The 57,671-nt window shown below is 67.1% G+C and carries 47 protein-coding genes (1 of these 47 cut by a window edge); 28 read left to right on the forward strand and 19 right to left on the reverse strand.

All coding sequences use genetic code 11. The features are described from left to right. Positions 1-255: 255 nt before the first annotated feature. Positions 256-1,137 (forward strand): ABC transporter permease, encoded by an 882-nt coding sequence (locus RIN43_RS06140; RefSeq protein WP_309128003.1) that lies wholly within the window; start codon positions 256-258, stop codon positions 1,135-1,137. Beyond that, a complete protein-coding gene (locus RIN43_RS06145; RefSeq protein ID WP_309128004.1) occupies positions 1,137-1,883 on the forward strand; it encodes an ABC transporter ATP-binding protein in 747 nt (248 codons plus the stop codon). The genes RIN43_RS06140 and RIN43_RS06145 overlap by 1 nt, the downstream gene beginning before the upstream one ends. A 12-nt stretch (positions 1,884-1,895) precedes the next feature. On the opposite strand, the gene RIN43_RS06150 is transcribed toward RIN43_RS06145, so the two are convergent. The 3 genes from RIN43_RS06150 to RIN43_RS06160 are packed head-to-tail and all read right to left on the reverse strand — an operon-like array spanning position 1,896 to position 5,033. Beyond that, positions 1,896-3,284, reverse strand: coding sequence for a bifunctional cytidylyltransferase/SDR family oxidoreductase (locus RIN43_RS06150; RefSeq protein WP_309128005.1), 1,389 nt, complete (start codon positions 3,282-3,284; stop codon positions 1,896-1,898). 37 nt (positions 3,285-3,321) lie between these two features. After that, positions 3,322-3,549, reverse strand: a complete 228-nt coding sequence (locus tag RIN43_RS06155) for a hypothetical protein (protein ID WP_309128006.1) — start codon at positions 3,547-3,549, stop codon at positions 3,322-3,324. Further along, positions 3,546-5,033, reverse strand: a complete 1,488-nt coding sequence (locus tag RIN43_RS06160; protein ID WP_309128007.1) for a LicD family protein — start codon at positions 5,031-5,033, stop codon at positions 3,546-3,548. Before RIN43_RS06160 ends, RIN43_RS06155 begins: the two co-directional genes overlap by 4 nt. A gap of 277 nt (positions 5,034-5,310) precedes the next feature. On the opposite strand from RIN43_RS06160, the gene RIN43_RS06165 reads away from it, so the two are divergent. After that, positions 5,311-7,869, forward strand: coding sequence for a glycosyltransferase (locus tag RIN43_RS06165; protein ID WP_309128008.1), 2,559 nt, complete (start codon positions 5,311-5,313; stop codon positions 7,867-7,869). After that, on the forward strand, positions 7,866-9,776 hold the full coding sequence (locus tag RIN43_RS06170) for a DUF6541 family protein (protein WP_309128009.1): 1,911 nt from the start codon (positions 7,866-7,868) through the stop codon (positions 9,774-9,776). Before RIN43_RS06165 ends, RIN43_RS06170 begins: the two co-directional genes overlap by 4 nt. A gap of 8 nt (positions 9,777-9,784) precedes the next feature. Here the strand turns inward: RIN43_RS06170 and RIN43_RS06175 are convergent, their stop codons facing one another. Both RIN43_RS06175 and RIN43_RS06180 read right to left on the reverse strand, forming a co-directional pair. After that, positions 9,785-10,150: a DUF2304 domain-containing protein gene (locus tag RIN43_RS06175; RefSeq protein ID WP_309128010.1), complete on the reverse strand. Its 366-nt coding sequence runs from the start codon at positions 10,148-10,150 to the stop codon at positions 9,785-9,787. Between the two features lie 3 nt (positions 10,151-10,153). Next, a complete protein-coding gene (locus tag RIN43_RS06180; protein WP_309128011.1) occupies positions 10,154-10,852 on the reverse strand; it encodes a glycosyltransferase family 2 protein in 699 nt (232 codons plus the stop codon). 74 nt (positions 10,853-10,926) lie between these two features. On the opposite strand from RIN43_RS06180, the gene RIN43_RS06185 reads away from it, so the two are divergent. The 9 genes from RIN43_RS06185 to RIN43_RS06225 all read left to right on the forward strand — a co-directional run bounded on the left by RIN43_RS06185 (position 10,927) and on the right by RIN43_RS06225 (position 22,345). Further along, entirely contained in the window at positions 10,927-12,138 is a 1,212-nt protein-coding gene (locus tag RIN43_RS06185) for a glycosyltransferase family 4 protein (protein ID WP_309128012.1), read from the forward strand. Positions 12,139-12,181: 43 nt separating this feature from the next. Beyond that, positions 12,182-12,793 (forward strand): DapH/DapD/GlmU-related protein, encoded by a 612-nt coding sequence (locus RIN43_RS06190; RefSeq protein WP_309128013.1) that lies wholly within the window; start codon positions 12,182-12,184, stop codon positions 12,791-12,793. After that, positions 12,790-13,887 carry a DegT/DnrJ/EryC1/StrS family aminotransferase gene (locus tag RIN43_RS06195; RefSeq protein WP_309128014.1) on the forward strand — a complete coding sequence of 366 codons (1,098 nt, stop codon included), beginning with the start codon at positions 12,790-12,792 and terminating at the stop codon, positions 13,885-13,887. The genes RIN43_RS06190 and RIN43_RS06195 overlap by 4 nt, the downstream gene beginning before the upstream one ends. Beyond that, positions 13,884-14,879, forward strand: coding sequence for a Gfo/Idh/MocA family oxidoreductase (locus RIN43_RS06200; protein WP_309128126.1), 996 nt, complete (start codon positions 13,884-13,886; stop codon positions 14,877-14,879). Before RIN43_RS06195 ends, RIN43_RS06200 begins: the two co-directional genes overlap by 4 nt. Positions 14,880-14,920: 41 nt before the next feature. Beyond that, a complete protein-coding gene (locus RIN43_RS06205; protein ID WP_309128015.1) occupies positions 14,921-16,900 on the forward strand; it encodes a cell wall-binding repeat-containing protein in 1,980 nt (659 codons plus the stop codon). Further along, positions 16,897-18,087: a hypothetical protein gene (locus RIN43_RS06210; protein ID WP_309128016.1), complete on the forward strand. Its 1,191-nt coding sequence runs from the start codon at positions 16,897-16,899 to the stop codon at positions 18,085-18,087. The genes RIN43_RS06205 and RIN43_RS06210 overlap by 4 nt, the downstream gene beginning before the upstream one ends. Before the next feature lie 105 nt (positions 18,088-18,192). After that, complete coding sequence (locus tag RIN43_RS06215) at positions 18,193-19,386, forward strand: hypothetical protein (protein WP_309128017.1); 1,194 nt, start codon at positions 18,193-18,195, stop codon at positions 19,384-19,386. Further along, positions 19,383-21,263: an ABC transporter ATP-binding protein gene (locus RIN43_RS06220; RefSeq protein ID WP_309128018.1), complete on the forward strand. Its 1,881-nt coding sequence runs from the start codon at positions 19,383-19,385 to the stop codon at positions 21,261-21,263. Before RIN43_RS06215 ends, RIN43_RS06220 begins: the two co-directional genes overlap by 4 nt. Beyond that, positions 21,260-22,345 carry a glycosyltransferase family A protein gene (locus RIN43_RS06225; protein WP_309128019.1) on the forward strand — a complete coding sequence of 362 codons (1,086 nt, stop codon included), beginning with the start codon at positions 21,260-21,262 and terminating at the stop codon, positions 22,343-22,345. Before RIN43_RS06220 ends, RIN43_RS06225 begins: the two co-directional genes overlap by 4 nt. On the opposite strand, the gene RIN43_RS06230 is transcribed toward RIN43_RS06225, so the two are convergent. The 3 genes from RIN43_RS06230 to RIN43_RS06240 are packed head-to-tail and all read right to left on the reverse strand — an operon-like array spanning position 22,326 to position 25,719. Then, on the reverse strand, positions 22,326-23,504 hold the full coding sequence (locus RIN43_RS06230) for a glycosyltransferase family 1 protein (RefSeq protein WP_309128020.1): 1,179 nt from the start codon (positions 23,502-23,504) through the stop codon (positions 22,326-22,328). The two genes, RIN43_RS06225 and RIN43_RS06230, sit on opposite strands and share 20 nt — an antisense overlap. Then, on the reverse strand, positions 23,501-24,607 hold the full coding sequence (locus tag RIN43_RS06235) for a glycosyltransferase (protein ID WP_309128021.1): 1,107 nt from the start codon (positions 24,605-24,607) through the stop codon (positions 23,501-23,503). Before RIN43_RS06235 ends, RIN43_RS06230 begins: the two co-directional genes overlap by 4 nt. Positions 24,608-24,633: 26 nt before the next feature. Then, positions 24,634-25,719, reverse strand: a complete 1,086-nt coding sequence (locus RIN43_RS06240; RefSeq protein ID WP_309128022.1) for a glycosyltransferase — start codon at positions 25,717-25,719, stop codon at positions 24,634-24,636. Positions 25,720-25,779: 60 nt separating this feature from the next. Between RIN43_RS06240 and wecB the strand changes: the two genes are divergently transcribed. The 7 genes from wecB to RIN43_RS06275 all read left to right on the forward strand — a co-directional run bounded on the left by wecB (position 25,780) and on the right by RIN43_RS06275 (position 34,781). Beyond that, entirely contained in the window at positions 25,780-26,856 is a 1,077-nt protein-coding gene (wecB, locus tag RIN43_RS06245) for a non-hydrolyzing UDP-N-acetylglucosamine 2-epimerase (protein WP_309128023.1), read from the forward strand. 3 nt (positions 26,857-26,859) lie between these two features. Further along, complete coding sequence (locus RIN43_RS06250) at positions 26,860-28,923, forward strand: acyltransferase family protein (protein ID WP_309128024.1); 2,064 nt, start codon at positions 26,860-26,862, stop codon at positions 28,921-28,923. 56 nt (positions 28,924-28,979) lie between these two features. After that, positions 28,980-30,275, forward strand: coding sequence for a nucleotide sugar dehydrogenase (locus RIN43_RS06255; protein WP_309128025.1), 1,296 nt, complete (start codon positions 28,980-28,982; stop codon positions 30,273-30,275). A gap of 259 nt (positions 30,276-30,534) precedes the next feature. Continuing rightward, positions 30,535-32,016: a cell wall-binding repeat-containing protein gene (locus RIN43_RS06260; protein WP_309128026.1), complete on the forward strand. Its 1,482-nt coding sequence runs from the start codon at positions 30,535-30,537 to the stop codon at positions 32,014-32,016. After that, on the forward strand, positions 32,013-33,200 hold the full coding sequence (gene glf, locus RIN43_RS06265; protein WP_375163718.1) for a UDP-galactopyranose mutase: 1,188 nt from the start codon (positions 32,013-32,015) through the stop codon (positions 33,198-33,200). The genes RIN43_RS06260 and glf overlap by 4 nt, the downstream gene beginning before the upstream one ends. A 7-nt stretch (positions 33,201-33,207) precedes the next feature. After that, the gene (locus tag RIN43_RS06270; protein ID WP_309128028.1) at positions 33,208-34,026 is read left to right on the forward strand and encodes an ABC transporter permease; all 819 of its coding nucleotides are present in this window, start codon (positions 33,208-33,210) and stop codon (positions 34,024-34,026) included. Beyond that, entirely contained in the window at positions 34,026-34,781 is a 756-nt protein-coding gene (locus tag RIN43_RS06275) for an ABC transporter ATP-binding protein (protein ID WP_309128029.1), read from the forward strand. Before RIN43_RS06270 ends, RIN43_RS06275 begins: the two co-directional genes overlap by 1 nt. A 12-nt stretch (positions 34,782-34,793) precedes the next feature. Here the strand turns inward: RIN43_RS06275 and RIN43_RS06280 are convergent, their stop codons facing one another. From RIN43_RS06280 to RIN43_RS06300, 5 genes are read right to left on the reverse strand one after another with little or no spacing between them, the layout of a single operon-like run. Next, positions 34,794-35,426: a hypothetical protein gene (locus tag RIN43_RS06280; protein ID WP_309128030.1), complete on the reverse strand. Its 633-nt coding sequence runs from the start codon at positions 35,424-35,426 to the stop codon at positions 34,794-34,796. A gap of 1 nt (position 35,427) precedes the next feature. Then, a complete protein-coding gene (locus RIN43_RS06285; RefSeq protein ID WP_309128031.1) occupies positions 35,428-36,384 on the reverse strand; it encodes a glycosyltransferase in 957 nt (318 codons plus the stop codon). Next, a complete protein-coding gene (locus tag RIN43_RS06290; RefSeq protein WP_309128032.1) occupies positions 36,381-38,291 on the reverse strand; it encodes a glycosyltransferase in 1,911 nt (636 codons plus the stop codon). Before RIN43_RS06290 ends, RIN43_RS06285 begins: the two co-directional genes overlap by 4 nt. A 54-nt stretch (positions 38,292-38,345) precedes the next feature. Then, positions 38,346-39,644 (reverse strand): O-antigen ligase family protein, encoded by a 1,299-nt coding sequence (locus RIN43_RS06295; RefSeq protein WP_309128033.1) that lies wholly within the window; start codon positions 39,642-39,644, stop codon positions 38,346-38,348. Beyond that, positions 39,641-41,059 (reverse strand): O-antigen ligase family protein, encoded by a 1,419-nt coding sequence (locus RIN43_RS06300; protein WP_309128034.1) that lies wholly within the window; start codon positions 41,057-41,059, stop codon positions 39,641-39,643. The genes RIN43_RS06295 and RIN43_RS06300 overlap by 4 nt, the downstream gene beginning before the upstream one ends. A 71-nt stretch (positions 41,060-41,130) precedes the next feature. On the opposite strand from RIN43_RS06300, the gene manA reads away from it, so the two are divergent. After that, positions 41,131-42,255: a mannose-6-phosphate isomerase, class I gene (manA, locus tag RIN43_RS06305; RefSeq protein ID WP_309128035.1), complete on the forward strand. Its 1,125-nt coding sequence runs from the start codon at positions 41,131-41,133 to the stop codon at positions 42,253-42,255. A gap of 67 nt (positions 42,256-42,322) precedes the next feature. On the opposite strand, the gene RIN43_RS06310 is transcribed toward manA, so the two are convergent. Both RIN43_RS06310 and RIN43_RS06315 read right to left on the reverse strand, forming a co-directional pair. Continuing rightward, positions 42,323-42,742: an acyltransferase gene (locus RIN43_RS06310; protein ID WP_309128036.1), complete on the reverse strand. Its 420-nt coding sequence runs from the start codon at positions 42,740-42,742 to the stop codon at positions 42,323-42,325. Between the two features lie 354 nt (positions 42,743-43,096). Continuing rightward, positions 43,097-45,739, reverse strand: coding sequence for a CDP-glycerol glycerophosphotransferase family protein (locus RIN43_RS06315; RefSeq protein ID WP_309128037.1), 2,643 nt, complete (start codon positions 45,737-45,739; stop codon positions 43,097-43,099). A 334-nt stretch (positions 45,740-46,073) separates the two neighbouring features. On the opposite strand from RIN43_RS06315, the gene RIN43_RS06320 reads away from it, so the two are divergent. The 3 genes from RIN43_RS06320 (at position 46,074) to RIN43_RS06330 (ending at position 50,985) form a co-directional block, all read left to right on the forward strand. Continuing rightward, positions 46,074-46,391, forward strand: a complete 318-nt coding sequence (locus RIN43_RS06320; RefSeq protein ID WP_309128038.1) for a WhiB family transcriptional regulator — start codon at positions 46,074-46,076, stop codon at positions 46,389-46,391. 113 nt (positions 46,392-46,504) lie between these two features. Continuing rightward, positions 46,505-49,609, forward strand: a complete 3,105-nt coding sequence (locus RIN43_RS06325; RefSeq protein ID WP_309128039.1) for a glycosyltransferase — start codon at positions 46,505-46,507, stop codon at positions 49,607-49,609. Beyond that, positions 49,606-50,985: a DUF5719 family protein gene (locus tag RIN43_RS06330; RefSeq protein ID WP_309128040.1), complete on the forward strand. Its 1,380-nt coding sequence runs from the start codon at positions 49,606-49,608 to the stop codon at positions 50,983-50,985. Before RIN43_RS06325 ends, RIN43_RS06330 begins: the two co-directional genes overlap by 4 nt. A gap of 14 nt (positions 50,986-50,999) precedes the next feature. Here RIN43_RS06330 and RIN43_RS06335 read toward each other — a convergent pair whose 3' ends face one another. Beyond that, entirely contained in the window at positions 51,000-51,431 is a 432-nt protein-coding gene (locus tag RIN43_RS06335) for a hypothetical protein (protein ID WP_309128041.1), read from the reverse strand. Between the two features lie 66 nt (positions 51,432-51,497). On the opposite strand from RIN43_RS06335, the gene RIN43_RS06340 reads away from it, so the two are divergent. Beyond that, positions 51,498-51,740, forward strand: coding sequence for a DUF3499 family protein (locus RIN43_RS06340; protein ID WP_309128042.1), 243 nt, complete (start codon positions 51,498-51,500; stop codon positions 51,738-51,740). A 17-nt stretch (positions 51,741-51,757) separates the two neighbouring features. On the opposite strand, the gene RIN43_RS06345 is transcribed toward RIN43_RS06340, so the two are convergent. Then, complete coding sequence (locus tag RIN43_RS06345; RefSeq protein WP_309128043.1) at positions 51,758-52,567, reverse strand: RDD family protein; 810 nt, start codon at positions 52,565-52,567, stop codon at positions 51,758-51,760. Between the two features lie 16 nt (positions 52,568-52,583). On the opposite strand from RIN43_RS06345, the gene RIN43_RS06350 reads away from it, so the two are divergent. Beyond that, positions 52,584-53,573: a stage II sporulation protein M gene (locus RIN43_RS06350; RefSeq protein ID WP_309128044.1), complete on the forward strand. Its 990-nt coding sequence runs from the start codon at positions 52,584-52,586 to the stop codon at positions 53,571-53,573. 79 nt (positions 53,574-53,652) lie between these two features. Here the strand turns inward: RIN43_RS06350 and aqpZ are convergent, their stop codons facing one another. Then, a complete protein-coding gene (gene aqpZ, locus RIN43_RS06355; protein ID WP_309128045.1) occupies positions 53,653-54,432 on the reverse strand; it encodes an aquaporin Z in 780 nt (259 codons plus the stop codon). 148 nt (positions 54,433-54,580) lie between these two features. Between aqpZ and RIN43_RS06360 the strand changes: the two genes are divergently transcribed. Together RIN43_RS06360 and katG are read left to right on the forward strand one after the other, a co-directional pair. Then, a complete protein-coding gene (locus tag RIN43_RS06360; protein WP_309128046.1) occupies positions 54,581-55,027 on the forward strand; it encodes a Fur family transcriptional regulator in 447 nt (148 codons plus the stop codon). A 23-nt stretch (positions 55,028-55,050) separates the two neighbouring features. Continuing rightward, the gene (gene katG, locus RIN43_RS06365; protein ID WP_309128047.1) at positions 55,051-57,330 is read left to right on the forward strand and encodes a catalase/peroxidase HPI; all 2,280 of its coding nucleotides are present in this window, start codon (positions 55,051-55,053) and stop codon (positions 57,328-57,330) included. Between the two features lie 88 nt (positions 57,331-57,418). Here katG and RIN43_RS06370 read toward each other — a convergent pair whose 3' ends face one another. Further along, positions 57,419-57,671, reverse strand: the 3' end of a protein-coding gene (locus tag RIN43_RS06370) for a DUF58 domain-containing protein (RefSeq protein ID WP_309128048.1). Its footprint extends 1,055 nt past the window's final position; 253 of the gene's 1,308 nt are visible here — the last part of the coding sequence; the start codon falls outside the window, past its right edge; the stop codon is at positions 57,419-57,421.

Below are 57,671 nucleotides of genomic sequence, written 5' to 3' on the forward strand. Positions count from 1 at the left end.
TGGGTGGTCCGGTGCTGCTGACACCGTCGAACGGGTTGCCCGCGGCGGTGAAGAACGAGTTGTCGCGGCTGAGGCCCCAGCGTGTGGTCATCCTTGGCGGCACCGGTGTCGTCTCCGCCACCGTCGAGAGCCAGGTCGGCGCGGCGGTGAACCGCTGACCGACGGGGCTCTCAGCGTGCGTTGGCTATGATTGCCGTATACCTATGGCTGTACGCCGCATGCGCTATCTGAACGGTGAATCAATTGACATCCAGCGTGCCGATCGATCTCAGCGGGTTCGATGTACCTGGCCGGGGTCGAGGGATCCTCGATGTGTTCCGGCGGCAGTATCTGTTGCGTCTGCTGGTGCGCAAGGGTACTGCGACTCGATACCGCAACTCGGTTCTCGGGTGGGTCTGGTCGTATGTGAAGCCCGCCGCGCAGTTCATCATCTACTACTTCGTGATGGGCGTCATCATGCAGATGGACAGGGGAATCGAGAACTTCCCCATCTATCTTTTCTCCGGAGTGGTCGCCGTAAACCTCTTCAACGAGGCGTTCGGTAACGCGACGACGTCGATCGTCGAGAACCGTGCTCTGGTGAAGAAGATCTACCTCCCGCGGGAGCTCTTCCCGATAGCGGCGATCATCATCGCCTTCATCCACTTCCTGCCCCAACTGGCGATCCTGCTCCTGGTCTGTATCCTCGTCGGCTGGACGCCGACACTGATTGGCCTTGGCGGAATCGTCCTTGGCATCGTCGTCGTCCTCGCGTTCGCATTAGGGCTCGGATTGCTCTTCGCGGGGCTGAACGTGCGCTACCGCGATGCCCAGAACTTCGTCGAGCTGATCCGGATGTTCTCGACCTGGACGTCTCCCGTGCTCTATCCCTGGCTGCTGGTCCAGAACGCGCTGCACAACCACGAATGGATCTTCAACGTCTACACCTGGAATCCGCTGACCGTGGCTGTCGAACTGTTCCACCAGGGCTTCTGGGCAGGCACAGTGCCGCCCCCGTCGGCAGGTGCTGACGACCCGAGCATCCTGCCGAACTTCGAGATCGCGCTGACTGTGTCCGCCTTCATCTGTGTGGCCGTCCTCGTCATCGGCCAGACTGTCTTCCGCCACTACGAACGAACATTTGCACAGGACCTGTGATGGCTCAGATAATGCAGCTGACGACGAGTACCCCCAGCATCGTCGTCGACCACGTCTCCAAGCGCTTCCTGAAGCGCAACACGCATTCCTTCAAGGAAGCCTTCGTCGGATGGATTCGTGGCAAGAAAGTTCGGGCTGATTCCTTCCTGGCTCTAGACGACATCACCTTCCAGGTTGCACAAGGTGAGTCGGTCGCCGTCGTGGGGCTGAACGGTTCGGGCAAGTCGACGACACTGAAACTCATCTCCGGTGTACTGGAACCCGACACCGGGCGCGTTTTCACGCGGGGGCGAGTCGCCGGCCTGATCGAAGTGGGTGCGGGCTTCCATCCAGACCTCTCTGGACGCGAGAACGTATACCTGAACGCGGCGATCCTGGGCATGTCGAAGGAAGAAATCGACGCGCGCTTTGATGACATCGTCGCCTTCTCCGAAATCGGTGACTTCATCGACCAGGAGGTGAAGCACTACTCATCGGGAATGTTCATGCGCTTGGCATTCTCGGTCGCGATCCATGTCGAACTCGACATCCTGCTCGTGGATGAAGTGCTCAGCGTCGGCGATGCCCCGTTCCGAGAGAAGTGCATCGCGAAGATCAAGGAGCTTACAGCCCAGGGAGTGACCATGCTCGTGGTGAGCCACAGCACGGGGATGATCAAGGATCTCTGTGACCGGGGAATCGTGATCAGGAAGGGTAAGAAGATCTACGACGGCGAGATCAACGGCGCCTTGGCCGCGATGAAGTGAGGCGCTGCCGCCTCACCTGGTCTTGTCGCGGATATCCTCAACACGCACCGAGATCACCTGCCCGGTTAGGTCACTTCCGAGCACCTGGAGACTCACCGCAGCGACGTTCTCCGGAGCAAGAAGCGTCTCGAGTGGCTCCTCGCCGAAGGCGTTAGTGCGCATCGGGGTGTGGGTCCTCTGCGGGCTGATGCAGTTGATGGACACACCGTCTTCCGACCATTCCTCGGCGAGTGACTGCGTGAGATTCACGACCGCAGCCTTGCTCGCCGAGTAGACCCCGTAGTTGGCGCGTCCTCGGGTGTGCGAGCTGGATGTGAACAGCAGCACCTGCCCGCCCGTACGCTTCAGATACTTGTGGGCCGCTCGTGCGACGATCACAGGAGCGAGGAAGTTCGTCTCGATGCCGGCTTCGATCTGCTTGACTTTCGTCTTCGTCAATGGTCCCATTTGCAGGACACCCGCCGTCACCACGACGGCATCGATCCGGCCAGCCTTCTCATGCACGGCGCGGATGGCCTTCTTCACCTGCCCTCGCGAGCGAACGTCCGTGCCGGTCGTCGAGCGGCTGAACTCGTGCACTTCTGCACCAGCTCGAGCGGCGAGCTGCACGATGCTCTGACCTATCCCGTAGCTGCCGCCGAACACGATGACGACCTGTCCGGACATATCGGGCAGCTCGCCGTCTGCGGTGAGGCTCGACGACTGAAGCTGGAAGATCTTGTCGGCGATATGCACATCGATCGGCTCGGTGACCTTCATGTTTTCGGCCGTGCCGTCGACGACGAAGATGGGCACCTCGGGAAGGTACGTGAAGACGACGCCACAGTCGTCCGTGGCATGGAAGGAGGGATCACCTGCTGCAAGCTCGTATGCCCGTCGGATAGTCCCCGCGCGGAAGGCCTGAGGCGTCTGGCCCCGCCGCAGCGTCGAGCGGTTCGGGATGCCGGTGATGTGCGAGGAGGAGTCGATTTGGATGATCGTATCGGCTGACGGGATCGCGGTATCGACAGCGTCGTAGTGTTCGAGGGCCTCCACGCAGTCCTCGAGGATGCGTTCGTTCACGAACGGTCGCACGGCATCATGGAAGAGCACCTTGGTGTCCGGATCGTCGTCGATCACAGCCAGGGCGGCTCGGGTGGAGTCGTTTCGCGTCTCGCCGCCCGGGATGATCCGGCTGAGCTTCGGGAAACGCTCGGCGTCCTTGAACGACTCGAGCTGCTGGATCGCTCCGGCGTTCATGACGATGATGATCTCGTCGATCACGGGACTAGCATTGACCACTTCCAGCGTGTGCTCCACGATCGCCTTACCGGCGATCTTGATCAGCTGCTTCGGCACACCGAGACCCACCCGAACCCCGATTCCACCAGCCAACAGCACAGCAACAGTTCGGGCAGTCATCCCTGCATTCTATCGAGCGAGTGACCGCGGACCGTGGTCACTCGCGGCCGGCGAGCGCATCCTCGACCTGGATCCGAAGCTCGGCGACGCGCCTGCTGTCGGCGCGCAGCTCGTCCAGGTCGACCTCGAGTTCGGCGACGCGCTGACGAAGGTCGTTCACTGTGTCGACGAGAGCGGAAACCGTCTCGGCTCTCAAGCGGCGGCGGGCGAGCCATCCGCGCGCGCTGAGCATCAGATCCTGACGGATGCGGACGAGTCGATTCATGGGTGATCCTCCTGTCGCTGGTACTCGACGACCGACAATGTGCGCTGGACGCCGTCTTCGTCGCGGATTCGTGTGCGCTCCAGTAGGACGCAGCGCAATCCGGCTTCGGCCGCCTCTTCCATGCGAGTGGGCCAGTCAAGGTGCCAGGTACGCGGCCGGTCCGGACGGTAGCGTCCCAGTTCCTCGTAGTCTGCGGTGATCACGCGCGCGCCGCGGCGCAGCGCGAAGTGGAACAGATGCAACAGCGCGCTGCGTCCGCGCGGATCCTGACATGCGAGCAGGTGGTTCGCGGTGACAGCGGTGCGCGTGTCCGCCGTTGCGTCGGCGAGCGCCCTGCGCATGAAATCGAATGCGGGAAGATAGTCGACGAGGTTCACGTGCGCTTCGCCGTCGAGCACCGAACGGGCCGTGCCGACGGACTCGGCTCCGACAGCCGAGAGACCTGCTGCGCGGTAGGCGCACAGGTCCTCCCCGTTGCCGGAGCCGAGATCGACGACGGCGTCGGCATGAGGGATCACGTGGCTTCGGATCGCGTTGCTCTCGTGTGCGCTGCCTCCCTGGGAATAGCGGATCGTCCAGTTGTTGATCCCCATGTAGAAGGTGCCGAACCAGGCGTGGAAGCGGCGCTGCGTCTGCCAGGGCGTCTCGAAGACGAACGAGGGATCGGGTGTGCGCCAAGACGGCCCGTAGCAAGCGGCGAGCCAGGCCTCAGGGTCGCGGGGCGCTGCCAGCCGCACGCCGTGCAGTTCAACTTCCCCGAGCGGGAGGATCGCGTCCTCCATGCCCGCCGCGCGGACGTGGATGGGCTCGTGGAACATGCCCGACTTGTAGAACGCGGTGAAGATGTCGACGTAGTAGTCGTGGGCATCGTCGTCGCTGAGCACCTGCAGATGCGACCAGCTGTGCCGGATCACTCGGAACCCGTTTTCGACGAGCAGGCGGTGCAGTCGGTCGTTCTCCAAGACGAGATCGGAGGGATGCGAGTGTTTGCTCAGGTAGGCGACATCGGCGTCATCGTCGTGCGGCAGGATCTCCGCGTCGCGGACCGCACCGAGGAGCGTGCCGCCGACGATGAACGCCTCGAAACCGTTCTGCCGAAGGAAGGCGAGTACGTCGGCTGCGGCAGCGGCGACCTTAGGGCGAATGTCCTCACCCGTCTCGAACGACGGCTTCATGCGCCCCCACTTGTCGACGCGGAGCGTGCGTCCCCGGCCGTCGACAAGGTCGGGCGATCCGCTGCCGGACCAGTGCAGTTTCCCTCTCCACAGCGGATCGTGACTAATCGAATCGGACACGATGCCCACTGCGCTTCCGAGCAGCCGCTCCCTCAGCGCGGGAGGCCAAGCCTGGGTGCGCCGTCCCGGCGCGAGCGTGGTCGACCAGACCCGGTGCCCGTCCAGCGTGACGTCGACCGTGCGCCCGACCGAAGTCGGCGAGTAGCGGATGCCGCGCCGGGTGAGCCTGACAGGCGGTGTAGGGATCATTCGCCTCCTTAGGCGTTGAACGGCGTGTGCCGCCCGCGCTGGGAGATTCGTCTGCAGGGTGTCGCGCGTGCTGCCTACGATACCGTTCGCGTGCTGACGCATACTGCGCCGCCGCCGGAGGCCATTCGGCCTCGGAGCGGGCGCAGGAAGAGCGACGATCACGCGGGCTACAATCGGCCTTCGGGTGCGACATGAGGCGTACCGCCGTGGCGAGGTGAGTATCGCGTCGCCACCACAGCAATGCATATTCTCGATTCCGAATAGGGTTCCGCACCAGATGACGCCAACGGTGTACAGCATCGTCGTTCCGCTATACGAGACCGCACGCTTCCTGCCTGCACTCCTCGGCTCGCTGGAACGACAGCGAGGGCGCGGTGACGAGTTCGCGCTGGAATGCCTGTTCGTCGATGATTCTTCACCCGATGACGCGGGCCGGATCGCAAGCGAGTGGCTCACCAGAACGGGCATCGCGGGCCGCGTCATAGAGCAGCCGAATCGCGGAGTCAGCGCCGCGCGCAACAATGGCCTGGACCTGGCCACGGGCGAGTGGATCGCGTTTGTAGACTCGGACGACTTCCTCTCTGACGGCTACGTACTCGGCGTGCATCGCTTCCTGCGCTCCGTGGCGGAGGCATCGAACGGGGTCTCGCTCGTGTCCTGCAACGTCGCGCGATATCACGAGATCGACGACCGGTATGATCACGCGCATCCGCTCAGGGACAAGTTCAATCGTGGAGACCGGTTGTACCCACTTGAGCAGCATCCAGAGTTCATCCAATCGCAGGCGGCCTCGGCGTTCTTTCCGCTCGCAAAGCTGCGAGCCTCCGGTGTGAGGTTCCTCGAGGGCCTGCACGCCGCCGAGGATGCGCTGTTCGTGTCCTCGTATCTGCTCACGGAGACGCAACCGGTGATCGCCTGTGTCGCGTCCTCGGATTACTACTATCGTCAGCGCGCGAGCGGCGACTCCGCAGTGAACAGGTTCGCCCGAAATCCGGACTACTATTTTGCGCGGTTCACGCGGGGATACCTTCCGCTGTTCGCGAAGGCCAGGGCTACACACGGTTCAGTGCCCCATTGGCTCGGTCAGTACTTCTTGTATGACATGCGCTGGTTCTTCCCTCGTGAGATGGACGCGACGAACAAGGCGACCCACCTAAGCGCCGCTCAGAAGGCGGAGGTGCTGAGTTCGGTCGCGGCAGTGCTGAAGCAACTCGACCCGACCTGGGTGCGTGACTATTCGATCACCGGCATGGGACTCGAGCTGCGGGATCTGATGCTGTCGCTGATGGATGCGCCACTTCTTAGCGAAGGTCTCGTCGAGGTCCATGGCATCGATGAGCACAGGGATCTGGTTCAGCTCCGATATCGCTTCGTCGGTGAGCTGCCCGTCGAGAGCGTCACCGTCGGGGGGCGACCCGCGGTCGTGGTCGCGGCGAAGACGCGTCGCCTGGATTACCTGGGGCAGACGAGGATGCGGCAGCGCATCCTGTGGATCGTCGCGGACGATGACTTGGTGGTGCTGCTCGACGGACGGCAACAGAAGATCGTTCTGGCACCGCCGAGTGTTCCCGCGTTCTCGGCCAGTCGAGCTCGGTTGGGGTTCGACTCCTACGTGGATCCGATCGGCCCGATTCCGCCGTCGAAGGCGCTCCGTCCTCTTCCGCGGCGGATGGTCGGCCGTGTTCGGCGCGAGGCGGCCGCGCTGGCCCCGGCGCTGTTTCGCAACGCGCGTGTGCGCGCCCTCGGCGAGGAGTTGCGCGAGTCGAGAGCGGCGAAGATCGTGCGGATTCATGCGCAACGGCCGCGCACACGCGCGCGGTACGGAGGCGCATGGCTGTTCATCGACCATGTGAATGTAGCGGGTGATAACGCCGAAGCGCTTTACCGGCACGTGCGCGTGGAGGCTCCGGATGTGAATGCGGTGTTCGTCATCGACCGGCGGTCATCTGATTGGCAGAGACTGCGGCGTTCGGGCGCGCACGTGCTCGCGTACGGGTCTCTTGAGCACCGAGCGGCGCTCATGAACGCCGAGTTCGTGATCTCGTCCCAGCTGGGTGCCGAGAGCGCTGCGCCGCTTTCGCGCGAGATCTACTGGGACGGTCGTATTCCATGGCGATTCGTGTACCTGCCGCGTGATCTGATCCGCGACGACCATTCGATCTGGCTCAACGGGCAGCCGATCACGCTGATGGCGACCGCGGCCGACGATGAGCTGCGCGCATTGACCGATGACGACACCCCGTCGTCGTTGACCGCCCTGGAGGTGACCAACACGGGATTCGCGCGACACGATGAGATCGTCCGAGAGCGGGCCGCGGCAGAGGGTCGCAGGCGGCGCCTTGTGTTGTTCGCGCCGTCGGATGACGACCCGCTGTGGCTGGAGCTCTTCAACGACACACGCCTCTTGGGGTTGGCCGACCGATTCGAGGTCGATCTCGCTTTTCTCGACCCCGGCCGCGGAGACTTCCGCTCGAGACGCCTGCCGGAGCGGGTGCATCTCGCGGCGCACGCGGATGGGCGTGCGGCGCTGCTGGTGTCGACGGCGGTGCTGGTCACAAACAGCTCGCCGATCTCCCTCGACGCCGCCATCGCGGGCGCCGCTGTCGTCCGTTACCAGCCCGCCGACGGGGACGCTTCAGCGTTGCTAGACGAGCGCGAGATCGGCGCCGTCGCCGCAGATGTGGACGAACTGCTCGAGGCGCTCATCGCCCAGCTGGATCCCGCGCGGCCGATCGAACACACGGGGGAGCACCGACATCTGCTCCCTCCAGCGATGCGCGACCCGGACGGTCATGCGGCTGAGCGGGTTCTTCACGCGATTCGGGCGCTCCGATGACGGTGTGGGATTGGCTGGCGATGTTACCGGTGATGGTCGTCGCCATCGCTGTCGTGCTGCTTCCGGGGCTGCTCATCGGTGCCGCACTTCGGGTACGCGGGGTTCTGCTTTGGGGTTTCGCACCCGCGGCCGGCGTCGCGGCACTAGCGGTGAGCGCCGGCGGTCTCGGCATACTCGGTGTCGGTTGGTCCGTGTGGACTGCGGGTATCGCCGTGCTGCTGCTCGCGGGGATGGCCGCGTTGATCGGCCACTCGCTCGCCCCTGCGAAGCTGGAGGTCGTACGCCCCGGTCACGGCGTGGCGGTCGCCGCTGCTGTCGCCGCTGGGGCTCTCCTCGGGATGGTGCGCATGGCGTCGCTCATTCGCAGCCCTGACAGCGTGTCGCAGACCAACGACGCGACGTTCCATCTCAACGCATTGCGGTTCATCTCGGATTCAGGCAGCGCATCGTCATTGGACCTCCTCGGCGCTATCGACACGAGCGGTTTCTATCCCGCAGCGTGGCATGCTGTCGCCTCCACGGTCGCGGCGCTCACCGGCGCGGATGTCGTGCGCGTCGCCAACGCGACATCGCTCGCGATCGCCGGACCGATTTGGGTGCTGTCGATCACGTCGTTCGTCTGGTGTACAGCGCGTGGCGCGCGCGCGGCGACGATCGCGGCGGCGCTGATGTCCCCGGCGCTACTGGCCTTCCCCTTCTACGCGCTCGATTTCGGTGTGCTGTACCCGTACGCGCTCTCGGTGGCCGTTCTACCCGGCGTTCTCGCCGTGCTCGTCGCTCTCGCCGCCTCACACCGCGACGGGGGAGCCGGAACAGAGACAGTGCGGCGCCGATGGCTTGCTATCGTGGCGTCGGCGGTCGGGCTCGCCGCGATCGCGCTCGCACAGCCGGCGGCACTCCTGATCTGGGTCATAGGCGCAGTCTCCCTCGTCCTGTGGATCGTCCACAAGGAATGGGCCGGCTCGGGCCGACGGCGCAGGATCTGGCTGCTTGTGACTGCCTTCGCGGTCGTGGTAGCTGCTGCGCTGGTCTGGGCCGTGCTGATGCGGTTCAGTCCCAGTGTGCTCTGGTCATCGCGCAAGTCACTGATCCCGGCTGTCGTTGACCTGGTGCTCAACGACAGCATCGGTCCGGGTCCGGCTGTGACGATGAGCGCGCTCGCGATCGCGGGGATCGTGGTGGTCGTCTGTCGCAGACCATTGCGGTGGCTCCTGCTCTACGGTGCGGCCATCTCGGTGCTGACGCTGGTCGCGGTCTCGGTGCGCAACGAGGCGATCCGCGGACTGCTGTCCGCCTGGTACGCGGATCCCCACCGCTTTATCATGATGATGCCCTTGGTGGTCATCCCGCTCGCCGCGATCGGCGTCGCCGGCATCCTGAGACTGATCGGCCGCCGGAGCAGAACGGCAAGCCTCGTCGTGGGGGCGGTCGTCGCCGGCGTACTTCTGGTCGAGACCACCGTCTGGGCGGTGATTGACGCGAGATCCGAGCGGAGCGACTATGGCGTCACCGCGACGTCCTACCTGTCGATCGATGAGAGGCTCCTACTCGAGCGGCTGCCGCACTATGTCGATCGCGACGATCGCGTCCTCGGAGATCCTTCTGCGGGAGCGGCGTTCGGCTACGCGCTGAGCGGTGTGGATGTCGTTCCCCGAACTTGGTCCATGCCCAACGACGCCGCGCACACCGTGCTCGGAGAGGAGTTGGTCGATCTGGCTGACGAGCCGGCCGTCTGCGAGGCGCTCGCCAGCACAGGGATCGACTATGTCCTCGACTTCGGTCAGAGCACCGCCGGGGCGGGCCGCCAGGACATGCCCGGTCTGACAGGATTCGCGGATGCTGCGGGCTTCCGGAAAGTCGCTCAGCAGGGTGATGCGTCCCTCTGGCGGATCACCGGCTGCGACTGAGGGCGAGCTCAGACCGCTTCGTCATCCGCGGCGCTCCTGTGCGCGGAGCGCTCTGAAGCCTCAAGCAGCGCGATCTTGCGCGACAGCAGCGTCAATTGCCGTTGCAGTGCGGCGTTGCGTCGGTACTGCGTGTACACGAACGCCAGGAACATGACGATCAGTGCGTACAGCACCAGATCGGTACCCCGGCCCACCCCGACGAGCTGGGCCAGCCAGGTCAGCCATTGGGGGAACAGCACCGACAGGACGGCGGCGATCACGAACAGCGCCATCAGCAGCCGACGGATCGCAAGATGGCTGTCGGCGCCCGTACGCCGCATCATGAAGGCCGCGAGGATGACGATGGCCACGATCAGGAGGAGCTGGATCCACATGGGTCACCTCACCACCAGATCCACGAGGATGTTCACAGAGTTGAGCACGCTCTGACCCTTCGCCTTCGAGTAATCGGTGTACAGCAGCTCGACGGGATACTCGATCCACGGCAGACCGGTGCGGCCGATCTCAAGTACGATCTCGGTCGCATGCGCCATGCGATCCTGCTTGAGCTCGATCTTCTGCGCGGCGTCCCGACGGATTACCCGGAGGCCGTTGTGAGCGTCGGTGAGGCGCATGCCCGTGGTCATGTTGGTCACCCAGATCGCCGTCTTAAGGATGACCTTCTTCATCCACCCCGGACGGGTCCGGTCATCGAGGAACCGTGATCCGAAGACGACCGCCGCGCCACCGCTGCGGGCCGCCTCGAGCATTCCCAGCGCGTCCTCGATCCGGTGCTGTCCATCGGCGTCGAAGGTCACGATGTACTCGCACTCAGGGTGGGAGAGAGCGAAGTCGATGCCGGTCTGCAGGGCGGCACCCTGCCCGAGGTTGACGGGGTGCTGCACCAGGAGCGCCCCGGCCTCCATTGCGATCCGCGCCGACCCGTCGCTCGATCCGTCATCGACGCAGACGATGTTCGCGAACTTGGTCCTCAGATCGCCGACGACCCCGGCGATGACGCCCGCCTCGTTGTACAGCGGCATCACGACCCAGGCTCGACGGTCGAGTGTGTGTGGCACAGGCACGCTCATCGGCATGATTCCATTGTGTCAGGTGCTGCTGCGCGACCTCGGCGAGGCGTGCGGAACCCGGCCGAGTGTGAGGAGCGCATGTGAACCGCAGAAGCCGCGCGTCGCGATCCCGCGTGCGCGTCGTCATGGCGAGCCGCATCTTCGCGCCTGAGCCCTCAGCGGCGTCATTGCGCCTCGGTGCGCTGGCCGCCGAACTGACGACGCGGGGAGCCGATGTGCGCGTGCTCACGACGACACCGCCCAGGAGCGCCCCTGCCGCATCCGACGCCGGGACGGATGTCCGGCGCTGGCCGGTGCTGCGGGACGCGTCCGGGTATGTCCGCGGGTACCTGCCGTACATGAGCTTCGACCTCCCGTTGCTGCTGCGGATCGTCTTCGGACGCCGCGGTGACGTGTACCTCTGTGAGCCGCCTCCCACCACAGGGCTGTTCATGCGCATCGCGTGCGCGCTCGTCAGGCGGCCGTACGTCTACTACGCCGCGGACATCTGGTCGGACGCCGCCCAGGCCACCGGAGCGTCCGGCGCCGTGCTCCGCGTCGTGCGATGGATGGAGGCCTTCGCCCTGCGCGGAGCGCAGGAGGTCCTCGTGGTGACCGACGGGGTGGCCGAACGCGTCGGCGAACTCACTCCGGGAGCTCGCACCCACGTCGTCGGCCATGGAGTGGATCTCGACCTCTTCTCTCCCGGTGGCACGGCCGTGCCTGTGCCAGCGGATGTCGTTTACGTGGGGTCGGCGAGCGAATGGCACGGGGCTGAGATCGCCGTCCGCGCAGTGATCGATGTGCTCCGGCGGCGTCAGGAGCTCACCGCCGCCTTCGTCGGGCAGGGCTCTTCCTGGCAGGCGATGCGCGCCGCCGTCGCGGATGCGGGTCTCGCCGGCCGGATCCGGTTCGTGGACACTGTGCCGCCGGAGCAGGCTGCGGCGTGGCTGAGAGGCGCGCGTGTCAGCCTGGCGACGCTCGTACCGGGGCAAGGCTACGACTTCGCGGTTCCGACGAAGCTCTACGCCTCCGTGGCTGTCGGCACTCCCGTCGTCTATGCGGGCCCCGATCCGGTTCGCAGCCTCGTCGAGCGGAACGGGCTGGGTCGGGGCGTCGGATACGATGAGCACGAACTCTCCCGCGCGCTGGAGGAGCTGCTGGCCGCCCTGCATCGCCCGGAACGCGGCGCTGACTGGCTGGCCGCGTGGGCGCGTGAGCATGTCTCGGCCGAGGCGGTGGCGCGACGTTCCGCCGAGGTAGTGCTCGCCGCGGCCACCCCGAACACGGCCTACTCGGACACCCGACGATAGAATCTCGGTGCACCGTCTCGTCCTTCGGTGAGCTAGGAGCGCTGTGACTCATTCCACCCAGGTGCGGATCGTCGAATCCGCAGATGTCTCCGCCGACGCATCGATCGGCGACGGCTCCTCGATCTGGCACCTGGCTCAGGTGCGCGAAGGCGTGCGGATGGGTGAGAACTGCATCGTCGGACGCGGCGCCTACATCGGCACCGGCGTCGAGATGGGCGACAACTGCAAGGTGCAGAACTATGCCCTGGTCTACGAGCCGGCCAAGCTCGCCGACGGTGTCTTCATCGGGCCCGCGGTCGTGCTGACCAATGACACCTACCCGCGCGCCATCAACGCCGATGGAACGCTCAAGAGCGCCCATGACTGGGAGGCCGTCGGCGTGACCGTCGAGCGCGGAGCGGCCATCGGTGCGCGCGCCACCTGCGTCGCGCCCGTGACGATCGGCGCCTGGGCGACGGTGGCGGCCGGCGCCGTCGTCGTCAAGGACGTCCCCGCCTACGCTCTTGTGGCCGGCGTTCCTGCGCGTCGCATCGGCTGGGTGGGGGAGTCCGGCATGCCGCTGGCCGCTGGTGAGGATGAGAACACGTGGGTCTGTCCGGCGTCGGGCGACCGATATTTCGAGACTGATGGAATTCTGACCAAGGAGGCCGCGTGAGCGATTTCATTCCCCCGGCGAGGCCGATCATCGGCGATGAGGAGCGCGAGGCCGTCGACCGCGTGCTACGCAGCGGCATGGTCGCGCAAGGGCCTGAGGTCGCTGCGTTCGAGCAGGAGTTCTCCCAGCACTTCGTGCCGGGTCGTCCGTCAGTGGCGGTCAACTCGGGCACGGCCGGTCTGCACCTGGGCCTTCTCGCCGCCGGGGTCGGCGCGGGCGATGAGGTCATCGTCCCGTCGTTCACGTTCGCCGCGACCGGGAACTCGGTCGCCCTGACCGGTGGCACACCCGTGTTCGTGGACATCGAGCCTGAGACGTTTTCGCTGGATCCGGAGGCGGTGGCCGCAGCGATCACTCCGAAGACCAAGGGGATCCTGCCGGTGCACCTGTACGGTCACCCTGCGCGGATGCGCGAGCTCGAGAGGCTGGCGGCAGACCGCGGCGTGGCGCTGTACGAAGATGCCGCGCAGGCCCACGGCGCCTCGCTGGACGGTCGGCCTGTGGGCTCGTTCGGGGAATTTGCGATGTTCAGCCTGTATCCGACTAAGAATATGACCAGCGGTGAGGGCGGAATGGTCACCGCGGCGACCGATGAGCTCGCACGTCGAGTCAGGCTGCTGCGCAACCAGGGCATGGAGCGTCAGTACGAGAACGAGGTGATCGGGTTCAACGCCCGCATGACCGACATTCACGCGGCGATCGGCCGCGTGCAGCTGACGAAGGTCGACGCGTGGACGAAGACGCGGCAGCAGAATGCTGCCTTCCTGGACGCGAATCTGGAGGGCGTCGTCGTCCCGTCGGTCGCCGAGGGGGCCGTGCACGTGTACCACCAGTACACGATCCGCGTCCCGGACGACCGAGACGGGTTCGTGAAGGCGCTCAAGGAGGAGCACAACGTCGGCGCGGGCGTGTACTACCCGATCCCGAATCACCGTCTGCCGTCGCTGGCGCCGTACGCGCCTGGGCTGGATCTGCCCGAGACCGAGCGTGCCGCGCGTGAGGTGGTGTCGCTGCCGGTACACCCCTCGCTCAGCCGGGGGGATCTGGAGCGCATCGTCGGTGCCGTCAACGCGACCGCGAAGGCGGGCGCCTGATGGTGCTGCGCGCCGGATTGCTCGGCGTCGGGATGATGGGACGTCACCACGCACGCGTGCTACGCGAGCTGGACGGCGTCGACCTGGTCGCGATCGCGGATCCAGGGGGTGATCCGCACGGTGTCGCGGGTGACCTGCAGGTGCTGCCCGATATCGACGCGCTGATCGGAGCGGGCATCGACATCGCGGTGGTCGCGGTGCCGACCCGGTTCCACGAGCATGCGGCGTTGAAGCTCGCCGACGCAGGCGTGCACACGCTTGTCGAGAAGCCCATCGCGCACAGTCTGGATGCCGGGCAGCGGATGGTCGACGCGTTCAAAGACGCGCGTTTGGTGGGTGCAGTCGGCCACATCGAGCGCTTCAACCCCGCTCTGCAGGAGCTGCGCCGCCGCATCGCAGCGGGGGAGCTCGGCGCGGTCTACCAGGTCGTCACCCGCCGGCAGGGTCCCTTCCCCTCGCGTATCGCGGATGTGGGGGTCGCCAAGGATCTCGCTTCGCATGATGTGGACCTGACCGCGTGGGTGGTGCAGTCCGACTACGACGTCGTTTTCGCGCAGACCGCGTTCAAATCCGGCCGCGAGCACGAAGACATGATCACCATCACCGGTCGCACCAAGTCCGGGGTGATCGTGAACAATATCGTCAATTGGCTCAGCCCGATGAAAGAGCGCCTCACCGTCGTGACCGGTGAGAAGGGCGCGTTCGTTGCCGACACCTCCACCGGAGATCTCACCTTCTACTCCAACGGAACCATCCCCCTCGAGTGGGAATCCGTCTCCAGCTTCCGAGGCGTGTCCGAAGGAGACGTCACCCGGTACGCGTTCGCCAAGCGCGAGCCGCTGCGCGTCGAGCACGAGGCATTCCGCGACGCCGTCCTCGGCCATCAGACAGACGTGGTCACCATGGAACAGGGCCAGCGCACCCTCACCGTCGTCGAAGTCGCCCTCGCCTCGGCGGGCGACTCCTCGGTGCGAACGCTGCCGGGCGCGTGAGGAGCCACCGGGCCCGCTGGGCGGCGCGTGTAGGTGTCGCGTTGGCACTGGTCCTGAGTGCGCTCGCACCGCCCGCACAGGCCGCGCATGCGCAGTCCGTGAATGCAGGGACTCGCCCTGTCACGGCCGTGACGCAGACACCGCAGCGCATCGCCGGCACCGACCGCTACGACACCGCGGTGCGGCTCTCGCGGACGCTCGACGGTCCCGTGCCGGTCGTCTTCCTCGCGACGGGTGCCGACTTCCCTGATGCGCTCACGGCGGCTGCGGCTGCCGGTGCGGCCGGCGGACCGCTGCTGTTGACCAGGCCGACCATGCTCCCGGACCTCGTCCGTGCAGAGATCGTGCGGCTGGCCCCACAGCGCATCGTGGTCGTCGGGGGCTCCGGTGTGGTGGCTGCCGGTGTCGAACGGGCGCTGCGCGGCATCGCCCCCACGACGCGAATTCAGGGTGCCGACCGTTACGAGACGGCGCGGCGCCTCTCCACCGCCGAGTTCACCGCCGCGGACGAGGTCTTGATCGTCACGGGCCGCGACTATCCGGATGCACTGGTCGCCGCAGCCGCCGCGGGAGGGGCACGTGTGCCGGTTCTGCTGGTGAACGGGCGGGCGACAACACTGCCGTCGGGCATCCTACAGGAGATCCGGCGCCTCGGTGCCGAGCGCGTGTCGATCGTCGGAGGCTACGGTGCGGTGCGCCCGGAACTCCAGTCCGTTCTTGCGAAAGCTGGCCTGAGGGTGCATCGTCTCGCCGGCGCGAACCGCTACGACACCGCTGCGGCCGTCGACGACGCGTACTTCCCGGCGAGCAGCGCCGATCGTGCGCTCATCGCGACGGGAGCTGACTTCCCCGATGCGCTCGCCGGCGCCGCGGCCGCTGCTCGTGCGAACCAGCCGCTGTATCTGGTGCGGCGCACCTGCGCCGATCCAGCGACCGTCGCCAGCGCCACGCGCGTGGGAACCACAGCAACACTCGCACTGGGAGGCGCCGCTGTCGTCAGTGAGGCCAGCGCCCGTCTGGTGTCGTGCACGAAGGCGGCGCCTGGGAGCGTGCTCGATCAGAGCTGGGACGAACTGGATACCTTGTTCGACCCCGACGCGCCGGCTCCGTACTGGGACCGCCCGCCCGTGGACGTGCGCGCGAGCACTCAGGTCCTTGACACCACAGGGTTGCGGGTGTACCGCGAGAAGTCCACCGGGCTTCGCGCGGACCACCCGGTCGTGTATGCACAGTACGGCATCTCGGCTTTGCTGGAGTATCAGCGAACCGGCGACGCCCTGTGGTTGAAACGGGCGGAGCGGCAGGCGGAGCGGCTCATCGAGATGCGCACGCTGCGCGGTGACGCGTGGTGGTACTCGTACCCCTTCAACTGGACGTACAGCGATCGCACGCTGCATGCGCCCTGGTGGTCGGCGATGGCACAGGGACAGGCTCTGTCGCTGTTCGTTCGTCTGAGCGACGTGGACCCGCAGCCGCGCTGGGATGCCGCGATCGAGGGCACCTGGAAGAGCTTCCTGCAAAGTCGTTCGTCCTCCCAGCAGTGGTCGAGCGTCGTGATCGACGGGCACCTGTACTTGGAGGAATACGCCGGCGACCAGAAGCCCCTGCAAGTGCTCAACGGGCAGATCTTTGCGATGTTCGGCGTCTACGACTATTGGCGTCTGACGGCGAATGTCGACGCAGAGCGGCTGTTGCGCGGAGCCAGCGCGACAGTGCTCGACATGATGCCGAAGATTCGTAAGCCCGGTGACGTCTCGTATTACTGCGTTCAGGCGAGCTTCTGCCAGCGCACGCTGTGGCAGAACCAGAAGTACCACGTGATCCACTCCTGGCAGCTCGATACTCTGCAATCGCTCACGGGTATCGAAGAGTTCGGCCACTGGGCGGACACGTTGCGCGCCGACTGGCGGCCGGTCACGCTTCGCATGCAGAACGATACGCTCGCGGACGAAGTCACACTTGGGGGCGACCCGCTGGACGCCGATCCGTTGGATCAAGGTGAGTCGAGCAGCGGGCCGTGAGCAGTCTGCGAGCGTTCGCAGGCTGGGCTCTGCGAGCGGCACCGGAAGGGCTAGCACTGCGAATCGTTCCGGACCGACTGGGTTACCGGAGCGAGGACATCCCGGCACCGATGACGTTCGGCGATGCGCGCACCCGTCTGCTCATCGCGCCCGCCAACTCCGCTGGGCAGGGGAGTTCCTGGGCATCCGCCGTTCGCGCGCTTGACGGCCAGGATGCCAGAAATTTGACTGTGACTCGGCGCGGCGGACTCGCCTTCCCGAGCGATTCCGCGGTGCCCGCTGCCGTCTTCGCCCATTCGCGGCGCTGGGCTTCCCGCCACGCCCGGGCGGTGCGCGATCACGTCACTCACGTGCTCGTAGAGAGCGAGCGCGCCGTTCTCGGGGTCACGGAGAGGCACGATGTCCGACGCGAGGCCGACTGGTTCTCCCGGGCGGGGATCGCCCGCGGCTACGTCAGCCACGGAAGCGACCTGCGGCATCCTGACCTGCACGCCCAGCTGAGCCCGTGGTCGCCCTTTCGCGACCGTGACTGGGAGCTGCGTGATCGGCTGGTTTCGCTCGCCGAGCATAACGCGGCGTTCCTACGAGAGCAGGCCCCGGGGACGGTCTTCGTGGTCACACCTGATCTGCTCACCGACCTGCCCGAAGCAACCTGGTTACCGAACGTGGTCCGCCCGGAGCAGTGGGCGACCGAGCGCGGAGTCCTCGTGGAGGAACGCCCCCTCGTGGTTCATGCGCCGACCAACGCCCACCTCAAGGGGAGCGACCTGATCGCGGGGCCGCTCGACCGTCTCGCCGACGCCGGCGTCATCCGGTACCGCCGTGCTGAGGCCATCCCACCGCACGACATGCCGGCGCTTTATGCTGAGGCCGACGTCGTGCTCGATCAGTTCCGCATCGGGATCTATTCCACCACTGCCCTCGAGGCGATGGCGGCGGGGAGACTGGTGCTCGGGTTCCTGCTGCCCGAGGTTCGCGCGCTCGCCGAGCGCGAGTCGGGCATGAGCGTGCCGATCGTTCAGGCGAGCGTCGACACTCTTGAAGGGGTGCTCGTCGACATCGCGGAGAATCCGGACAGCTACCGGGAGACAGCGGCCCGCGGTCCGGAGTTCATTCGAGCGCTGCACGACGGTCGCTACTCGGCGCGCGTGCTCAGCGAGTCGCTCCTCAGTCACGGGCAGCGGTGAGCGCAGGCCTCGCTCAGAGTGCGCGCACCGGGCGACGATAAGATCGAGCGGGCACGTTCGGCCGCCGCCGACATGCGACACATCATGCGAAAGGCTGGGCGAGAAGTGAGCGGAGAGTCCGACGACCGGACGGCGCTGGTGCTCTCGTACTCCGACATCGCTTCGGATCCGAGGGTGCGTCGAGAAGTCGACTGGCTGACCACGGATGGCTGGAGCGTGGATACCCTCGGGCTGGGACAGCATCCCGCGCCGGAAGTGCGCGAACACTACGAGCTCGCGCCCGCGCGCGGCTGGACGACCAACCGGATCGGACTACTCGCGGCGCACCTGCTCCTGCCGCAGCGCCTGCGCTTCCGAGCGCTCATGAGCTCGCGCATTCCGGAGCCGCTGCGTGAGCGCGTCCGCGCCGGACGGTACGACCTCATCGTGTTCAATGAGCTCGAATTCGCCCCCTGGCTCGATGACGACCGCGACTTCACGCCCGCTGCGCTGAAGGGCCTCCATCATCTCGACCTCCATGAGTATCACAACCCGGATCGACGGCGACAGACCCTCGGGGCACGGATCACTGGTGCCCACTACCGGTGGGGGCGCAGTCACATCGCGTCGGCTCGATTCACGAGCCGCTCGGTGGTGAACACTCCGATCGGGCGGCTCTACGCCGATGAATTCGGCATCCCGACCCCCGCGCCGGTTCGCAATGCGCCTCCCTACGTCGCCGACCTCGAACCCACCCCGGTCGACCCGCACGAGATCCGCATGCTCTTCCACGGGCTGCCGAGCTGGTCGCGAGGATTCACCGAGATCCTGGCGGCGCTGCGAGAGCTCCCGCCTCGTTTCTCGATGACCTTCATGCTCACATCCAACCCGCCCGTCCTTGCGATGCTGCGGGACGAGATCAGCCGCCACCCGGCGCGGGAACGCATCCACATCGTGCCGCCGGCCCCTATGCGCGAGATCGCGCAGTGCATCAACGAGTACGACATCGAGATCGTCTTCTACAAGCCCACCGGTATCAACTTGCAGTACGCGATGCCGAACAAGTTCTTCGAAGCAGCCCAGGGGCGTCTCGCGCTGGTGGTCGGTGAGACCGAGACCATGGCACCGCTCGTGCGTGAGCACGGTCATGGAGTGGTGGTGCCCGAGTTCACGTGGGAGTCTCTCAGAGACACGCTCCGCGAGCTCGACGCGGAGCGCGTCATCGAGATGAAGGCGCGTTCGGCCGTCGTGGCGGCTCGATTGAACTCGGCCTCCGAGGGCAGGGCCTTCCTGGCCGCGATCGCGGCGGGGGCGCGGTGAAGAACGCCAACTGGAAGCTGTACCGACAAGTTCTCGGCGTGCTACCGCGCAGTGCCGGGCGATACCTTTCGTTCTACGCCTCTGTGATGGGGGCGCTCGCGCTCATGGATGGTCTCGCGCTCGGACTGCTCGCCGTCGTGATCGCTCCGCTGGTGAGCGGTACGCCCCTCGTGCTGCCGATCATCGGACGGCTGGAGGGCCCACAGGTCCTGATACCGCTGGCGCTGGTATGTGGACTCATCGTGGTTAAGGGAGCATTCGCGCTCACCATGCAGTGGTTCGCTACGCGACGGTTCTCCCGTTACGAGCTGGAACTCGGCGTGCGCGTGTTCGACGGCTACATCCGCGCCCCATGGGTCAAGCGACTGCGGCGGAACTCGTCGGATCTCGTGCGGATCACGGACGCCAGCGTGAGCACGACCATCTCCGGCTTCCTGCTCCCCGGGGCGTCGCTGATCGGCGAGTTCATGAACTTCTTCTCGCTCATCCTGGTGCTGGCCATCGCCCAGCCCTTCGTCGGGCTCGTCACCATCGTCTACCTCGGCATCATCGCGCTGATCCTGCAATTGCAGATCTCCCGCAGGTCGAAGCAGGCGGGGCTGGTCGCGCTTCGATACTCGCTGCGGTCATCCCGACTGATCACTGAGATGATCGGCGCGCTGAAAGAGGTCACATTGCGCGGCAGCGCCGCACAGGTGGCCGATGTCGTGCGCGAGAACCGATCCCACGCGACCCGAGCCAGGGCGAACTCCCAGTTCCTCGCTCAGGTGCCGCGGCACATCATGGACATCGCCCTGATCGGCGGCATCGTCATCGTCGGCGGCGCCGGATTCATCAACGACGGCAGCGTGCAGGGGGCGATCGCTTCGATCGCGCTCTTCGGCCTCGCCGGGTTCCGGCTGGCGCCTTCGCTGGTGCGCTTCCAGGGCGTCCTGCAGCAGCTGAATGTCTCGGCGCCGCACGCACGCGCCGTCCTCGACGAAGTGCGGGACTCAGAGGAATACATGGCCACCGCGCTGCGCGGCGACACCGCGACGTTCCCGGAATCGCCGCGCATCATCCGGTTCGACGACGTCAGCTTCCGGTACACGCCTGACTCGGCGGATGCGGTGCGCGGGGTGACCCTCGAGATTCCGATCGGAACGCAGGTCGCATTCGTCGGGGCATCCGGCGCCGGCAAGTCGACCATGGTCGACCTGCTGCTCGGCCTCATTGAGCCGACAGGCGGGAGCATCACGGTCGACGGTGTGCCGCTTAGCAGCGTTCTCAACGCTTGGCGCGCGCAGATCTCCTACGTGCCACAAGAGGTATCGCTGTTCGATTCGACCGTCGCGCAGAACGTCGCGCTCAGCTGGCGCGCCGACTTCGATCGCGACCGGGTGCGCTTCGCGCTGGAGCAGGCGCAGTTGCTGCCGCTGATCGACGCGCGCGAAGGCGGGATGGACGGACGGATCGGCGAGCGCGGCCTGGCCCTCTCCGGTGGTCAGCGGCAGCGGATGGGCATCGCCCGCGCGCTGTACAGCGACCCGCGTGTGCTCGTGATGGATGAGGCGACCAGCGCGCTGGACACTGCCACCGAAGCGGCTGTGACCAGGGCGATCGAAGGCCTGCGCGGCAGCGTGACCACCGTGACGGTCGCTCATCGACTGTCGACGATCCGCAACGCCGATACGGTCTTCTTCATGCGTGACGGTCAGGTTGCGGCCTCCGGAACCTTCGATGAGGTCGTCGCCACGGAGTCGGAGTTCGCCGTGCAGGCCGCTCTCGCAGGTCTCGTCGACCCCGACGCCGGCGATGCACGCGAGCGGGGGGACGAGATCGAGCGGCAGGAGACCGAGCGGCGGGAGTCCGCGCGGCCCGGAGGCGAAGACGCATGACACAGGCAGAGATCATCATCGGCGTCCACAGCGGCAGCCGTCCCGTCGAGCGTGCGGTCTCCTCTGCTCTGGCGAACGAGCGCGACATCCTGGTGACCGTGATCGCGCACAATCTGGATCCCGCGATCGTGGCGGGGCGGCTCGGCGCGCTCGCCGCAGACAACCGTGTACGGTTGCTCGCGCTGCAGGACGGCGTGCGCTCGCCTGCCAACGCGTTCAATTTCGGGCTGGACAATGCCGTCGGCGAGTTCGTCGGGCTGCTCGGCTCGGACGATGAGCTCTCACGCTCGGCGCTGGATGAATGGCTCGCGCTCGCAGAAGCGCGATCCGCAGACGTCGTCATCGCCCCCATCCGCCGCATCGCCGCCGGCGGGGTGGCCTCTCCGCGCGTGCGACCCCGCCGCACACAGGAACTCGACGGCGACCGCGATCGGCTGTTCGAGCGCACCGCTCCGCTCGGACTCTGGCGGCGGCAGCGGTTCGCGGGGCTACGATTCACCGAGGGTCTGCCTCGCGGGGTCGACCAGTCATTCGGCTTGCACCTCTGGTTCTCGGGAGCCTCGATCGCGTTCGATCCGACTTCGCCCGCCTATCTCGAGCATGATGATCAGAAGGATCGCGTGACCAAGGCACCCGGACCGGCTGCTGATGATCTGGCATATCTCGATGCGATCGAGTCGGATGCCGTGTTCGGCGAGATGTCGCTCAGCGCACGGCGCGCGGTCGCGGCCAAGATACTGCGCGTGCACGTGATCGGCTCCATCTCCACACACATCGGACCGGAAGGGCTGAGCGACGCCGATCGCGCCACATACGCGGAGACCTGGCGCAGGCTCAAGAGGTGGGCACCGGGTGTGGACGGCATCCTGGCGCGTCGCGACGCCCGTATCCTGCGTGAGGCCATGGTCGACGACGCCACCGAGGAGTCGCTGCGGGCCGCACTCGGCGACCGAAGTAGGTACCTCTCAGCCGATGTGCTGATGACGTCGAATCCGCTGCGCGTGCTGCACCGCCACGCACCGCTACGATCGCTGATCGCCGGCCGTCGTGTCGCGATGGCGGTCAACGCGGCACGGCGCTGAGACCGTCGATCGCGTCTGCCCAGACCGGCAGCTGCGACTCGGCCGACAGCTTCGCGGCTGCGGCGTGCGCCGCCTTCTTCCAACGCTGGACCGCTTCCGCGTCGATCGCGTCGAGCACCGTTCGGATGTCGGATGCCTCGAAGCCGGCCGTCACAGCGCCGAGACCGTGCTCCTCGACGAGACGCGCCATTCCCGGTGTCGGACCCACGATGATGCCGAGGCGCGCCTGCACGAAGTCGAAGAACTTGTTCGGAAGGGCGAGCGCCTGATTCGTCACCGTCGCGGGGAGAACATGGATGCCCACGTCATAGCGGTTCAGCGTGGGGAGCAGGTCGTGGTGGTCGACCGGCGGCAGCATCCGCACGCGAGGTCCGAGACTTCGCGCGAGCTGCTCGAGCTCGGCGACGTACGCCGGATTGTTCGGCGTCAGCAGCACCGAGAGCTCGATGTCCGCCGAGGACTCCGCGACAGCGCGCATCATCGTCTCGATCCGTCGCGTGGGCAGTGCCGCACCGGCATGCACGAGACGGATCGGAGCGGAGACCGTCCCGGGGCTGTACGGCAGGTACGCTGGCGCGTTCGCGACCACCTGCGCCTCGATCCCGTGCCTGCGGTACGCGTCTGCGATCTCGGCTCCAACGGTGCTGGCCGAGACGGGTCGTGCGCCGTATGTCTCCACGATCCAGGTCAGGTAGGGCTGTCGCAGCCGGCGCCATTGAGCGCTGTCGTCATGCAGACCCGGGTAGTACTCGTGCAGGTCGGTGTGGATGCTCTCGGCGGGCGCCAGCCGCAGAGCGAGCGGGACCGTGTAGATGTCATTGGCGAGGATGCGCTGCGGGTACTTCCCTCGCAGCGCGCGCCGCGTCGCGCGGACGAGAGGGTCGGTCCAGTACATCAGCCGGTACAGGTGCAGGCGCAGCAGCACCGCCTCGATGTATGCGCGCATGCGGCGACGCGTGCCAGTGGGGACGGTGATCTCATAATGCGCCGCCACACCGTCGACAGCCTCGCCGAAGCCGAGGGTCGTCACGTCGAACCGCTCAGAGAAGAGCTTCACCTGCCTGAGCACTCGGGCGTCCCTCGAGATCGGCGAGTACGACAGGATGAGCAGTCCCGGTCGGCTGCTCGACGTCGCAGGGATCTGGGTCGGCGGTGTCATCGACGGTCGTCCTCTCGGTGCCGGGCGCATGCGACGCGGTATGCCTCTTCGTATCCGCGCAGCACGGTCTCAGGAGTGAATCGATCGGCCACAGTGGCGGCGACCGACTCGGCCGACATGCGTTCGAAATCCTCGTAGAGCCGGATGATCGCATCGGCGTAGGCGGTGGCGCTGCGTTCTTCGACCAGCACGCCGTTGTCGGGCTCGACATAGTCCCGCTGGCCCCCGACTGCGCCCATCACCACGGGGCGTCCATGGCTGATCGCCTCGATGGCGCTCAGGCAGAGCGTCTCCCGTCGTGTGGGCAGGAAGAAGATTTCGGCGCGTTCCAGCTCCGCCGACACACCGGCGCGATCCAGCGTGCCCACCAGCCGGATCGACGGGTCGTCCACGATGGCTCCCTGCACGTGGCCGCGAAGCGGTCCATCTCCGACCCAGCGGAGTTCGGCCGGCACGCCCCTGCGTCGCAGCTCGCGGATCGTCTCGATCGCCAGGAGCGGGTCCTTTCCGTCGACGAGGTTGGCGACGGCGACCAGACGGAGCCTGTCGGCGCTGTGCTCGGCGGCACTCACCACAGCCGCGGGGACGGCGGACGGCACGATCATCGTCGTGCCGCGCCGGAATCGACCGACGTGCTCGAGGAGGAACGAGCTGACGACCGTGACGACGTCCGGGCGCCGCAGCAAGCGCGACAGGAACATGAAGAAGATGCGTCCCCGGAGGTTGAAGGATGCGGGGTCGGTCACTGCCGACCAGTGCTCGGAGTGCACCCAGGGACGACCGACGCGGCGGCCGATGAAGGCCGCGATGGCGGGCAGTGCGTGGGTATGGACCACATCCGCCTGTTCGATGAGAGGATGCAGGCGCCGCCAGGCGGGCCTGTAGGTGCCGGGGGAGTTGCGATCGAACGGGATGCGGTGCACCGGCATCTCGGAGTCCGCATCGATGACGCGATCCTGCTCGGTGAGCAGGTGCGGCTCGACGAGATGCACGATCTCCACGTCATGGTGGGTACCGATCAGCTGCGCGTCACGCTGAACGAAGACCCCGGCGGTCGGCTGAGCGACGGTCGGATACCACGGGGTGACGACGAGGATGCGCACCGATAAAGGCTATCCCGGATGCGCGTTCAGCCCGCGACCCGCAAGTAGATGCGGGAGAGCTCGTCCGCCACCCGCACGCGGTCGAATCGTCCGGCCACGGTCGCCGCGATCTCGGCCGCGCCGAGGCTCGCTGTCGCGCGGGCGAGATCTTCGACGGCATCCGCGTAGGCGGCGCCGGTCTGACGCTCGACGAACCTGCTCACCGCCGGTGCGGCGTAGTCGACGGCCCCGGTCGCCGCCCCGCTGACGACCGGTCGCCCGTTGACAAGCGCTTCTGCGACGACGACGCAGAAGTTGTCGCCCTGGGTGGGCAGGACGAAGAGCGAGGCAGCCTGCAGCTCCTGCATCACACCGGCGGCGTCGAGTGCCCCGGCCAGGCGGAGCCGATCGTCGACATCCATCTCGCGCGCTCGTTCCGAGACGGCTGCCGCGAGTGGGCCGTCACCCACCCAGGTCAGCTCGGCGGGGACCCCTCGTGATACCAGCTCGGCGAGCGCGTCGACAGCGAGAATCGGTCCCTTGCGAGCGATGAGGCTTCCCACTGCGACCAGCCGGAGCGCGGGCCCGCGGGGGCGCTCGACCGGCGTGACCGTGTCGACGACGCACGGGACGACATCGACAGGGCTCGCGCGGAAGCGACGGATGCCTTTCGCAAGCCTCGAGCTCTCGGCGATGACGGCATCGGCGGATCGCAGTCGTCGACCCAGGACGCGCAGTGCGAGCCGGTCAGTCGCGCGCAGGGTCTCCGGAGCGGTGATGCCGGACCAGTGCTCAGAGTGCACCCAGGGACGCTCGCCGCCCGGACGTCCGACAAGCCATGGGACGAGTCCGGTGAGGGCGTGCGTGTGGGTGACGTCGTGAGACTGAGCGAACTCCGCCACGATGCGACGTGCCGCGCGGTATGCAAGGGGGTTCGCGCGGAAGAGCGGCACATGCCGATACCCGTAGCCGCCGAGCGATGATGGGTCCAGTGCTGCACCGCGCTGCCAGTCCAGGTGCAGCACGGTAACCTCGTGCCGTGCGGCGAGGGCTTCGACTTCCCGCTGTACGAAGACCCCGCTCGCAGCGGATTCCGCAGTGGGGAACCACGGGGTGACGACGAGGATGCGCACGGGTCCCAGACTATCCCGGATGCGGGTTCGCCCAGCCGGGGCGTCCTACACTTGACTCCCGTGAAGATCGTCAGCGTCGTGGGCGCCCGCCCGCAGTTCGTCAAGCTCGCACCCATCCACAAGGCCGCGAAGGCGGCCGGGGTGGAGCACGTGATCGTGCACACAGGGCAGCACTACGATCCGATGCTCTCAGACGTCTTCTTCGAGGACCTCGGGATCGGAGCACCCGACGTCCATCTCGGAGTGGGCAGCGGATCGCACGGCGTCCAGACCGGGGCGATGCTCGCAGCACTCGACGCAGTCTTCGATGAGCACCGGCCCGACTGGGTGCTTGTCTACGGTGACACGAACTCCACCGTGGCGGCCGCGCTGAGCGCCGTGAAGATGCACATCCCGGTGGCTCACCTCGAGGCGGGGCTGCGCAGCTTCAACCGACGGATGCCGGAAGAGCACAACAGGGTGATGACCGACCACGCAGCGGATCTGCTGCTTGCGCCGACCGAGGTGGCCGTCGACCACCTCACGAGCGAGGGCCTGGCACCGCGCACCGTACTCGTGGGCGATGTCATGACCGACGTGCTCTTCGAGGTGCGCGACGAGGTCGCGGGGCGCCCGTCGGATCTGCTCGCCGAGCTCGGTCTCGAGCCAGGCGAGTACTACCTCGCGACCATTCACCGAGCCGAGAACACCGACGATCCGGGGAGGCTGCGCGATGTGGCGGCCGGTCTCGCCGGACTCGACAGGCCGGTGATCCTGCTCGCTCATCCGCGGGTGGTGGCCAAAGCCGTCGCACACGGCGTCGCGCTCACGCAGGGCTCGCTGATCGCTCACCCGCCGCTGGCCTATCCTGACCTGATCGCCGCTGCGCTGTCGAGTGCCGGAGTGGTCACCGACTCGGGCGGTCTCCAGAAGGAGGCTTTCCTGCTGCGTGTGCCGTGCACCACTGTGCGCACCGAGACCGAGTGGGTCGAGACTGTGGAGCTCGGCTGGAATGTGCTCGCCGGCACCGCCGAGGAGATCTCGGCCGGGGCGTCGCGTCCCCGCCCCGCCGACACCGATGAGGCGCCCTATGGTGATGGGCATGCGGCCGAGCGGGTCATCGCCGAGCTGATCCGCGCGACCGACGGCACGCGATAACGAGTGGACTCCACGACGGCACGCGGAGGGCAGGCGTTCCGCACGGATGTACAGGGGCTGCGCGCTATCGCGGTCGGACTGGTGCTGCTGTACCACGCCGGCGTCCCCGGTATCAGCGGCGGCTACATCGGCGTCGACGTCTTCTTTGTGATCTCGGGATTCCTCATCTCGACGCATCTGCTGCAGACGCTCGAACGCGAGGGCCGGATTCACTTCGCGGATTTCTACGCCCGCCGCATCCGCCGCATCCTCCCCGCATCGCTCACAGTCGCCGCGTTCACGGCCGTGGCCGCAGTGCTGTTCTACCCACCAGTCGCGCTCGAGCGCGTGCTGCGAGATGCGCTGGCGACGATCCTGTACGTGCCGAACATCTGGTTCGCAGTTCAAGAGACCGACTACCTCGCAGACCACTCACCGTCGCCGTATCAGCACTACTGGTCCTTGGGCGTCGAGGAGCAGTTCTACCTGCTGTGGCCGTTGGTACTGCTGCTTCTCTTCCTGCTTGTGAGGCGCCGGCGGTCGTGGCTGATCCTCTGCATCATCGCGCTCACCGGGGCCAGTCTCGTCGCGGGGGCGGTGCTCACGCTCGGCGATCAGCCCACGGCCTTCTTCTCGCTGCCGACGCGCGCCTGGGAGCTGCTCGTCGGCGCTCTCGTCGCGGTGCTGCTGCGTCGCCCGCCGCGCGCACCGGCGGCGGCCGTCGCGATCGGGGGATGGGCGGGCGTCGCCATGGTGCTCGCCGGTGCGGTGGCGTTCGACAGTGGCACGGCCTTTCCCGGCGTTGTCGCGCTGGTGCCGACCGTCGGCACGGCATTGGTCATCTTCTTCGGTGCGACACCATCGACAGCGGGCCCGACGACGCTGCTTTCGATCCGGCCCATGCAGTTCGTCGGTCTCATCTCCTACTCGCTCTACCTCGTGCACTGGCCGCTGCTCGTGATCACACACGCCCACGTCGGGGAGGAGCGACCGCTGCCGCTGTTCGCCCGGGTCATGCTGGGCATCGTGCTGGCGCTGCCGTTGGCCTGGCTGCTGTTCCGCTTCGTGGAGACGCCCCTGAGGTCACCGCGGATGCTGACCTCCCGCCGGCCGCGTGCGACGATGTTCGCGGCACTCGGGCTAAGCATCCTGCTCACCGTCTCGACCGCGTGGACCGTCCAGTGGGCGTCGGTGCGCGACCTAGGCACCTCCACGCCGGTCGCATTAGCCCCCGACTTTCCGGCCGAACCGCCCGTCGCGACGGAATTCGTGCCGCAGAACCTGCGTCCGGCGCTCGATGAGGTGGCTGACGATCTGCCGCGGCTCTACGCCGACGGCTGCCGGCTCGACGTCAAGTCCGAGCAGGTGCTGGACTGCGTGTACGGGGACGCGACAGGGGCGAAGCGGATCGCAGTCTTCGGCGACTCCCACTCCGCGCAGTGGTTCCCGGCCATCGACGAACTCGCCGGCCGCATCTCCGCGATCCGGGCCTACACGAAGTCATCGTGCCCGGCGGCCGAGGTGACCGTGCTGGTGAAGGGTGTTCCGTACTCCGCCTGCGATAGGTGGCGCGAGAAGGTGCTCGCGCATCTCGTCGCCGATCCTCCCGATGTCGTGGTGATCTCCAACTTCTCCCACTACCCACTTTCGGGGCAGCCCCATGGTGAGCGTCGCCAGGAAATCTGGAAGCGTGGGCTCAGCGCCACCGTAGAACGGCTCCGGGCCGCCGGTATCCGTGTGCTGATCATCGCGGACACGCCGCAGTCCCCGGCACAGCCGCCGACCTGCCTCTCCGCTGACGTCGCGGACGTCACGGCGTGCGACATAGGACGCGACTCTGCGCTGGACGAGGAGATCGCCGCAGCCGAGCGGGCCGTCGCGCAGGAGACGGATTCCGCGTACGCGGACCTCACACGGTACATCTGCGATGCGAAGGTCTGTCCGGCGATCATCTTCGACCTGCAGGTTTACCGCGACGTGAACCACCTCACGAGCACGTTCGTACGGTATCTCGCGCCGGCACTCAGGCCGCAGTTGGCGGAGATGCTCGACGTGCCTCCGGCGTCGCTCGGCGAGTCCGCGCGCTGAGTCAGCTCGATCGTGCGACGCGGCTGTGTCTCGCGCCTCGCCTTAGACTTGACGGCATGCGTATCGCCGTTGTGGCCCTCGGAAAGATCGGGCTTCCCCTCGCTGTCCAGTTCGCCTCGTCCGGTCATGATGTGATCGGCGTCGATGTCAATCAGAGGGCAGTCGACTCGATCAACGCGGCGAAGGAGCCGTTCCCCGGTGAGGCTCACCTGCAGGAGCGGCTCGAAGAGCTGATCCCCGCCGGCCGGCTGCGCGCGACGACAGATTACGCCGAGGCGATCCCCGGTGCCGACGCCGTTGTACTGGTGGCCCCCGTCTTTGTGAACGACGAGACGTGGGAGCCTGACTTCAAGTACATGGATGCTGCGACGAAGTCGCTGGCAGAGCACCTCACACCCGGCACCCTGATCTCTTATGAGACGACCCTCCCGGTCGGCACCACCCGCACACGCTGGAAGCCGATGCTTGAGGCGGGGTCCGGGCTGACCGAGGGCGTGGACTTCCACGTCGCTTACTCGCCCGAACGAGTGCTCACCGGGCGCGTGTTCGAGGATCTGCGTAAGTATCCGAAACTGATCGGTGCGCTGTCCGAGGAGGGCACGCGTCGCGCACGCGAGTTCTACGAGGCGGTGTTGCAGTTCGACGAGCGTCCGGATCTGGCGCGTCCGAACGGCGTCTGGGATCTCGGTTCGACAGAGGCCTCCGAGATGGCGAAGCTGGCCGAGACGACCTACCGCGACGTGAACATCGGGCTTGCGAATCAGTTCGGGGTTTTCGCCGCGAACCACGGCATCGATGTGTACAAGGTGATCGATGCGTGCAACTCGCAGCCGTACAGCCACATCCATCGTCCGGGCATCGCGGTCGGCGGGCATTGCATCCCGGTGTACCCGCGCCTGTACCTTTCCACCGACCCGGACGCCGACATCGTCCGAGTGGCGCGGCAGTTCAACGCGTCCATGCCCGAACGCCTTGTGGCGCAGGCCGAGGGCGTCCTCGGTGACCTGACCGGCCGCCGCGCGGTCGTGCTGGGCGCCGCGTACCGCGGGGGAGTGAAGGAGACCGCGTTCTCCGGGGTGTTCCCGACCGTGGCGGCGCTCGCGCAGCGCGGGGCGGAGGTGTTCGTGCACGACCCGCTCTATACCGACGACGAGCTGCGCCAGCTCGGGTTCGAACCGTATGCTCTCGGGGATGCCGCCGAACTGGCGGTGCTGCAGACCGACCATGCGGACTACAAGACTCTCACGCCGGCGCAGATCCCCGGTATCAAGCTTCTCGTCGACGGTCGAAACGCTTCAGATGCGGCGCTGTGGGCAGGGACTCCTCGCATCGTGGTCGGCACCGCAGGCTGACCGCGCAGCCGGACGAGGGCGGGCCGAGACGCACAGCGTCCCGGCCCGCCCTCTTCCCACCTCAGGCTGACACCTCCTCCGCTATCCTGGCTCGGGGCGCGAGGTGCGCTGTCGACGGTGTCGGCGATCGTCGAGCGACGTCGAGTGCGGAGTATCGGGGATGAGCATGAGACGTGCTGCACGACTGCTGACAATCGGAGTGGCATTGACTGCCGCGGTGGCGATGATGGGGACGCTGAGTGCGGATCCGGCTCAAGCTGTGACTTCGAGTCGCGTCTCCGGCGGCGACCGCTACGGCACATCCGCTGCAATCTCGCGTGCGGCATTCCCCGATCCCACGAGCGTGTCGAGGGTGTTCCTCGTCGCCGGTGCATCCTTCGCAGACGGTCTCGCCGCCGGGCCTGCGGCTGCGGCCACCGGCGGTGCCGTGCTCATGACGCACCGTGCCGCACTCACGCCCACTGCTGCGACCGAGATCCGGCGAATCGCGCCGAAGGAGATCGTGATCGTCGGAGGAGTGGGTGTGGTGTCGTCCGAGGTCGAGCGTCAAGCGCGTGCCCTCGCGCCGACCGTTACTCGCGTGTCGGGTGACGACCGCTACGAGACCTCTCGCCGGATCGTCGAACGCTTCTTTCCCGGTGCGGAGCCGACCGTGTACCTCGCGACCGGCAGGGACTTTCCCGACGCGCTCTCCGGCGGCGCTCTAGCCGCACGCACCGGTGCTCCGGTGCTTCTCGTCGATGGCGTCAAGCAGAGCGTCGATAACTCCACGAGGCAGGCCCTCGAGCGGCTCTCGGCCGACAAGGTTGTTGCGTTCGGCGGCACGGGGGTGGTCTCCTCGAAGCTGCTGGCATCGGCCTCGGCCGCCACCTCAGCGAGCGCAGCCCGACTCGGGGGCTCGAATCGTTACGAGACGAGCACGCGCATCGAGGCAGCAGTTGCGGGGAACGGTGAGGTGCTCATGGTCACAGGACTCGACTTTCCCGATGCGCTCTCGGCGATTCAGCTCGCCGCCGTCCGGAATGCGCCGATCGTTCTGACCGTGCCGTACTGCATCGGCGGTTCGACCATCCCGGCCGTCTCGTCCGCGACGAGGTTGACCCTGATCGGCGGGCCCGGGGCCGTACGCGGCCTCGTCGGCTCCAGGCCGACATGCCTGCCGACGCGCACCGCCACCAGCCCTTGGGTGATGGTGAACAAGAAGACCGCGCTGCGCCCGCCGTCCTACGTCCCCGCAGACCTGCGCACAGTTGGCGGCACGAGCGAGCGGATGCGCGCTGAGGCGGCAACCGCGCTCGAGCGCATGATCGCCGCGGCCAAGAACGAGGGTGCCGGCCGGATAAAACCGGGCAGCGGCTACCGGTCATACACCACGCAGACCTACCTCTACAACAATGCCGTCGCATCAAAGGGAAAGACCCGAGCCGAGCTCGGAACAGCAAGGCCAGGGCACAGCGAGCATCAGACCGGCTGGACCATGGATGTGGTCGCTTGCACCAGCTCGTACTGCAGCGGAATCGACGACTTCGGTGGCTCGCCGCAGGGCCGCTGGACAGTCAAGAACGCGCACCGGTTCGGCTTCATCGTCCGGTACGAGCCCGGGTATACCAGCATCACGGGGTATGCGAGTGAGCCGTGGCACTTGCGTTATGTCGGCGTGCCACTGGCGACGGACTACAAGAAGGGCGGCTTCCACACGCTGGAGGAGTACCTCGTGTACCCGGCCGCGCCCGCATACTGACGAGGCACCAGGCTCCCGCCGATAGCATGGTAGCCATGGATCTTCTCGTCGTCGGGTCGGGTTTCTTCGGCCTCACCATCGCTGAGCGCGCCGCAGCCGCGGGTCGCAAAGTGACCGTCATCGACCGCCGCTCACACATCGGCGGTAATGCGTACAGCGAGGCGGAGCCGGAGACCGGCATCGAGGTCCATCGTTACGGCGCGCATCTGTTCCATACCTCGAACCCGACGGTGTGGGAGTACGTGAACCGCTTCACGACCTTCACCGATTACGTCCATCGCGTCTACACGACCCACCAGGGCGTCGTGTACCCGATGCCCGTGAACCTCGGCACGATCAACCAGTTCTTCCAGGCGGCGTACACGCCCGACCAGGCGCGCGCCCTCGTGAAGCAGCAGGCGGGGGAGTTCGACGCCAAGACGGCGCAGAACTTCGAAGAGAAGGGCATCGCCCTCGTGGGCCGCCCGCTGTTCGAGGCGTTCTTCCGCGACTACACCGCCAAGCAGTGGCAGACCGACCCGCAGCAGCTCTCAGGCGACATCGTCAGTCGTCTGCCGGTGCGGTACACCTATGACAACCGCTACTTCAGCGACACGTGGGAGGGGCTGCCCACCGACGGGTACACCGCGTGGCTCGAGCGCATGGCCGATCACCCGAACATCGAGGTGAAGCTCGGCGTCGATTATTTCGACGCGTCTCAGCCGCTGAACAAGGCGGCGACGGTGGGACAGGTGCCCGTGGTCTATACCGGACCGGTCGACCGGTACTTCGACTACAACGAGGGGGCGCTCAGCTGGCGCACGCTGGACTTCGAGCAGGAGGTGCTGAACGTCGGTGATTTCCAGGGCACCAGCGTCATGAACTACCCCGATCTCGACGTGCCATACACCCGCATCCATGAGTTCAAGCACTTCCACCCGGAGCGGAAGGACATCTTCGCGCAGGAGAAGACCGTGATCATGCGGGAGTTCTCCCGCTTCGCCGAGCGCGGCGACGAGCCGTACTACCCGGTGAACACCGCTGCCGACCGTACGGGACTCCTCGCTTATCGTGAACTCGCCAAGGGCGAGAAGGACGTGCACTTCGGCGGACGCTTGGGCACCTACCAGTACCTCGACATGCACATGGCGATCGGTTCTGCACTGTCGATGTGGCGCAACGAGCTCTCGGGCGAGAGCGACTGAGCCGCCGATGAGCACGACCACGGTGGGGGCGCCGGGCACCCCGCGGCGATACCTGCATTCGCTGTGGCTGCTCTCGGCGCGGGATCTGAGGGTCAGGTACTCGACGAGCGCACTGGGCTACCTGTGGTCTGTGCTCGATCCGCTCGTCATGAGCGCGATCTACTGGTTCGTGTTCACGCAGGTGTTTCAACGCGACGTCGGTGAGGAGCCGTACATCGTGTTCCTCATCAGCGGCCTGCTTCCCTGGGTGTGGTTCAACTCTTCCGTCTCCGATTTCACCAAGGCGTTCAAGCGTGATTCCCGGCTGGTGCGCTCCACCGCGATACCGCGATCGATCTGGGTGAATCGCATCGTGCTGAGCAAAGGCATCGAGTTCCTCTTCTCGCTGCCCGTGCTCGCCGCCTTCGTGATCGTGAACATGATCACCGAGACCGAGTCCGCGAGGGTGGTGCAGATCGGCTGGGGCATCCTCTGGCTGCCCGTCGCTATGCTGCTGCAGGTTTTCCTCCTGGTCGGCCTCGGCCTGCTCGTCGCCCCGCTGTGCGCCCTCTACGCTGACCTCGAGCGCACCACCGGGCTCATCCTGCGCGCACTGTTCTACGCGACGCCGATCATCTACAGCGTCTCGAACCTTCCCGCTCCGTTCGACGTCATCGGGGCGTTCAACCCGCTTGCGGGCATCTTCACGCTGTACCGGATGGCCTTCTTCCCCGACCAGTGGCACCTCACCACCGTGATCATCGGCGCGGTCATGAGCGTGCTCATCCTCGCGCTCGGCGTCTGGGTGTTCCGCGCCCTCGAGCGGCCCGTGCTGAAGGAGCTGTGATGGCCGATACCGCGTTGACGACAACGGCGATCGAGGTTCGCGACCTCGGCGTGCATTTCCGGCGCAACAGACGCGGTCGGCGCAGCTTCAAGGACCTTTTCGCGGGCGCATCCCGTCGGTCCAAGCCAGGGGAGTTCTGGGCGCTGCGCGGTGTGTCGTTCATCGTGCAGCCGGGCGAGTCGATCGGTGTGGTCGGTCGCAACGGGCAGGGCAAGTCCACTCTCCTCCGCCTGGTCGCCGGGGTGCTTCTGCCGGACGAGGGCGGCGTCGAGGTCCACGGCGGGGTGGCGCCTCTCATCGAGCTCACCGGTGGGTTCGTCGGCGATCTCACCGTGCGGGAGAACGTGCGCCTCACTGCGGGACTGCACGGCATGTCTCGTGACGAGGTGAACCGTCGCTACGACGACATCATCGCGTTCGCCGAGCTCGCCGGGTTTGAGGAGACGCCTTACAAGCACCTCTCCAACGGTATGAAGGTGCGGCTCGCGTTCGCGGTCGTCTCGCAGCTCGAGGAGCCGATCCTTTTGGTCGATGAGGTGCTCGCGGTCGGAGATAAGGCTTTCCGCGAAAAGTGCTACAAGCGCATCGACGAGTTGCTCGCAGAGGGGCGGACGCTGTTCTTCGTCAGCCACAACGAGCGGGACCTGCGACGGTTCTGCACCCGTGGCCTTTATCTCGACGGGGGCGCGCTGGTGCTGGATGCCCCGATCAGTGAGGTGCTCGACCGGTACAACGACGACTACAGCGGGCGCTGACGTCCTCGGCGGTCACCGTCCTGCGATGTCATTCAGCTCGCTCAGGGCCGCGGTCGCCGCGCGGTCTTCGGCGTGGGCCGCGTCTCCGCGCTCGTAGGCGGCACGCAGGGTCTCCAGCGCTCGTCCGTACGTCGCCAAGGCATCCGACCAGCGCTCCGAGATCGCGCTCGGCGCGACCGACTCCGTGAGCCGCTCCGCATCCTGCTGCACCAGCATGACGTCCTGCATCGCGGCCATTCCGCCCTCTTCGCGCGCGTACCGCAGGCCGGTTGCGGCAGCATCGAGCACGGGGCCGACCTCGTCGCGGAAGGAGGCCAGATCGGGGTCGGTGGGGCGCGGCGGTGTCGGTCTGATGGTCGGTGCAGCGGACGTAGTTGGTGTGGGTGTGGGTGTGGGCGCGAGTGTGGGCGTGACTGACGGCGAAGGAGTCGCACTCGGCGACATCGTGCCGACCGACGACGCACTCGGCGTGGCAGTCCGCTCCGCGGTGGAGGCCCCGGGGCGGAAGAGCACCCAGAACAGGACCGCCGCGATCGCGATCGCGAGCACCGTGAGCGCCACGATCAACCACGCTCGCGCTGGACGCCGCTGCTTGCGCTGCCGGCCGAAGTCCCATACATAGTCGGGCTGCTGGTCAGAAGACAAATCAAGCCTCCAGAGCAGGCATTGGCCGCCACCTGCGATCGCGGCCAATCCTGCCGCCATCACGCAGACCGCGAAGAAGATTGCTGGTTCCTCGCACTGTGCGCTCCACGAACACCAAGCGGATGAGTTCCTTGAAGAAGGTGGCCGCAGTTCCCAGACCGAAGAGGATCGGGTTGTAGACACCGTGCACGCGATAGTAGTGCTTGATGAACGCGCGGTTTCGCATGATGTAGTACCGGTACGCGTTGCTCGACGCATTCATGTGACGGATGCCCATATCCCACTGCTTGATCTCGCGGGTGCGACGCAGTACGAACTCGTCGACGATCACCGCGGTCGTGCGACGCGACGCAAGCCACCCATACATCTGGTCATCCCAGTAGATGAAGAAGCGGGGGTCGGGCAGCCCGATCTGCTGCACGATCGAGCGGTGGATGAACATGCCCTCGAAGCATCCGCTGTTCATCTCCTTGAACCCCGAGGCGCCGAACTTCGACGGCGCGAACGGGATGGGTATCCCCATCCGCTCGGCGATGCGGTACTGCCAATAGAACTCGCTGCCGTCATAGTCGTAGCGCCGACCCTGAATGCTCTTGAAGCGGCGTGACCATCGCCCCATCCTCGCGAGTCCGTCGGGCAGCACCTCGACATCGTCGTCCATCATCCAGATCCATTCGGAACCCAGCTCGTATGCGGTGCGCATGCCCTCGCTGAAGCCACCGGACCCGCCCGTATTGGTCTCGAGGCGGCGGTAGACGATCTCCGTTCCGATGCTGTCGCGGAACGAGTCCACCACCTCCGTGGTGTCGTCGGAGGAGTCGTTGTCGATGATGACGACCCAACCGGGTTTCGGTTCCATCGAGCGGATGCTCGTGAGCAGTCCGTTCAGCAGGTGCGAGCGGTTGTAAGTGACGATGACGATCGCTGAGGTGGCCGGATCGAAGTCTGCGGTGCTCACGCCTGCTCCTCGAAGATCTTGCGCCATGACTCGTCTGAGACGAGGTCGGGAAGGGCGGCACGGTATTCGGACTGAAGCTTCGACCAGTCTCGCCGCAGGCGGCGGTGCAGCCTGACGCTCTCTGCCAACATCCGGCGGTACTGCCCGCGGTTGCGGGTGTAGACGTTCTTGCCTGATCCGTCGGCGGAACTCACCAGCGCGCTGTCGAAATGCGGAACGCGCCACCATTGCGCGTCGCCCTTGCCGAATTCGACTTGCGGTTGTGAGAGGTTGGCTGGATCGGGTTCACGGAGCCAATGCGCCAGCAGCGTGCGAAGAGTGAAGATACGAAGTCGCAGGCCGGTCGGACTGTCGAGTTCATTGGCCTTCAGCGGCGTGTACACCTGCCGACCCTTACGAGAATGCAGGACGCGACTTGGATCGCGGTGGACCACGGTCTCCGGGAAGTCGGCGGCCAGCTCGCGGGCGGCGGGCATGGCCGTCGCCAGGTTCCGCCTCATGTGCTCCGGGCCCGACAGGACGTCGCGCAGTGCGCGCGCACGGAGGGCGACGGGGTAATACTGCATCATCATCAGATGCTTGAGGTCGACGCGCAGACTGTGCTTGAGCAGGCGTCCCCCCTGCGGGGCGTTCGAGTGCAGCAGGGCCGCCACGATGCGATTTCGTGCGTGGAAGTATGCCTGCCAGTCGATCGTGTCGTCCTTGTTCACCCAGGAGACGTGCCACAGCGCCACGCCCGGCAGCGACAGCGTGGGATATCCGGCCTCGCGTGCGCGAAGGCAGAACTCGGCGTCGTCCCATTTGATGAAGGCCGGCAGCGACAGGCCCACATCACGGATGGTGGCGAGCGGGATGAGGCACATCCACCAGCCGTTGTAATCGGAGTCCATCCGCATGTGAAGCAGCGGCGACTGCCGCAGGTTCGCGACTCCGAAGTCGTGCGGCATCTTCTCCTGGTAGAGGTTGCGCCACATGAATGGATGCTCGTCGACGACCTCCGCCCAGCCGTGCAGCTTGGGTCGATCGAGCAGGTCGAACATGTGCCCGCCGACCAGGACGGGGGTGGTGGCGTAGCGCCCGAACACGACAGAGCGGCGCAGTGATTCGGGCTCCAGGCGAACATCGTCGTCCAGAAGCTGCACGAAGTCGCTGTCCGGACGCTTCAGGGTCTCGTGCATGGAGCGAGAGAATCCGCCTGAGCCGCCCAGATTCTGCTGACGGATGACCTGGAGTGTCTCGCCCAGCTTCTCGGCGATCTCCGCGAAACCAGGCTGATCCTCGACCAGGCGTGTCCCCTGGTCGATGAGGAAGATCCTGTCGACGACCTCGAGCGCGTCAGGCGCGTCTGCGAGCGCACCCAGAGTGTCGATGCAGTAGTCCGGCTTGTTGTACGTCGTGATTCCCAGCGAAGTCTTGCCGCTCCGCGCCGGCTCCTCATCAGTGGTCCACTCAGCGCCCTCCAGGATCGCGTGCTTCTCATCGGCGACGACGTCGAACCAGATCCAGCCGCCGTCGCTGTACTCGGTGAGGGAGAGGTCGAACGTGGTGATCGCCGCTCCGGCCACCTCCCGGGTGTCGATGCGCTGTTTTACGCCGCTGCCGTTCGACCGATAGACCAGGATCGTCGCCGGCCCGGTGGTCCGCACGGTCAGCCGCACCTCACGAACACCCGTCCAGTGCTGCCAATACGATGCGGGGAATGCATTGAAATACGTGCCGAGCGAGACTCGTCGCCCAGCCGAGATGCGCGCGCGGTGGCGCCCGAGGATGTTGCCCAGCTGAGCGCGATTGGACACGCGCACAGGTTTCTCATCGATGACCGACCAGGTCTCGGGGTCGGCGTAGAGCGGAAGAAGGTCGGGATCTCGGTCGAGCGGGAAGACGACGTTCTGCAGCACGTGGGTCACGAGTTGAAAGCCTACCCGGCGTCGTCTTGAGAACTTCCCTGATGCTGCCCTGGGCTAACGCTCCGGCCGCAGCGTCGGCACCGCGCCTGTGTGCGCCGCGTCGATGATCTCCCGCCACGACCTGCTCTGCCCGGCGCGCAGTGCACAGAGCACCAGCAGCACCCATCCCGCGCCTGTCAGGGTGAAGCTTTCGAACATCGACTCCACCGCCAGCGTCATCAGCAGCAGCGGGGTCCAGGCGTACACGACTGAGCGGCGGACGCTGGCGACCAGCCACGAGCGCACGATGGCGACGCCGCCGAGGGCCAGGAACAGCAGCAGACCGACCCATCCCACCTGCAGCAGGGTGTCGAAGTACGCGTTCAGGGCGGATCGGTGGCTCTCTCCGAGCAGGAAGTTCACGTAGGTGAACGGGTACTCGCCGCGCGGCCACGGCCCGAACCAGCCCCATCCGGTGATGGGCCGCTCGGCGCTGAAATCGAGCAGCAGGTTCCACAGATCGGCACGCATCGAGAAGTCGGATCCAGCGTCCAGGATGCGGATGATCTGATGCCGGAGTCCGAACGCCAGGGCGAGTGCCACCGCGACCACGGCGCCAAGGACCCACTGCACGATCGTGCGACGTTCGGCGGAGGTATGCCGAACGATGGTGAGGGCGGTCGTGGCGACGCCGACGCCCGCCGCGAGGACGACGACGGTGGGCGACGCCGACAGGAGGGCCAGGAACCCGCCGAGCGCGACGGAGGCGACGCCGACGCCGCGTGAAACCGACTGCGTGCGCCATTCGATCACGAATGTGATCAGGGCGACCACGGCGATGAAGCCCAGCATGTTGCGGGTGCCGAAGATGCCCTGGATCGGCCCGCCGAACGCCAGGTTGCCCTCGATGCCGAATCGCGTGAACGGCGTGTCGAGCAGCACGCCCGAGAGCAGTTCCAGCCCGAGTGAGATCGCCAGCAGCCACCGGAGTGTGTCGCCGATGGCACGCACGGTCTGCAGCGTGTCGCGCACGTGCCCGATGGTGATCGCGATGATCGTGTATCCGAGCAGGGTGATCCACCCGGTGAGGGTCGACGAGCGATCGGTGCTCCACAGGGCACTGGCGAGGGCGAGAAGAAGGAATACGAGAAGTGAGCTGGGGGCGAACCGCAGGAGTGACAGCTCAGCACGACGTGCGATCAGGATCACGGCGCCGAGCACGGCCAGCATCGTCACGACCGTCGCCAAGGTGGCTGTCGAGGTCAGCCGCTCGATCAGGAAGGACCCGAACACCGCTGCCAGCGCGGTGAGTGTGTAGGCGCGCGCGAACACCGCCGAGTCCAGCAGCGCCATCAGCGCGCGCTGCGCCGTCACGGCACCCGCCGGGTCCGAGGCCCGTGGCTGATCACCGGCGTGCGCTCTCCGATGCCGACACCGATAAGAGGCACTGCCTTGATCTTGAACGACAGCAGCACGAGCAGCATCCAGCCCCAGAGGACGATCGGTGCTGATTCGGCCAGGCCCTCGAAGAGCAGCACTGCGGCCAGCAGGATCGGCAGCAGCGCGACAGGGGAGTAGGGGCGCTGTGCGTCGAGGTCCCAGCGCGGACGGTCGACGGCGAAGAACCAGGCCCGCCATGTCAGCGCCATCCAGGCGATGAACATCAGCGCTACCCCTACGCCGCCGAGTTGCAGGAACACGTCGAGCCACATGTTGTGGGCATGGAAGACGGTCAGTCCGTGGTTCAGGATCCACCCGTCGAATGCCGCATCCCAGGGCACCCAGGGTGACGAGAATCCGTTTCCGAGTACGGGGCGCTCAATCGCCCGCTGCCACACCGCCTGCCAGATCTCCAGGCGGCCCGTCAGATCCGACCCCTTGCCGAGGAGCGCGAGCAGCCGGTCGCGCAACAGCAGCGCACCCGTGACGCCCACGACCGCGACGGCACCCGCGATCAGGTACACGGCGCGTCTCTGCCCCGGGGTGCGGGAGGCGCGTGCGAGCAGAGCGGCGAGGAGCACGACCATAACGACGGCGATGCTGAGATACACGGTCGCCGAGGCAGCCTTCACGAGCAGCACAGCCGCGAGCAGGGCCCAGACGATGAGCACGCCGCGGCGGCGCGCACCCGCGGCGAACAGCACGCCGAAGACGAGCAGCGCGAACAGGCACATCATCGCCATCGTGTGAGCGTTGCCGACGATGCCCTGAATCCGCCCATCGTCGAAGAGGTTGCCGCGCACCCAATACAGGTGCGGATCGATCTTTCCCTCCGGCACGGGTGCGAAGTTCGGCAGAAGCGGGCGCCGCAGCACTAGCGCGACCCACAGCTCGATCACGAGCGAGAGGCCGAGTACGAGTTTCAGCGCGGTCGAGAGCGCCCGCACGATCTCCTGCCACGTGAGCACAGTGGCAATGAACAGCGCATTCAAAGTCACGACGGCCATCAGCGTCCAGGTCAGCAGCGTCGCGCCCGGCCAACGCGACCACAGTGTCGACAGCAGGGCGAGCGCGACGTAGCCGAGGGCAGCCCACGGCAGTCGACGCCAGGGGAACCTCGTCGGGCGATGGCGAGCGACGGCGGGCACCCAGATGCCCAGGATCCCGAGGGTGAGCAGGACCATCACGATCCCCGCACCGGCGGCGCCGAGCAGGTTGTACACCGCGGTGTGGGCAAGCACCGTGAACATGGTGACGACGGCGTACGCGCGCACCATCAGATGCCCCGTCGTCTCGCGCGCCGGGGCGGCGGGCGGCTCAGTCACCGGATGCTTGCTGTACACGGCCATCGCGTTCAGGCTACCGCGCCATGCCGGTCGCAAACGGTGAGGCGCGGGCACGGGCGGCTTACGCTGAGAGGATGCTGCTCTCGATCTCGAACCGGCCCCGTGACTACGCCTGGGGTTCCACGACTCTTCTGGCAGGTCTGGAGGGCCGCAGCCCTTCCGCCGAGCCCGAAGCCGAGGTCTGGTTCGGAGATCATCCGGGCGACCCTGCCGACGTCGCGGACGGCGGCACGCTCGACGAGATCACCGGCGGATCACTTCCGTACCTGCTCAAGCTCCTCGCGGCGGCCGACCCGCTCTCGATCCAGGTCCATCCGACCCTCGCGCAGGCGCGCGAGGGTTTCGCGAGGGAGAAGCACCTCGCAGCGTCGGACCCCGCGCGAAACTACCGGGATGACAATCACAAGCCCGAGCTGATCGTGCCGCTCAGCGAGCGCTTCGAGGCGCTCGCCGGCCTGCGGCCCGTCCCGGAAACGCTCCGCCTCCTGGAGTCTTTCCCCGAATCCGGGGGAGTCGCCGAGCTGCGTTCACGGCTGCAGCAGGGTGAGCCGGCTGATGCGCTTCGGGAGACGATCGGGTGGCTGCTGTCGGGTAACGCTCAGCCCCAGGTCGACGAGCTCATCGCCGGGCTGCGCGTCGCCGCCTCGGTGGAGTTCGCGGAGGCGCTCAACGGCATCCGAGCGATCGCGGAGCGCAACCCGCGCGACCCGGGCGTCGTCGTCGCCCTGCTGATGAACTTCCTCGTCCTGCACCGCGGCGAGGCGATCTTCCTGCGCGCTGGACTCCTGCACGCTTACGTCTCCGGCCTCGGCGTCGAGATCATGGCGGCCAGCGACAACGTGCTGCGTGGCGGGCTCACTCCCAAGCACATCGACGTCGACGAACTGCTCGCCGTGGTCGATCCGACCCCGGGCCCCGTCCCCGTGCAGCGACCGTCTGACGACGCCGAGGTCGTCGAGTACGACATACCGGTGCCGGACTTCGCGCTGCGACGCGTGCGTGTCGACGGAGAGCGGCGCATCGAACTGGCGGGGCCGGCTATCGTTCTCGTCACGGCAGGCAAGGTCGCAGTCGCGTCCGAATCCGAGGTTGAAGTCGACGTTCCGGTCGGCGGCGCGGCCTTCGCCTCGCCGGACGAGGGGGCACTCACACTGGTCGGTCAGGGCGAGGTCTTCGTCGCCGAACCCGGGTGGGACTGAGCCCGCCTCCCGGTTCCGGCAACGGGCGGGAGGCCCGGTGCTCAGGCGTGACTGCGCAGGAACACAGTCACGCTCGCCGCCACCACCGTGAGCTGGTCGTGGGCGCGGCCGCAAACTCGACGGACTCGGGGCTCTCCTCGCCCGTGCGAGCCCACCACCGCGACTTCGCCACTGTGGACGCGTCTGGCTTGTAGTACGGCTTCGTGAGCGACAGATGCGGACGCTCCCAGGCGATGTCGGTTCGGACCACACGGGCGGGGTTGCCCGCGGCGACGGCGTTGTTGGGCACATCCTTGGTCACTACGGATCCGAGTCCGATCACGGAACCGGAGCCGATCGACACGCCGGCCAGAATCGAGGCGTTGTATCCGATCCAAACGTGCGCGCCGACGATGATGTCCCGCGAGATGTTCACACGCTTGCCGGTGTTCACGTCGAAGATCGGATGCCCGTCGTCGGCGCGCATTTGCACCCCGATCGCGAGCATGCAATCCTCGCCGAGACGTACGGTGGTACCTTCCGTCGCGGAGATTCCAGCAGTGCCGGTCGTGGAGACATTACGTCCGATGATGACCCGTGCATCCTGACCGACGCGAACCGTCGCAGAGAATGCCGGTACGCCTGTGCTCTCAGCGATCTCCATGAGACCGTTGTCGCAGTCGAACTGCACACTAAGCCTGCCTAATCGGGCGCGCGCGTCCACACGTAAGACGTTGTTCCGCCCCGAGAAGACGATGTTCGTGTTTGGAACCCGATCTCCGCTCCATTCAATCCGATTGCCTCTGTCGTCCGAATAAGCGGCGATCTCCATGCCTTCGAATGTACCTGAGCGCGGGAGGGGTCAGCGGTCGACGGCGGTCGTTGAGTCGGCGGACAGCTCGGCGTCCCAGTTGTCCGCAGGTAGGGCCTTGAGACGATCAGCGAGCGGCCGAAAAGTCTGCGCTTCGAGCATGGCCTCGTAAACGCGCTCGCGGTTGCGTCCGTCGCGCACAGGGAACGTCCGATCCATTCGCTCGAGGTGGGCGGGGTCGGGTCCGTCTGCGACGATCGAGGCGGCGACCCGCACCGCCTCATCGGCATCCTCCACAACCGGGCCGAAGCCGTCGCGGTGATAGTCGAAGTATCCCGGTCGTTCGGTATGCCCAACGAAGTACTGGTCGCGGTCGTGCTGGTAATAGAGGACTGGAGTGCGGATGTACGCCGCATTGAAGGCGATCGACGAGTAGTCGGTGATGAGTAGACGTGCGCGGACGATCATCTCGCGCACATCGGTGTCCGCATAGGAGCGCACCTCGATCTCGTCGGGCAGCGAGAACGATGAGAGATAGGGGCGCATGTTCGGATGCGGCATGAATACGATGCGGGCACCGGCGGAGCGAACGGCGGTGAGCAGCCGCTCGTCGCTGAGGAGAGCGGCGATCCGCTTCGCGTACTCCGTTTCAGCGAAGTCGGCCATTGCCTCCCGGTCGGCTGAATGCGCGCCCATGCCGCCGACGAGATAGTCGCGCCATGTCGGCATCACGACGATGAGGTTCTTCTCACTGGCGGCGACGGATTCGGCACGCTGAAGCAGAACGTCGAACCGCGGCAGTCCTGTCAAACGCACCTCCTTACGGCTTGCGCGGTACGCCGGTGCCTCGGTGAGGTAGCGATACTCGTCGAGCGTCGACGCGACAAAGACCTGGATGTCCTTCGGGTTCAGCCAGTGCGAGATGTCGCCTTTGATGACGCCGTGCTGCAGGAAGGTGAAGGCGTATTTCGGCGGGCGCATCTTGATCGGCAGCGCGTGCGTGATGAAACGATCGGCATGGCTGGAGGCGAGGTGATCGGCGTGCTTGAGCAGAGAATAGAACTCGGGCGTCTCATACCCCACGAGCCGTGCCCCCGCTGTCGACATGCGCTCCCAGTCCGGCGTGCCCTCGCGGACGACGAACCAGGAGTTGTGCTCGGGGTGATGCTCTGCCATCCACCAGTACATGTCCTCGGCACTGTCGCCGGCGTCGACGTCACGGTCGATGAAGACCCACGCGTGGGCGAACTTCTGTGCCAGCCGCTGCGATCGCACCGCGTGGTCGCGCCGAAGATAGTGCAGGCCGCCGGGCCGCAGACGCCGCGCGACCGCGTCTCTTCCGCGAACGAGGACGTGTTTGCTTCGGACAAGCAACTGTGAGACGCGCGTATCCTGGGACAGTACCGCATATGCGCTCGGCACAAGCGGCGGCCTCTCGAGGATCTCTTGTCGCACGCCGTCGAGGAACAGCTCGATCGACGCGTCATCCGGCACCCAGAGCACATGCTGCATCAGGATCGGTCGGCCGACGTACTCCAGCCCGAACGACTTCTGTGCCAAAGGCGTCGCTCCGACACCGTTTACCTTCAAGCCGATATGCGGCACCGATCCGCGATATCGGAACACGACTGTCCGCAGTCCGCGACGCGGGTCGCGTACGCCGCCCCAGTAGACCGGTGCATACCCCTCACCTCGCTTGGTCAGCGTCAGCGCCTCGCGCATCCAGGGCGCGACGTACATGAGGTCGAACTGCGCGATCGCCTCATCGTCCATATGCTGGAGGAACGCTGGCAACAATTCGTGAAGCTCCGCGTACATGCCCTCGGGAAACGGAGCGTTGCGTACGCCCGGCGTCTGCGATGAGCGGAGAATCCAGAACTGATCGTAGAGGCACAGGTTCTGCAGCCAGCGAGGCACCTCGCCGCGGTGTTCGAGCGCATCGTCGATGACTGGCAGGTAGCCATATCGAATCGTATCGGTGTACTTGCGCGGATCAGCACTGCTCGATTGCACCGTCGACGAGTTATCCGAGCGCTGCCGGTACAGATAGCTCGCTTCGGGGATGAAGGTCACGGTCGGTTCGGCGAAACGAAGGAGGTAGCGGGACGCGAACGAGCCGTCTTCGAATCGAAGCCGGAGGTCTGTGTGGAAGGTGAGTCCCTCGTCGATCACCACTTCGCGTCTCATGAACCCCGACGTGATGTGCGGCTGCACCCAGGAGGGGCTCTCATTGAGGCTCTTCGTGACGCGTCCGGCTCGGAAGCGCCCGGTCAGCGCATGCGTGTCGCGGATCTTGTCGGCATCCTCGTACCAGAGCAGCATGCGAACCGACAGCATCGATGGCGGATTCTCGGGATCGACTGCTGAAGCGACCTCCGCGAAGTAGTTGTCTGACAGCACGTCGTCCGGGTCCGGAAAAGTCAGCCACGTACCAGTCGCGTGCGGTAGCGCCGCGTTGCGGGCAGAGGCCTGACCGCCGTTCTCCTTCCGCAGCACCGTCACGTTCGGGTGGCGGGCAGCGAAGGCCTCGGCAACTGCGGCAGTGTCATCGACCGAACCGTCATCGACGAGGATGACCTGCAGGTTCTCGAACCCGTAGGTCTGGCGCTCGAGTGACGCGAAATACTCCGGCAGGTACCGGGAAACGTTGTACATCGGCGAGATGACGCTGAACTCAGCCTGCAACCTTCGCATCCTTCCTTGCAGTCACGCACGCAGCTGAGGTTCAGAGGCGCATGGCTCTCGAACGGGTCCGATAAAGCGAACGCCACCGTGACGAAGCGATCGTTGCGCGTCTGTTCCACGACAGTTTCCGCACTCGAGAACGGAAACGAGTATACGAAGCCGTCGCTGGGAATGTGTCGCGCGGTGTCTTCGCGGCATTCCCGCGACACGCCGAAGCAGGCTCAATGAACCTTAAAGGCCCTCTTGAGGGTTTACGATCTGCGACTTGACCACGGCGAATGACACGAGTGTAATTAGTGGTGCACGGCCCGCGGGGGGCAGGCAGCAGGGTTGGGAGATCGAGATGACGGGTTACCGCTCAGACGTTCCCGAGAATTGGTTCGTTGATCCGGTCAACCTCGGGGTGCCCGGTGTACGCCGAGTGGATGCCGACGATGACAGTGCACTCGCCTGGCAGGCCGACGCGCTGTGCGCGCAGACCGATCCCGAGGCGTTCTTCCCCGAGAAGGGCGGCTCGACGCGCGACGCCAAGCGCATCTGCACCTCCTGCGATGTGCGCGGCGAATGCCTCGAGTACGCGCTGGAGAACGACGAGCGCTTCGGTATCTGGGGCGGTCTGAGCGAGCGCGAGCGCCGTAAGCTCAAGCGTCGCGCAAGCTGACCTCGCCGACGGGGCCGGGTCGCACGCCGCTCCGCGGACTTCGGCCGAGTTCTTCGGGCGCGCCGCAGCCCTGACCGGGCCAGCGGCCCGTCCTGTTTAGGCTGGCTGATGCCATGCCAGCCCGTGTACATGCCATCGTCGTCGCGCATTCAGGCGAGAAGCCGCGCGAACAGCTCTTCCGAACCCTTGAGGCGCTGCGCGCTCAGACAACTCCGCCCGATTCCGTGACGCTGGTCGTGGTCGGCGGCGCGAATGACATCCGCGGAGCCGACGGCCTCGGACGGCTCGTGGAAGGCGTGATCGAGGCGCGCGGCGGCACGTCCTTCGCCGAGGCGATCGCGCTGGCTCGGCCGCGCGTGGCCGCCGGCACGTCGGTGTGGCTGCTCGCCCACGACACGGTGCCCGAACAAGACGCCCTGGCGTCCCTCGCGGGCGCCCTCGAACGTTCACCGTCGGCGGCGATCGCCGCACCCAAGCTGGTCCGTCACGACGACGATCGAGAGATCGTCTCGCTCGGCGTGAGCATGACCCGATTCGGCCGGTCGGTCGAACTCGCCGCCGACGAGCTCGATCAGGGCCAGCACGACGCCACCGAAGACGCCCTCTCGGCTGATGTGCGCGGCATGCTGATACGCGGCGCGGCCCCGACGGTCCTGCGACCCGACCCCGCGCTCGGCGGGGCGGACGAAGGACTCGACCTCGGCGTCCGCGCCCGCCTCGGCGGCGGTCGTGTCGTGCTCGTCCCGAAGGCGCGCGTGGCCGTGCGTCCCGACGGGCCCGCCGCCCTCCCGCGCGGCATCACTGCGCGTGCCTGGGCGACTCGTCGCGCACAGCTGCACCGTCGCCTCGCCTACGCTCCCGCCGCCGCCGTTCCGCTGCACTGGCTGAGTCTGTTGCCGCTCGCGCTGTGGCGATCGATCACCCACCTGATCGGGAAGCGCCCCGGCGAGGTGGCTCCCGAGTGGGGCACCGCGATCGCGGCGATGCTGAACATCCCCGCGCTGTCGCGTTCGCGGCGTGCGATCGCCTCCTTCCACAGCGCTTCTTGGGCGAGCATCGCTCCGCTGCGTATCTCCCGCGCCCAGCTTCACCAGCGTTTGGACGACGGGCACGGTACAGAGCGAGGCGCTGTCAGCGAACTCAATTTCTTCAGTGGCGGCGGCGCGTGGGCCGTTCTCGCCGCCGCGGTCGTGAGCATCGCGAGCTTCTTCTCGCTGCTCGCCTGGCCCGCCGTCGGAGGCGGGGCGCTGCTGCCCCTACGGCAGACCCTCGCCGCGCTGTGGGGGGATGCCGGATGGGGCCTGCGTGACGTGGGGCTGGGTCTCGTCGGTCCGGCGGACCCGTTCGCGGCCGTCATCGCGGTGGTAGGCACGCTGTGGCCGGCAGCGCCGACGTTCGCGCTCGTGCTGCTCTGGCTGGGAGCCCTGCCGCTCGCGGTGCTCGGCGGCTGGTTCGCCGCGACGCGGGTCACCGATCGTGCCGGTCTCCGCATCCTCGGCGGCGTGCTGTGGGCGCTGGCCCCCACATTCCTCACGGCGTTGGTTCAGGGTCGCCCGGCAGCGGTCATCCTGCATCTGCTGCTGCCCTGGGTGTTCCACGCGGCGGTCGTCGCACACAGGTCTTGGGGTGCAGCAGGTGCGGCGTCGCTGCTCACCGCAATGGCGCTGGCGTGCGCGCCGTCCCTCGCCCCGGCGTTCGTGCTGCTCTGGGCCGTCGCCCTCGTCCTGGTGACTCTGCGCGGGCGGCTGCGAGGCGCCGCCCGGCTTCTCTGGCTGCTGATCCCGAGCGCGGTGATGTTCCTGCCTCTGGTCTTCTGGCAGGTGAGGCACGGCGACGTGTGGGCGCTGCTCGCGGACCCCGGAGCGATGATTCTCTCCGACGGGATCGAGGCGGATGCCGCCGGGCGCACCCTGATCGCCTCCGGCTTCCCCTCAGCCGACCGCGCGGGCTGGGACTGGCTGGTCGGCGAGAGCGTCGCTCCTTGGGCGGCGCTGCTGCTGGCGCCGGTCGCGCTGCTCGCCCTGTTCTCAGCACTCTCCCCGCGCTGGCGCGCCGGATTCTCATTGCTGCTCGCATCGCTCACCGGGCTCGCGACCGCGATTCTCGCGGTCGGCGTCGTGGTGTCGTTCGTGCACGGCGAGGGGGTGCAGATCTGGCCCGGCACCGGGCTCAGCCTCGCCTGGCTGGGCGTCGTCGGGGCCGCTCTCGTGACTCTCGACACCGTCGTGGCGCTGGCGTCGGTCCGGGCTGCCGCCGCACTGATCGCCGGTGCCGCCGTCGCGGTGTGCGCGATCCCCGGCCTGCTGTCGCTGCAGACCGGGCATTCGGTGCTCGACCGCTCGACGGACTCCACCCTCCCTGCGCTCGTCGCGGCTGAGGCCGACGGCGACAGGCCGATCGGGACGCTCATCCTCACGCCTCAGAACGACGGATCGCTGTCGATGGAGCTGGTCTGGGGCGCCAGCGCTTCCCTCGGCGCGCAGAGCACGCTGCTGACCACCGCCACCGAGCCGCGCGGTCGAGACCTGGCGAACACCGCGGTCGACCTGCTGTCTGCCCGCGACTTCGACGCCTCGGCGGCGCTGGCCGATGACGGCATCAGCTTCGTGCTGGTGGCGCAGACACCTGCCGAGCGCGACCGCGCAAGGATCATGCGCGAAGCCGCGATCACCGCGGTCGACCAGCGTTCCGGTTTCGTGAGGGCCGGAGAGACCGCCCGCGGCACGTTGTGGAGCGTCCGCGGCGACATCGCCCCTCGGCCCGCGCTCACCGAGGGGGAGCAGGCGATCAGTCGTGTCACGAGCAGCGTTCAGGTCGTGATCGTCCTTGCGGCGTTGTTGCTCTCGATCCCCACCCGCTCGTCACGTCGCGCCGCGCGAGGACGCTCGCGGATCGTGGGGCGCGCTCCCGACGAGCCGCTCGTGCTGCCGCGACGGCACGCGCAGGACCACGCGTACCCACATCACCTGGAGCCGGAGGCCGAGCACCCGCAATCCGCCGACGAGCACCCGGGAGACGGTGAGGGCGAGGCGCACGCGGGTGGCGACTCCGCCGCGTCCGAGCCCGCCTCGCACGAGGCGGGACCCGACCATGCCGCCGTCGACACCGGCAACGCCGTCGAGACTCGCAGCATCGACGCCGCCGACGTCGAGCCCGCCGACGTCGACGACACGACGGACGTCGCACACGAGCCGAACGCCGCGGAGGAGCGACGATGAGACAGCGTACGATCCGGCTCGCAGCCACGGGCGCACGCATCGCCACCGGCGCCGTCGTCGCCGCCGCCTGCGTGCTGGGCGTGGTGAGCGCCGTGGCGGCACCGCTTCCCGGCATCACACGCGAGGCGAGGGGCACGACGGTCACGCCGATACCCGGCGACACCGTGCTGATCTGCAACGGCTCCTATCGCGTGCTCGGACGTGATGCGGGCCAGGCGCAGCTGATGGTCTCCGCCGCCCTCCCGCAGTTGCGCTCGGACGCGGAGGGCGAGCCCGCGCAGACCGAGCCGCTGGCGATGCCTGACGTCGCAGGGGGAGCCAGGGGCGTGATCCTGACCGGTGTCGTCGCAGACCGGAAGGCGCAGCCGATCGCGGCCTCCGAGTCGGTGCGGATCGATGCCGAAGACGCCCGCGGCTTCGCCGCCGCGCCGTGCCGCGAGGCGGCGATGAGCACCTGGCTGGTGGGCGGCGATGTGAGCACGGGGGCCGGCGACGTGATCGTGCTCTCCAACCCCGGCGACGTGCCGGCCAACGTGGACCTGCTGATCTATGGCGAGTCGAGGGCGGCGTCGAACGTCGTCATCCCCCCGAAGTCCCAGCGCGGTGTGCCTCTCGCCTCGATCGCGGCCGGGGAGCGGAGCCCTGTCGTCCAGGTGGTGGCCTCGGGCGCGCCGGTGCGGGCCACGCTGCAGTCCACGCTGATCCGCACGCTGGATGCGGTGGGCATCGACATGCAGGACGGCGTCGGCGGCGCTCAGCACGACCTGCAGATCGTGGGTGTGCGCGCGCAGACGCTGTCGGAGGGTGACGATGCCGCCGGCGTCGTGGTGCGCATGCTCTCACCGGAGCAGGATGCCGAAGCGACCGTGCGGGTGCGCGCGTCCGAGTCCACCGCCGTCCTCGAGGAGTACCCGGTGTCGATGCTGGCGGGCACGCCCGGCGAGATCGCCCTCTCCGGGATCCCGACGGGCGTCTACGACATCGAGATCGAATCCGATCAACCGATCGTGGCCGCCGCGCACCAGACCGCGCGCGCCGGCGCCGAGACCGATTTCGCGTGGATGACGCCGGCGCCCGAGATCTCGTCGAAGCTGATGTTCTCGGTGCCCGCCGGTCCCTCGCCGTCCCTGCACCTCCGCAACACCCGGAGTGAGGCGATCACCGTTCAGCTCGAAGGGGATCGAGGCGGCGAGATCGAGGTGCCCGCATTCGGAGCGGCGACTGTGCCGCTGAGCTCTGGCGCGTACTCGCTCTCACCTTCGGGCCCTGTGCACGCGGCCGTCGCGATGCGGGGCGGCGACGGATCCGCTGAGATCGCGGGCTGGCCGCTGTGGGCCGGGGCCGCGGAACAGCAGCCGATCGTCGTGCATCCCTGACGCGTGCGGATGCCTCAGTACTCGGATGCGTCCGGTCCGAGCTCCCAGGGCTCGCGGCCGACGTACTCCGCCACAGCCTGGAACACTGCGCCCTCGATCGCTGCACGACGATGCATGGCGTCGTCGTGCCCTTTGGGGAGCAACCGCTCGATCGGCACGCGGTACAGCGAGATGCGCTTCTCGGTGTGATCGACGCGCCAGCGAGGGATGCCATCACCACGGTCGTGCGTGGGCATGGCGACGATCTCCACACGCACGTCGCGCAGCTCCTCCCAGGTGCCGCGCAGGTACTCGACCGCGCTTCCGACCGTGATCTCGAACCGATCCAGCCGGCCGTCCAGCGGAGGAAGCGGCGGCCGCACGACTTCGCTGCGCCCCAGCCTGCCGTGCCTGCCGTGTCGCGCGCCGCGCGATGCGGCGGCGGATGCTGATCGGCGGCGGGGCATGCCGAAAGTCTATGCGCTCCGCGCGGCACCGAGGAGGCACGCCCGCGCGGCTCTACGCTGGACGCGATGGACGAACGATTCGGCTTTGATGACCGGCAGGGCTTTCAGGAGCGCCTGTGCTCCAAAGTGGCCTGCGCGCGCGAGGCGGTCGCGACCCTGACCTTCGATTACGGCGATCAGATGGCTGCTCTCGGCCCGCTCGGACCCGGCGGCGACCCGCACGCCCACGATCTGTGCGCGCAGCACGCCGAGCGGCTCTCCGTGCCTGCAGGCTGGATGGTCGTGCGCCACGAGGCGCTGCGCGGCTGACTCGGTTCTGAGGACCGTCAGACGCGCACGCGCCGCCCGGTGAGCCGCTCGGCCCTCTCGTCGGCGTTGGTGAGCGCGCGCTGCTCGCGCTGCCGCCTGAGCACCGTCACGCCGCGCAGCAGCTCTTCCGGGGCGACGGCGGGCATCGGCGAGACGAACGGCGACACCTCGTCGGCGAGTTCCTGCGCGACGCGCGATCTGGCGGCTGGCGACAGCCGCTCCGCCGTCGCGAGAAACTGCGACACACGACGGGCGAGCCGGTCGGGGAGCCGTGCGACGTCCGCGATATGCGACCACTCCGACAGTGCCGGCGGCAGGTACGGGATGTGGTGCACCAGCTTGGGGACGCGGACGCGTTGCGAGTACGTGCCGGCGACGAGATCGCCGAGGCGCTGCGAGCGCGCGGTCAGCGCACCGGTGATCACGGCCGCCCCGCCGAAGGTCATGTAGATCTCCAGCAGGCCGACCAGTGCGCGGATGAAGGTGTGCCGGAAGGTGATCGCCCCTCCGTCGACGCGCACGATGCGTCCGCCGACGGCGAGCTTGCCGACGCTGCGTCCGCGGGTGGCCATCTCGATGGTGATGGGCAGGACCAGGAAGCTCACGACGAGCGACCACACCTGAAGGATACGGAACAGGTGGTCGTCCATGAGGTTCTGCGACATCAGCCACACCTGCAGCAGGGTGAAGGCGAGATAGACGGCGATCGCGATGGCCATGTCGATCAGAGCGCCGGCCGCCCTCAGCAGGAACCCGACCGGCTGCACATCGATGGCGACGGCCTCGCCGGAGAGGATCTCCTGCTCATCGGCGATGGGAGTGGACATGGGTACAGTAAATCAGGTGGATGCAGATGCTCTCAGTGACGCGCGCCGCCCGGAGTGGGAACGCCTCGACGCGCTCAGCCGCAGGCGTCGACTCAGCGGCGCCGAGGTCGACGAGCTCATCGTCCGCTACCGCGCGGCATCCGCGGATCTCGCCGAGCTGAAGACCTCGGTGGGCGACTCCCCTCAGGGGGCCTACCTCTCCACCATCCTCGCCGCCGCGCGGCTGCGGCTCACGGGTGCGCCCGACAATTTCCTCGCGCAGGCCTCGCGATTCTTCGCGCTCCAGCTGCCGGCGGCGTTGTACCGCATCCGCCGGACGACCGGTGTCATCACCGTGTCGTTCCTGCTCGTGTGGGCGATCAGCGCCGCCTGGATCGCCTCCGACCCGGCGCTGATCGCGACCCTGGGGCTCCCGGCTGATCTGAAGCAGTACGCCGAGGAGGACTTCACCGACTACTACGGCCCGATGGCGTCCTTCGCCGGCATGGTCTGGTCGAACAACGCCATGATCGCTCTGCAGTGCGTGCTGTTCGGCGTCACGGGCCTGTGGCCGCTGTGGATACTCGTCCAGAACGCCGTCAGTCTCGGTGTCGCCACCGCCATCATGGCCGCGCACGACCGGCTCGACGTCATGATCCTGCACATCCTGCCGCACGGACTGCTCGAGATGACCAGCATCTTCGTGGCAGGAGCGGCAGGCCTGCACCTCTTCTGGGCTTGGGCGGCGCCGGGCCGGCGTACGCGAGGTGAGGCGCTCGCCGCCGAGGGGCGGGCGCTGGCGACCGTCGCCATCGGGCTGGTCTTCGCGCTCTTCCTTTCTGGACTGGTGGAGGGGTTCGTCACGGGCTCAGGGCTCCCGTGGGCGGTCAAGATCGGCATCGGCGCGGCCGCACTCGGCGTCTTCCTCCTGTACATGCTGCTCGTCGGGCGCCGGGCCGTCCGGCGCGGCGAGACCGGTGACCTGGTGGAGTACGAAGCGGGCACACCGACGCTGTTCGCCGGTTGATTCTGCTCTTAAGGCAGCCGTCCTGTTACGCAAAGGAGGGAGCGGCCGCAGCCCCTCCCTCCCTTCGAGGCATCGACCGTCAGGCCGCCTTCGCGCCGTCGAACAGTGCCCGGTAGGCGAACCCCGCGAGCATCGCGCCCACCACGGGGAACACCAGGAACACCCACAGCTGTGCAAGCGGTTCCACGCCACCGTAGATCGCCGCCGCGATGGAGCGTGCGGGGTTCACGGAGGTGTTGTCCACCGGGATCGAGATGAGGTGGATGAGCGTCAGCGTGAGGCCGATCGCGAGCCCGGCGAAGGGCGTGCCGCGTTCCGGATGCGTCGTGCTCAGGATGACGAGCAGGAAGAAGCCCGTCAGGATCACCTCGATGATGATCGCGGCGAGCATCCCGAAGCCACCGGGGGAGAGTGCGTCCCAGCCGTTGCTGGCGAACCCGGCATCCTGAGCGCCCGCGAGCCAGGCGTCGGGCCCGAACAGTCCGATCAGCGTGAGCGCGGTCGATGCGACGATGCCGCCGACCACCTGCGCGACGATGTACGGCAGCACGTCTCGCCACGGCAGCCGGCCGGCCGCCGCGGCTCCCAGCGTGACGGCGGGGTTGAAGTGACCGCCGGAGAGCGGCCCGAACGCGTAGGCGCCCGCCACCACGGTGAGACCGAAGGCGAGGGCGACCGCGACATACACGGCCGAATTCGCGCCCGGGTCGGTGAAGTGCGTCGAGGCGAAGAGTGCGGTGCCGACTCCGCCGAAGACGAGCAGGAACGTTCCGAAACCCTCGGCGGCGAGCTTCGCCCCGAGTGATGCGACCAGCGGTGCACCGGGTTCAGGTGCGGGTTTGATGGATGATTCGCTCATTGCCCAGCCCTTCTGAAGATCGCTCGGCGGGTGCCGAGCGATCACATGATCCCGCATGATCGCCTATCAGCGCTCAGGCGCGCCGCCGCACGCCACGCCGACGATTCGCGCTTTTCTTGAATCACTCAAAAGAGGGTAGGCTCGAGGCATGCCCGCCGACCTGATCACCGCCGCCGATGCGGCCATCCGGTCTGCCGGGCTCCGGGTGACGGACTCGCGACGGGCCGTGTACGAGGCTCTCCGCGAGCACCCGCATGCGACGGCCGAGACCGTGCACGAAAGCGTGGCGAGCGCGCTCGCGTCGACCAGCCTGCAATCGGTGTACAACGCCCTCGGCGACTTCGCTGCCGCCGGTCTCGTGCGCAGGATCGAACCCGCGGGGCATCCGATGATGTTCGAGCTTCGCGTCGACGACAATCACCACCACCTCATCTGCACCCGCTGCGGCCACGTCGACGACGTCGACTGCGCCACGGGCCACGCACCGTGTCTGACCCCGAGCGATGCCCGCGGGTACCGCGTGGCGACGGCCGAAGTCACCTACTGGGGCCTGTGCGCATCCTGCGTGCAGGCCGAGACCGCTGCTTCCCTCTGATATCCACCCAATGGAAGGACACCATGACCGACGTTCGTGAAGACGTGCCGGCCATCGGCGACAACGCCGCCGACATCGACCAGACCAAGACCGTCAGCGAAGAGCCCATCGAGCCCGGTGACGCAGGTGCGTGCCCCGTCATCCACAGCCAGCCGCACCCCACCATGGGCTCGGCCAACCGAGTCTGGTGGCCCGAGCAGCTGAACATCAAGATCCTGGCCAAGAACGGCGAGCAGCGTAACCCGCTGGACCCGGGATTCGACTACAAGGCCGCGTTCGAGGCGCTCGACCTCGACCAGGTGAAGAAGGACATCGTCGAGGTGCTCACCACCTCGCAGGACTGGTGGCCGGCTGACTTCGGACACTACGGCCCGCTGATCGTCCGCATGGCCTGGCACAGCGCCGGCACCTACCGCGTCACGGACGGCCGCGGCGGCGGTGGCACCGGCCAGCAGCGCTTCGCGCCGCTGAACAGCTGGCCCGACAACGTCGGCCTCGACAAAGCGCGACGCCTGCTCTGGCCCGTCAAGAAGAAGTACGGCCAGGCGCTGTCCTGGGGTGACCTGATGATCCTCGCCGGGAACGCGGCGCTCGAGGACATGGGCTTCAAGACCTTCGGGTTCGCCGGTGGCCGCATCGACGCCTGGGAGCCCGATGACGACGTCTACTGGGGTCCGGAGACCACCTGGCTCGGTGACGAGCGCTACTCCGGCGACCGTGAGCTCGAGCGTCCTCTCGCCGCCGTCCAGATGGGCCTCATCTACGTCAACCCTGAGGGGCCCAACGGCAATCCCGACCCGATCGCCGCGGCGCGCGACATCCGCGAGACCTTCGCCCGCATGGCGATGAATGATGAGGAGACCGTCGCTCTCATCGCCGGCGGCCACACCTTCGGCAAGACCCACGGCGCCGCATCCGACTCGAACCTCGAGGACAACCCCGAGGCCGCGGGCCTTGAGATGCAGGGCCTTGGCTGGAAGAACAACAACGGCACGGGCAAGGGCGACGACCAAATCACCTCTGGTCTCGAGGTCACCTGGACCTACCACCCGACTCGCTGGGACAACGAGTTCTTCCACATCCTGTACGCCTACGAGTGGGAGCTCTTCCAGAGCCCGGCCGGTGCCAATCAGTGGCGACCCGTGAACGGCGGCGGCGAGGACATGGTGCCGCTCGCGCACTCGAACGGCCGTCGCGAGCCCCGTATGCTCACGACAGACCTCGCGCTGCGGTTCGACCCCGAGTACGGCAAGATCTCCAAGCGCTTCAAGGAGAACCCGGAGGCGTTCGCCGATGCGTTCGCCCGCGCGTGGTTCAAGCTGACGCACCGCGACATGGGACCCCGCAGCCGCTACATCGGCACCGAGATCCCCACCGAGGAGCTCATCTGGCAGGATGTCGTTCCCTCGGTCGAGCACGCCCTCATCGGCGCCGCGGACGCCGCGTCGCTCAAGCAGCGTGTGCTGGACTCCGGCGTGAGCGTTTCGGACCTGGTGGCGTACACATGGGCCGCAGCATCGTCCTTCCGCGGCAGCGACAAGCGCGGCGGGGTCAACGGAAGCCGCATCCGCCTTGCTCCCCAGAAGGACTGGGAGGCGAACAACCCGGAGCGCATCGCCCGCGTGACCGCCGTGCTCGAGGGCATCCAGGCCGAGTTCAACGCCTCGCGCTCCGACGACGTGCGCGTCTCGTTCGCCGACCTGGTCGTGCTGGCGGGCAACGCGGCGGTCGAGAAGGCGGCGAAGGACGCCGGCGTCGAGGTGGAGGTCGTCTTCCACCCCGGCCGCACCGATGCCAGCCAGGAGCAGACCGACGTCGAGTCGTTCGCGTTCCTGGAGCCGATCGCCGACGGATTCCGCAACTACGTCTCGAGGGACGCGGCGCGGATCCCCGCCGAGCACCTGCTGCTCGACAAGGCGAACCTGCTCACGCTGACTGCGCCCGAGATGACGGTACTCGTCGGCGGCCTGCGCGCCCTCGGAGCGAACTGGGACGGATCGTCCTACGGCGTTTTCACCGATCGCCCCGGCACTCTCACCAACGACGTGTTCGTGAACCTGCTCGAGATCGGCACCACCTGGAAGCCCCTCGACCCGGGCTCGCACGCCTTCGAGGGCCGCAAGGACGGCTCGGACGAGCTGGTCGGACGCGGAACCCGCGTCGACCTGCTGTTCGGCTCGAACTCCGAGCTGCGCGCGCTCGCCGAGGTATACGCCTCCGACGACGCGAGCGAGAAGTTCGTTCGCGACTTCGCCGCTGCGTGGGGCAAGGTCACCGAGCTGGATCGCTTCGACCTGCGCTGATCGACGCAGCATGGCCGACGGCCCTCGCCTCCGGGTGAGGGCCGTCGTCTCGTTCAGGGACGGATGCTGCATGCTCCGTCCTACCGCATCAGAGGCGGCCTGCGGCCTTGAGCTCCAGATAGCGGTCGGCGATCCTGGGCGGCAGCTGCTCCGGATCGGCCGCGATGGCCTCCCCGCCCGCGCGGCGCACCGCATCGGCCACGATCTCGGCGTCGCGCATCGTCAGCTCGGCCGCCGCGGCGAGGTAGACGTCCTGGCGCGAGTCGCGACGCCGAGCGAGCTCTCCGATCGAGTCGTCGGTGACGGAGCCGACCAGCACGGTGGTCGCCCTGCCGGCATCG

The organism is Microbacterium sp., assembly GCF_031178445.1.
In the GTDB taxonomy this organism is placed as follows: Bacteria; Actinomycetota; Actinomycetes; order Actinomycetales; family Microbacteriaceae; genus Microbacterium.

Bases quoted from the DNA above. Each gene is read 5' to 3' on its own strand.
- RIN43_RS06145 (WP_309128004.1), top strand. From the start codon at position 1,137: ATGGCTCAGATAATGCAGCTGACGACGAGTACCCCCAGCATCGTCGTC.
- RIN43_RS06150 (WP_309128005.1), bottom strand. From the start codon at position 3,284: ATGACTGCCCGAACTGTTGCTGTGCTGTTGGCTGGTGGAATCGGGGTT.
- RIN43_RS06155 (WP_309128006.1), bottom strand. From the start codon at position 3,549: ATGAATCGACTCGTCCGCATCCGTCAGGATCTGATGCTCAGCGCGCGC.
- RIN43_RS06160 (WP_309128007.1), bottom strand. From the start codon at position 5,033: ATGATCCCTACACCGCCTGTCAGGCTCACCCGGCGCGGCATCCGCTAC.
- RIN43_RS06165 (WP_309128008.1), top strand. From the start codon at position 5,311: ATGACGCCAACGGTGTACAGCATCGTCGTTCCGCTATACGAGACCGCA.
- RIN43_RS06170 (WP_309128009.1), top strand. From the start codon at position 7,866: ATGACGGTGTGGGATTGGCTGGCGATGTTACCGGTGATGGTCGTCGCC.
- RIN43_RS06175 (WP_309128010.1), bottom strand. From the start codon at position 10,150: ATGTGGATCCAGCTCCTCCTGATCGTGGCCATCGTCATCCTCGCGGCC.
- RIN43_RS06180 (WP_309128011.1), bottom strand. From the start codon at position 10,852: ATGCCGATGAGCGTGCCTGTGCCACACACACTCGACCGTCGAGCCTGG.
- RIN43_RS06225 (WP_309128019.1), top strand. From the start codon at position 21,260: ATGACACAGGCAGAGATCATCATCGGCGTCCACAGCGGCAGCCGTCCC.
- RIN43_RS06230 (WP_309128020.1), bottom strand. From the start codon at position 23,504: ATGACACCGCCGACCCAGATCCCTGCGACGTCGAGCAGCCGACCGGGA.
- RIN43_RS06255 (WP_309128025.1), top strand. From the start codon at position 28,980: ATGCGTATCGCCGTTGTGGCCCTCGGAAAGATCGGGCTTCCCCTCGCT.
- RIN43_RS06270 (WP_309128028.1), top strand. From the start codon at position 33,208: ATGAGCACGACCACGGTGGGGGCGCCGGGCACCCCGCGGCGATACCTG.
- RIN43_RS06275 (WP_309128029.1), top strand. From the start codon at position 34,026: ATGGCCGATACCGCGTTGACGACAACGGCGATCGAGGTTCGCGACCTC.
- RIN43_RS06300 (WP_309128034.1), bottom strand. From the start codon at position 41,059: ATGGCCGTGTACAGCAAGCATCCGGTGACTGAGCCGCCCGCCGCCCCG.
- manA (WP_309128035.1), top strand. From the start codon at position 41,131: ATGCTGCTCTCGATCTCGAACCGGCCCCGTGACTACGCCTGGGGTTCC.
- RIN43_RS06310 (WP_309128036.1), bottom strand. From the start codon at position 42,742: ATGCTCGCGATCGGGGTGCAAATGCGCGCCGACGACGGGCATCCGATC.
- RIN43_RS06315 (WP_309128037.1), bottom strand. From the start codon at position 45,739: ATGCGAAGGTTGCAGGCTGAGTTCAGCGTCATCTCGCCGATGTACAAC.
- RIN43_RS06320 (WP_309128038.1), top strand. From the start codon at position 46,074: ATGACGGGTTACCGCTCAGACGTTCCCGAGAATTGGTTCGTTGATCCG.
- RIN43_RS06325 (WP_309128039.1), top strand. From the start codon at position 46,505: ATGCCAGCCCGTGTACATGCCATCGTCGTCGCGCATTCAGGCGAGAAG.
- RIN43_RS06330 (WP_309128040.1), top strand. From the start codon at position 49,606: ATGAGACAGCGTACGATCCGGCTCGCAGCCACGGGCGCACGCATCGCC.
- RIN43_RS06335 (WP_309128041.1), bottom strand. From the start codon at position 51,431: ATGCCCCGCCGCCGATCAGCATCCGCCGCCGCATCGCGCGGCGCGCGA.
- RIN43_RS06340 (WP_309128042.1), top strand. From the start codon at position 51,498: ATGGACGAACGATTCGGCTTTGATGACCGGCAGGGCTTTCAGGAGCGC.
- RIN43_RS06345 (WP_309128043.1), bottom strand. From the start codon at position 52,567: ATGTCCACTCCCATCGCCGATGAGCAGGAGATCCTCTCCGGCGAGGCC.
- aqpZ (WP_309128045.1), bottom strand. From the start codon at position 54,432: ATGAGCGAATCATCCATCAAACCCGCACCTGAACCCGGTGCACCGCTG.
- RIN43_RS06360 (WP_309128046.1), top strand. From the start codon at position 54,581: ATGCCCGCCGACCTGATCACCGCCGCCGATGCGGCCATCCGGTCTGCC.
- katG (WP_309128047.1), top strand. From the start codon at position 55,051: ATGACCGACGTTCGTGAAGACGTGCCGGCCATCGGCGACAACGCCGCC.